The organism is Bacillus sp. MAG717A, from assembly GCF_036884855.1.
Taxonomy (GTDB): Bacteria; Bacillota; Bacilli; order Bacillales; family Bacillaceae; genus Bacillus; species Bacillus safensis.
This window is the reverse complement of sequence record NZ_CP145733.1, coordinates 3,099,237-3,155,442: the sequence shown is the minus strand read 5'-3', so window position 1 is coordinate 3,155,442 and position 56,206 is coordinate 3,099,237. Positions and strand designations below refer to the sequence as shown.

Annotated in this window: 65 protein-coding genes, 1 other RNA gene and 1 riboswitch (1 of these 67 running past the window's edge); of the genes, 17 read left to right on the top strand and 49 right to left on the bottom strand. The window is 40.8% G+C overall.

Annotated elements, in window-relative coordinates:
* Nucleotides 1-732: the 5' portion of a glycosyltransferase family 2 protein gene (locus V6Z54_RS16440; RefSeq protein ID WP_041085751.1), read on the bottom strand. 564 nt of this gene lie to the left of the window's left edge; only the first 732 of its 1,296 coding nucleotides appear in the window; its start codon is at nucleotides 730-732; its stop codon lies off the left edge, out of view.
* 17 nt (nucleotides 733-749) lie between these two features.
* Nucleotides 750-1,070, bottom strand: a complete 321-nt coding sequence (gene cgeC, locus V6Z54_RS16435) for a spore maturation protein CgeC (protein ID WP_041085753.1) — start codon at nucleotides 1,068-1,070, stop codon at nucleotides 750-752.
* Nucleotides 1,071-1,277: 207 nt separating this feature from the next.
* On the opposite strand from cgeC, the gene V6Z54_RS16430 reads away from it, so the two are divergent.
* Nucleotides 1,278-1,679 (top strand): hypothetical protein, encoded by a 402-nt coding sequence (locus tag V6Z54_RS16430; RefSeq protein ID WP_024422714.1) that lies wholly within the window; start codon nucleotides 1,278-1,280, stop codon nucleotides 1,677-1,679.
* Nucleotides 1,680-1,694: 15 nt separating this feature from the next.
* The gene (locus V6Z54_RS16425; protein ID WP_041085755.1) at nucleotides 1,695-2,657 is read left to right on the top strand and encodes a DUF3880 domain-containing protein; all 963 of its coding nucleotides are present in this window, start codon (nucleotides 1,695-1,697) and stop codon (nucleotides 2,655-2,657) included.
* 29 nt (nucleotides 2,658-2,686) lie between these two features.
* On the opposite strand, the gene V6Z54_RS16420 is transcribed toward V6Z54_RS16425, so the two are convergent.
* The gene (locus V6Z54_RS16420; protein WP_041086832.1) at nucleotides 2,687-3,409 is read right to left on the bottom strand and encodes an acylneuraminate cytidylyltransferase; all 723 of its coding nucleotides are present in this window, start codon (nucleotides 3,407-3,409) and stop codon (nucleotides 2,687-2,689) included.
* A 251-nt stretch (nucleotides 3,410-3,660) separates the two neighbouring features.
* Between V6Z54_RS16420 and V6Z54_RS16415 the strand changes: the two genes are divergently transcribed.
* The gene (locus V6Z54_RS16415; protein WP_073979704.1) at nucleotides 3,661-4,689 is read left to right on the top strand and encodes an SDR family NAD(P)-dependent oxidoreductase; all 1,029 of its coding nucleotides are present in this window, start codon (nucleotides 3,661-3,663) and stop codon (nucleotides 4,687-4,689) included.
* 51 nt (nucleotides 4,690-4,740) lie between these two features.
* Here V6Z54_RS16415 and msrB read toward each other — a convergent pair whose 3' ends face one another.
* The gene (gene msrB / locus V6Z54_RS16410) at nucleotides 4,741-5,172 is read right to left on the bottom strand and encodes a peptide-methionine (R)-S-oxide reductase MsrB (protein WP_073979703.1); all 432 of its coding nucleotides are present in this window, start codon (nucleotides 5,170-5,172) and stop codon (nucleotides 4,741-4,743) included.
* On the bottom strand, nucleotides 5,172-5,705 hold the full coding sequence (gene msrA / locus V6Z54_RS16405; protein WP_024422720.1) for a peptide-methionine (S)-S-oxide reductase MsrA: 534 nt from the start codon (nucleotides 5,703-5,705) through the stop codon (nucleotides 5,172-5,174). The genes msrB and msrA overlap by 1 nt, the downstream gene beginning before the upstream one ends.
* A gap of 138 nt (nucleotides 5,706-5,843) precedes the next feature.
* Here msrA and V6Z54_RS16400 point away from each other — a divergent pair, with 138 nt between their 5' ends.
* The 3 genes from V6Z54_RS16400 to V6Z54_RS16390 all read left to right on the top strand — a co-directional run bounded on the left by V6Z54_RS16400 (nucleotide 5,844) and on the right by V6Z54_RS16390 (nucleotide 7,376).
* Complete coding sequence (locus V6Z54_RS16400) at nucleotides 5,844-6,275, top strand: MarR family transcriptional regulator (RefSeq protein ID WP_007500780.1); 432 nt, start codon at nucleotides 5,844-5,846, stop codon at nucleotides 6,273-6,275.
* Between the two features lie 54 nt (nucleotides 6,276-6,329).
* Nucleotides 6,330-6,590, top strand: a complete 261-nt coding sequence (locus V6Z54_RS16395) for a hypothetical protein (protein ID WP_024422721.1) — start codon at nucleotides 6,330-6,332, stop codon at nucleotides 6,588-6,590.
* Between the two features lie 69 nt (nucleotides 6,591-6,659).
* On the top strand, nucleotides 6,660-7,376 hold the full coding sequence (locus V6Z54_RS16390) for a DUF4397 domain-containing protein (RefSeq protein WP_338527497.1): 717 nt from the start codon (nucleotides 6,660-6,662) through the stop codon (nucleotides 7,374-7,376).
* Between the two features lie 32 nt (nucleotides 7,377-7,408).
* On the opposite strand, the gene ypmT is transcribed toward V6Z54_RS16390, so the two are convergent.
* The 7 genes from ypmT to ilvA all read right to left on the bottom strand — a co-directional run bounded on the left by ypmT (nucleotide 7,409) and on the right by ilvA (nucleotide 12,240).
* Nucleotides 7,409-7,606 carry a protein YpmT gene (gene ypmT, locus V6Z54_RS16385; protein ID WP_024422723.1) on the bottom strand — a complete coding sequence of 66 codons (198 nt, stop codon included), beginning with the start codon at nucleotides 7,604-7,606 and terminating at the stop codon, nucleotides 7,409-7,411.
* Nucleotides 7,607-7,630: 24 nt separating this feature from the next.
* Entirely contained in the window at nucleotides 7,631-8,197 is a 567-nt protein-coding gene (locus tag V6Z54_RS16380; RefSeq protein ID WP_041085768.1) for a YpmS family protein, read from the bottom strand.
* 10 nt (nucleotides 8,198-8,207) lie between these two features.
* Nucleotides 8,208-8,969: an SGNH/GDSL hydrolase family protein gene (locus V6Z54_RS16375; protein ID WP_041086834.1), complete on the bottom strand. Its 762-nt coding sequence runs from the start codon at nucleotides 8,967-8,969 to the stop codon at nucleotides 8,208-8,210.
* A 69-nt stretch (nucleotides 8,970-9,038) separates the two neighbouring features.
* Nucleotides 9,039-9,593, bottom strand: a complete 555-nt coding sequence (locus V6Z54_RS16370; RefSeq protein WP_231120218.1) for an SCO family protein — start codon at nucleotides 9,591-9,593, stop codon at nucleotides 9,039-9,041.
* Between the two features lie 59 nt (nucleotides 9,594-9,652).
* Entirely contained in the window at nucleotides 9,653-10,495 is an 843-nt protein-coding gene (locus V6Z54_RS16365; protein WP_024422727.1) for a DegV family protein, read from the bottom strand.
* Between the two features lie 188 nt (nucleotides 10,496-10,683).
* Nucleotides 10,684-10,935, bottom strand: coding sequence for a YpmP family protein (locus tag V6Z54_RS16360; RefSeq protein WP_024422728.1), 252 nt, complete (start codon nucleotides 10,933-10,935; stop codon nucleotides 10,684-10,686).
* Nucleotides 10,936-10,971: 36 nt separating this feature from the next.
* Nucleotides 10,972-12,240: a threonine ammonia-lyase IlvA gene (gene ilvA / locus V6Z54_RS16355; protein WP_025093104.1), complete on the bottom strand. Its 1,269-nt coding sequence runs from the start codon at nucleotides 12,238-12,240 to the stop codon at nucleotides 10,972-10,974.
* Between the two features lie 181 nt (nucleotides 12,241-12,421).
* On the opposite strand from ilvA, the gene V6Z54_RS16350 reads away from it, so the two are divergent.
* Nucleotides 12,422-13,387, top strand: a complete 966-nt coding sequence (locus tag V6Z54_RS16350) for a sigma 54-interacting transcriptional regulator (RefSeq protein WP_041085773.1) — start codon at nucleotides 12,422-12,424, stop codon at nucleotides 13,385-13,387.
* A gap of 14 nt (nucleotides 13,388-13,401) precedes the next feature.
* Complete coding sequence (locus tag V6Z54_RS16345) at nucleotides 13,402-14,040, top strand: hemolysin III family protein (protein WP_338527496.1); 639 nt, start codon at nucleotides 13,402-13,404, stop codon at nucleotides 14,038-14,040.
* 37 nt (nucleotides 14,041-14,077) lie between these two features.
* On the opposite strand, the gene V6Z54_RS16340 is transcribed toward V6Z54_RS16345, so the two are convergent.
* The 12 genes from V6Z54_RS16340 to V6Z54_RS16285 all read right to left on the bottom strand — a co-directional run bounded on the left by V6Z54_RS16340 (nucleotide 14,078) and on the right by V6Z54_RS16285 (nucleotide 24,947).
* Complete coding sequence (locus V6Z54_RS16340; RefSeq protein WP_075611540.1) at nucleotides 14,078-14,701, bottom strand: 1-acyl-sn-glycerol-3-phosphate acyltransferase; 624 nt, start codon at nucleotides 14,699-14,701, stop codon at nucleotides 14,078-14,080.
* Nucleotides 14,702-14,720: 19 nt separating this feature from the next.
* Nucleotides 14,721-15,206: a dihydrofolate reductase gene (locus tag V6Z54_RS16335; protein ID WP_041085778.1), complete on the bottom strand. Its 486-nt coding sequence runs from the start codon at nucleotides 15,204-15,206 to the stop codon at nucleotides 14,721-14,723.
* Nucleotides 15,203-15,997 carry a thymidylate synthase gene (locus V6Z54_RS16330; protein WP_041085780.1) on the bottom strand — a complete coding sequence of 265 codons (795 nt, stop codon included), beginning with the start codon at nucleotides 15,995-15,997 and terminating at the stop codon, nucleotides 15,203-15,205. Before V6Z54_RS16330 ends, V6Z54_RS16335 begins: the two co-directional genes overlap by 4 nt.
* A 102-nt stretch (nucleotides 15,998-16,099) precedes the next feature.
* Complete coding sequence (locus tag V6Z54_RS16325; protein ID WP_024422735.1) at nucleotides 16,100-16,627, bottom strand: phosphatidylglycerophosphatase A; 528 nt, start codon at nucleotides 16,625-16,627, stop codon at nucleotides 16,100-16,102.
* A gap of 18 nt (nucleotides 16,628-16,645) precedes the next feature.
* Nucleotides 16,646-17,263, bottom strand: a complete 618-nt coding sequence (locus V6Z54_RS16320) for a YpjP family protein (RefSeq protein WP_338527495.1) — start codon at nucleotides 17,261-17,263, stop codon at nucleotides 16,646-16,648.
* Nucleotides 17,264-17,559: 296 nt separating this feature from the next.
* Nucleotides 17,560-18,348: a class I SAM-dependent methyltransferase gene (locus V6Z54_RS16315; protein ID WP_073979699.1), complete on the bottom strand. Its 789-nt coding sequence runs from the start codon at nucleotides 18,346-18,348 to the stop codon at nucleotides 17,560-17,562.
* Nucleotides 18,349-18,414: 66 nt separating this feature from the next.
* Entirely contained in the window at nucleotides 18,415-18,849 is a 435-nt protein-coding gene (locus tag V6Z54_RS16310; RefSeq protein WP_039179382.1) for a BrxA/BrxB family bacilliredoxin, read from the bottom strand.
* Nucleotides 18,850-18,930: 81 nt separating this feature from the next.
* Nucleotides 18,931-20,607 (bottom strand): dihydroxy-acid dehydratase, encoded by a 1,677-nt coding sequence (gene ilvD, locus V6Z54_RS16305; protein ID WP_024422739.1) that lies wholly within the window; start codon nucleotides 20,605-20,607, stop codon nucleotides 18,931-18,933.
* A 307-nt stretch (nucleotides 20,608-20,914) separates the two neighbouring features.
* A complete protein-coding gene (locus V6Z54_RS16300) occupies nucleotides 20,915-22,051 on the bottom strand; it encodes a conserved virulence factor C family protein (protein WP_073979698.1) in 1,137 nt (378 codons plus the stop codon).
* 31 nt (nucleotides 22,052-22,082) lie between these two features.
* Nucleotides 22,083-22,694 (bottom strand): HD domain-containing protein, encoded by a 612-nt coding sequence (locus V6Z54_RS16295; protein ID WP_338527494.1) that lies wholly within the window; start codon nucleotides 22,692-22,694, stop codon nucleotides 22,083-22,085.
* A 13-nt stretch (nucleotides 22,695-22,707) separates the two neighbouring features.
* Nucleotides 22,708-23,190, bottom strand: coding sequence for a glutathione peroxidase (locus V6Z54_RS16290; protein WP_041085791.1), 483 nt, complete (start codon nucleotides 23,188-23,190; stop codon nucleotides 22,708-22,710).
* 74 nt (nucleotides 23,191-23,264) lie between these two features.
* A complete protein-coding gene (locus V6Z54_RS16285; protein WP_305960252.1) occupies nucleotides 23,265-24,947 on the bottom strand; it encodes a formate--tetrahydrofolate ligase in 1,683 nt (560 codons plus the stop codon).
* Nucleotides 24,948-25,086: 139 nt separating this feature from the next.
* Here V6Z54_RS16285 and metA point away from each other — a divergent pair, with 139 nt between their 5' ends.
* Entirely contained in the window at nucleotides 25,087-25,995 is a 909-nt protein-coding gene (metA, locus tag V6Z54_RS16280; protein WP_024428133.1) for a homoserine O-succinyltransferase, read from the top strand.
* A 228-nt stretch (nucleotides 25,996-26,223) separates the two neighbouring features.
* Nucleotides 26,224-27,375, top strand: coding sequence for a diglucosyl diacylglycerol synthase (locus tag V6Z54_RS16275; protein ID WP_073979696.1), 1,152 nt, complete (start codon nucleotides 26,224-26,226; stop codon nucleotides 27,373-27,375).
* Between the two features lie 33 nt (nucleotides 27,376-27,408).
* On the opposite strand, the gene V6Z54_RS16270 is transcribed toward V6Z54_RS16275, so the two are convergent.
* Nucleotides 27,409-28,110, bottom strand: coding sequence for an AIM24 family protein (locus tag V6Z54_RS16270; protein WP_041085797.1), 702 nt, complete (start codon nucleotides 28,108-28,110; stop codon nucleotides 27,409-27,411).
* Between the two features lie 266 nt (nucleotides 28,111-28,376).
* Between V6Z54_RS16270 and cspD the strand changes: the two genes are divergently transcribed.
* The gene (gene cspD, locus V6Z54_RS16265) at nucleotides 28,377-28,577 is read left to right on the top strand and encodes a cold-shock protein CspD (protein ID WP_024422747.1); all 201 of its coding nucleotides are present in this window, start codon (nucleotides 28,377-28,379) and stop codon (nucleotides 28,575-28,577) included.
* Between the two features lie 51 nt (nucleotides 28,578-28,628).
* Here cspD and V6Z54_RS16260 read toward each other — a convergent pair whose 3' ends face one another.
* From V6Z54_RS16260 to V6Z54_RS16250, 3 genes are all read right to left on the bottom strand, one after another.
* On the bottom strand, nucleotides 28,629-28,811 hold the full coding sequence (locus V6Z54_RS16260; RefSeq protein WP_008346368.1) for a hypothetical protein: 183 nt from the start codon (nucleotides 28,809-28,811) through the stop codon (nucleotides 28,629-28,631).
* A 173-nt stretch (nucleotides 28,812-28,984) separates the two neighbouring features.
* The gene (locus V6Z54_RS16255; protein WP_024422748.1) at nucleotides 28,985-29,167 is read right to left on the bottom strand and encodes a zinc-finger domain-containing protein; all 183 of its coding nucleotides are present in this window, start codon (nucleotides 29,165-29,167) and stop codon (nucleotides 28,985-28,987) included.
* A gap of 1 nt (nucleotide 29,168) precedes the next feature.
* The gene (locus tag V6Z54_RS16250; RefSeq protein ID WP_269103373.1) at nucleotides 29,169-29,840 is read right to left on the bottom strand and encodes a ribonuclease H family protein; all 672 of its coding nucleotides are present in this window, start codon (nucleotides 29,838-29,840) and stop codon (nucleotides 29,169-29,171) included.
* A gap of 94 nt (nucleotides 29,841-29,934) precedes the next feature.
* Here V6Z54_RS16250 and V6Z54_RS16245 point away from each other — a divergent pair, with 94 nt between their 5' ends.
* Genes V6Z54_RS16245 through V6Z54_RS16235 form a run of 3 tightly spaced genes read left to right on the top strand, consistent with a single transcriptional unit; the run spans nucleotide 29,935 to nucleotide 31,189 of the window.
* On the top strand, nucleotides 29,935-30,624 hold the full coding sequence (locus V6Z54_RS16245; protein ID WP_041085802.1) for a queuosine precursor transporter: 690 nt from the start codon (nucleotides 29,935-29,937) through the stop codon (nucleotides 30,622-30,624).
* A 1-nt stretch (nucleotide 30,625) separates the two neighbouring features.
* Entirely contained in the window at nucleotides 30,626-31,021 is a 396-nt protein-coding gene (locus V6Z54_RS16240) for a reverse transcriptase-like protein (protein ID WP_041085804.1), read from the top strand.
* 42 nt (nucleotides 31,022-31,063) lie between these two features.
* The gene (locus V6Z54_RS16235) at nucleotides 31,064-31,189 is read left to right on the top strand and encodes a hypothetical protein (RefSeq protein ID WP_003215584.1); all 126 of its coding nucleotides are present in this window, start codon (nucleotides 31,064-31,066) and stop codon (nucleotides 31,187-31,189) included.
* Nucleotides 31,190-31,205: 16 nt separating this feature from the next.
* On the opposite strand, the gene V6Z54_RS16230 is transcribed toward V6Z54_RS16235, so the two are convergent.
* The 6 genes from V6Z54_RS16230 to V6Z54_RS16205 all read right to left on the bottom strand — a co-directional run bounded on the left by V6Z54_RS16230 (nucleotide 31,206) and on the right by V6Z54_RS16205 (nucleotide 38,183).
* Entirely contained in the window at nucleotides 31,206-32,093 is an 888-nt protein-coding gene (locus V6Z54_RS16230; protein WP_041085807.1) for a 5'-3' exonuclease, read from the bottom strand.
* Nucleotides 32,094-32,369: 276 nt separating this feature from the next.
* Nucleotides 32,370-32,633, bottom strand: coding sequence for a YpbS family protein (locus V6Z54_RS16225; protein ID WP_041085809.1), 264 nt, complete (start codon nucleotides 32,631-32,633; stop codon nucleotides 32,370-32,372).
* A 41-nt stretch (nucleotides 32,634-32,674) separates the two neighbouring features.
* The gene (locus V6Z54_RS16220; RefSeq protein ID WP_338527493.1) at nucleotides 32,675-36,271 is read right to left on the bottom strand and encodes a dynamin family protein; all 3,597 of its coding nucleotides are present in this window, start codon (nucleotides 36,269-36,271) and stop codon (nucleotides 32,675-32,677) included.
* Nucleotides 36,272-36,404: 133 nt separating this feature from the next.
* Nucleotides 36,405-36,491, bottom strand: a complete 87-nt coding sequence (locus V6Z54_RS16215) for a Fur-regulated basic protein FbpC (RefSeq protein ID WP_226340839.1) — start codon at nucleotides 36,489-36,491, stop codon at nucleotides 36,405-36,407.
* An 85-nt stretch (nucleotides 36,492-36,576) separates the two neighbouring features.
* Nucleotides 36,577-37,086 carry an isoprenylcysteine carboxylmethyltransferase family protein gene (locus V6Z54_RS16210; protein ID WP_034623498.1) on the bottom strand — a complete coding sequence of 170 codons (510 nt, stop codon included), beginning with the start codon at nucleotides 37,084-37,086 and terminating at the stop codon, nucleotides 36,577-36,579.
* Nucleotides 37,083-38,183 carry a 3-oxoacyl-[acyl-carrier-protein] synthase III C-terminal domain-containing protein gene (locus V6Z54_RS16205; protein WP_041085815.1) on the bottom strand — a complete coding sequence of 367 codons (1,101 nt, stop codon included), beginning with the start codon at nucleotides 38,181-38,183 and terminating at the stop codon, nucleotides 37,083-37,085. Before V6Z54_RS16205 ends, V6Z54_RS16210 begins: the two co-directional genes overlap by 4 nt.
* A 612-nt stretch (nucleotides 38,184-38,795) precedes the next feature.
* On the opposite strand from V6Z54_RS16205, the gene V6Z54_RS16200 reads away from it, so the two are divergent.
* Entirely contained in the window at nucleotides 38,796-39,614 is an 819-nt protein-coding gene (locus tag V6Z54_RS16200) for a polysaccharide deacetylase family protein (protein ID WP_338527492.1), read from the top strand.
* A gap of 180 nt (nucleotides 39,615-39,794) precedes the next feature.
* On the opposite strand, the gene pbuX is transcribed toward V6Z54_RS16200, so the two are convergent.
* The 12 genes from pbuX to V6Z54_RS16140 all read right to left on the bottom strand — a co-directional run bounded on the left by pbuX (nucleotide 39,795) and on the right by V6Z54_RS16140 (nucleotide 52,748).
* A complete protein-coding gene (pbuX, locus tag V6Z54_RS16195) occupies nucleotides 39,795-41,114 on the bottom strand; it encodes a xanthine permease PbuX (RefSeq protein ID WP_247544555.1) in 1,320 nt (439 codons plus the stop codon).
* On the bottom strand, nucleotides 41,111-41,695 hold the full coding sequence (gene xpt, locus V6Z54_RS16190; protein WP_251180415.1) for a xanthine phosphoribosyltransferase: 585 nt from the start codon (nucleotides 41,693-41,695) through the stop codon (nucleotides 41,111-41,113). Before xpt ends, pbuX begins: the two co-directional genes overlap by 4 nt.
* 117 nt (nucleotides 41,696-41,812) lie before the next feature.
* Nucleotides 41,813-41,912: riboswitch (purine riboswitch) on the bottom strand.
* A 136-nt stretch (nucleotides 41,913-42,048) separates the two neighbouring features.
* Nucleotides 42,049-43,554, bottom strand: coding sequence for a carboxypeptidase M32 (locus V6Z54_RS16185; protein ID WP_041085822.1), 1,506 nt, complete (start codon nucleotides 43,552-43,554; stop codon nucleotides 42,049-42,051).
* A 125-nt stretch (nucleotides 43,555-43,679) separates the two neighbouring features.
* Nucleotides 43,680-45,617, bottom strand: a complete 1,938-nt coding sequence (locus V6Z54_RS16180; protein WP_338527491.1) for an ATP-dependent DNA helicase — start codon at nucleotides 45,615-45,617, stop codon at nucleotides 43,680-43,682.
* Between the two features lie 75 nt (nucleotides 45,618-45,692).
* On the bottom strand, nucleotides 45,693-45,890 hold the full coding sequence (locus V6Z54_RS16175) for a hypothetical protein (RefSeq protein ID WP_024422762.1): 198 nt from the start codon (nucleotides 45,888-45,890) through the stop codon (nucleotides 45,693-45,695).
* A 105-nt stretch (nucleotides 45,891-45,995) separates the two neighbouring features.
* Complete coding sequence (locus V6Z54_RS16170) at nucleotides 45,996-47,150, bottom strand: class I SAM-dependent RNA methyltransferase (RefSeq protein WP_041085826.1); 1,155 nt, start codon at nucleotides 47,148-47,150, stop codon at nucleotides 45,996-45,998.
* A gap of 107 nt (nucleotides 47,151-47,257) precedes the next feature.
* An RNA gene (gene rnpB / locus V6Z54_RS16165) (RNase P RNA component class B) lies at nucleotides 47,258-47,644 on the bottom strand.
* A 60-nt stretch (nucleotides 47,645-47,704) separates the two neighbouring features.
* Nucleotides 47,705-48,010 (bottom strand): cell division regulator GpsB, encoded by a 306-nt coding sequence (gpsB, locus tag V6Z54_RS16160; protein ID WP_012010336.1) that lies wholly within the window; start codon nucleotides 48,008-48,010, stop codon nucleotides 47,705-47,707.
* A gap of 75 nt (nucleotides 48,011-48,085) precedes the next feature.
* The gene (locus V6Z54_RS16155; RefSeq protein WP_029706022.1) at nucleotides 48,086-48,628 is read right to left on the bottom strand and encodes a DUF1273 domain-containing protein; all 543 of its coding nucleotides are present in this window, start codon (nucleotides 48,626-48,628) and stop codon (nucleotides 48,086-48,088) included.
* A 48-nt stretch (nucleotides 48,629-48,676) separates the two neighbouring features.
* Entirely contained in the window at nucleotides 48,677-48,913 is a 237-nt protein-coding gene (cotD, locus tag V6Z54_RS16150; protein WP_073979689.1) for a spore coat protein CotD, read from the bottom strand.
* A gap of 316 nt (nucleotides 48,914-49,229) precedes the next feature.
* Nucleotides 49,230-50,477, bottom strand: coding sequence for a ribonuclease H-like domain-containing protein (locus tag V6Z54_RS16145; protein ID WP_041085830.1), 1,248 nt, complete (start codon nucleotides 50,475-50,477; stop codon nucleotides 49,230-49,232).
* Between the two features lie 24 nt (nucleotides 50,478-50,501).
* Entirely contained in the window at nucleotides 50,502-52,748 is a 2,247-nt protein-coding gene (locus V6Z54_RS16140; protein ID WP_041085832.1) for a DEAD/DEAH box helicase, read from the bottom strand.
* A 160-nt stretch (nucleotides 52,749-52,908) separates the two neighbouring features.
* Between V6Z54_RS16140 and V6Z54_RS16135 the strand changes: the two genes are divergently transcribed.
* Nucleotides 52,909-54,027, top strand: coding sequence for an NADH-dependent flavin oxidoreductase (locus V6Z54_RS16135; RefSeq protein ID WP_258954579.1), 1,119 nt, complete (start codon nucleotides 52,909-52,911; stop codon nucleotides 54,025-54,027).
* A 53-nt stretch (nucleotides 54,028-54,080) separates the two neighbouring features.
* Here V6Z54_RS16135 and V6Z54_RS16130 read toward each other — a convergent pair whose 3' ends face one another.
* The gene (locus V6Z54_RS16130; RefSeq protein WP_039183169.1) at nucleotides 54,081-54,587 is read right to left on the bottom strand and encodes a PTS glucose transporter subunit IIA; all 507 of its coding nucleotides are present in this window, start codon (nucleotides 54,585-54,587) and stop codon (nucleotides 54,081-54,083) included.
* A gap of 169 nt (nucleotides 54,588-54,756) precedes the next feature.
* Between V6Z54_RS16130 and V6Z54_RS16125 the strand changes: the two genes are divergently transcribed.
* Entirely contained in the window at nucleotides 54,757-55,176 is a 420-nt protein-coding gene (locus tag V6Z54_RS16125; RefSeq protein ID WP_126681654.1) for an Hsp20/alpha crystallin family protein, read from the top strand.
* Between the two features lie 20 nt (nucleotides 55,177-55,196).
* Here the strand turns inward: V6Z54_RS16125 and V6Z54_RS16120 are convergent, their stop codons facing one another.
* Nucleotides 55,197-55,649 carry a YppG family protein gene (locus V6Z54_RS16120; protein WP_039179462.1) on the bottom strand — a complete coding sequence of 151 codons (453 nt, stop codon included), beginning with the start codon at nucleotides 55,647-55,649 and terminating at the stop codon, nucleotides 55,197-55,199.
* Between the two features lie 108 nt (nucleotides 55,650-55,757).
* Complete coding sequence (locus V6Z54_RS16115) at nucleotides 55,758-56,138, bottom strand: YppE family protein (protein WP_228280239.1); 381 nt, start codon at nucleotides 56,136-56,138, stop codon at nucleotides 55,758-55,760.
* Nucleotides 56,139-56,206: the final 68 nt, after the last annotated feature.

The window sequence follows — 56,206 nt, the reverse complement described above, 5'->3', positions numbered from 1 at the left end:
ATAATCCCCTTCTTTTTCAATGACCGTTCCGTCAATTAAATCATAGGGCATACTCGAAAACTGATGGTGAAAGGAATGAGGCGTTTTATACGTTATATCCAGTACATCTTTTAATGGAAAAAACGCAGCGAAATGATTCAGCCTCATCCAAAAAACAGAATCTGCATGATGCCAGTGCTTTGGCTCATCATCCCAATATTGTCCGTATTTTTCATGAATCAGTGGAAGCAAGCGGCTTCTGTGCATGACCGAACAATGATCCACTTGAAAGGACGCATGCTCTAAGATTTGATCTGCTTCTCGAACAAAACTCATCGTTTCCACTAAATACTGATTAACATGCACGACCCGTTGCGAGGAATACACAATATCTACATGAGGCTTCGACCGAAAAACATCCACCATTTTAAGCAAACGATCTTTATGGTACACGGTATCATCGGTTAAATAACAAATGAGCTCACCTGTTATACGGGTTAATGCTTCATTAATAAGCGTCGCATATCGTGCGGTTAACAGCCGTTTTGCCGGATGAACCGTGTTCGAATACAGCTGAATGCGGTCATCACTTAAATAGGGCTGGATCTTTTGAATGGTGCCCTGTTCTGAGCCATCATCCATAATCAAAAGCTCCCAATGCGGGTACGTTTGTTCTACCATACTCTTTAGCACACGATCAATGAAATCTGGTTTATTGTAGCTTGTTAATATCACCGATACTTTCATGATCATTATCCTTTTTGATTAGATTAAAAAGCCCCCCAGCTGACAATGTTCACAAAAGGAACACTCACCCTTAGCTGATTTGTCGCGTTTTTAAAGACCGCAACCGTATCAAACAATTGCACAACAACCACGTTTTGAAGTACATCTCCATTGACTAAATGAACACGCGGCACTGGAATGCCGAGCTCAAGCCATGGACGAAGTAATTCTTTGATGTCTGACACATTCTCTTCCTCACTTTCTTCTAAAAGGCGAAGAAGAAGTAAAATCAAGATGACTTCAAGCACTCCTTCCGACTCTAGTAATTCTTCGTTCCAACCATCTAATAATTGTTCAAATTCCATTCATAATCCCTCTCTCTTCACATTTAATCTTTACTAGAGTATGAGCGTCACTTCATTTAGCCTCAGCATTTGAAAACATTTTTAAAAATGTGTGAAGTGATTAATTGAAAAAAAGAATCAGGAATCAGCGTTCTGCTTATGCCAAAAAAAATGAACGGCATATACATAGGGGTGAGTTTGAATTGATGAAGAAAGGATGGGGAAAAAATGAGCGAAAAGCGTGCTGAATTAAAAAAAGAATTATTGAAAGTGTTTTTCAAACCAATTACTCATGCATTAACAGCTAATCTCGAAGAAGGAGGAGTTCAAATGGAAGAAAAATTGAACGATTTATTAAGTGAAGTGGCAGCTGAGGCATCACCTTCAGATTCTGCTACAACACTCGATGTATCTCAGCCAGCAAGATGGATCTTTGCAAGACTTGCACCAGGAACAGTCATTAGCATTGTCACTGACTCAGGAGATTTAATTGGGCCAGTTCAATTTGTATCATTCGATGCTTCAACAGGTGTTGTATTTGTTACACAAGAAAGCTCTGTCACACCTACAGGCTCAGCAACGACTCTATTAGATGTAGATAAAGTTGAAAGTGTTACATTCACATCTTAATGTGAGAGGGTCATCATGAAGCTTCTTTATATCAGTTCTGGCTACGGCGGAATCTATCACATGTTTGATCAATGGGTAGAAGAAAGCTTCATTGATTCCCCCTTTTCATGTGTAAAGATTGATAGAGAATCTCTACCCACTAACATGCACAAAATCCGGACATTTTCTCCGGATTTTGTTTTGATGATGATCGGTGATCATGTTCCGAAAGATGTACTTCATCAATTCAAACAAGAAAAAATCCCGATCGTTCTGTGGATGACAGAAGATCCCTTTTATGCAGATGTATCAGCTGCTTGCGCACGTGATGCTCAGCTTATCTTAACGATTGATGAAGGGATTTTGCCTTTTTACAAACAATTAGGCGCTGAAAATACACACTACTTTCCCATTCCGACAAATACACGTGTTTTTCAGAAAAATGAATCGCCACAAGAGATGTGTACGTATGACATTGCGCTCGTTGGTTACCCTTATCCCAACCGCATCAAAGCCATCGATACACTCTTAAAGCAAAACAAATGGCGCATTCTCGTTGCAGGTAAGGAATGGCACCGTCATTTAAATAAATCACGGAGACAATATCGTGATTTCACACTTATAACGAATTGGCTGAGTCCTCAGCAAATGGCGGACATCTATCAGCAAACAGCGATTGTCCTGAATCCGCATAGGCCCGCTCATTTTGTGTATAACAAAAACAAAGCCATGATTCAAAATATGAGCCTCAATAACAGAGCATTTGACATTGCTGCAACTGGAAGTTTTCAATTGACGGATCTGCATCCTCCGCCTACTTTTTCAAGCTTTGCTTTTTACAAAGACGAGGATGATTTGATCAAACAGGTGGAATACTATGGATCAAATGCAGGTGAAAGAAAGGCGGCCGCACTGAACAACTACGAGCAAGCCGTTCGCTGGAATACATTTGATACGATGCCGCAAAGGCTTTATGAAATCGTAAAAAGCGCCCTATAACTGGGCGCTTTTTCTCGTTGAATGCTAGCTTATGCATGATCTTCCGCATCTCGGCGAGCCAATAAGACGTTCTCAGCTTCTTTCCGGTCTCTTTCCTGTTTCACCACAAGCGACCGCGTGTGATCCATCATATATGCTCCGACAGATCCTTCTAAAAAGGAATGAATGCATTCTTTTGCATAATGAGCATGAAAAGCATATACCGCACCATTTAGCCGGCCATACGTATATGGCTGCTCATGCTTTGGCATAAAAAAGTAATGATTGTCCTTATATAAAGTAGCTTCATTGTTTTCATGAAGTGTCCAAGTTTCATTTGGGTTTTCTAACGCCTCTGTAAAAGATGCGGTGCAGTCATATCCACCCTCCACTAAAAGCTGCAAGCACTTCTCGATATCTGCCGGCTGTCTTAGAGGAGACGATGGTTGCAGATACAGCACAATATCAAAGGTTTTCCCCTCCCGCTCTAAATAAGCAAGCGCATGCTTCACAGCTAACAGCGACGGCGTTTGTTCTGTTACATGTGTGCTTGGCAGTTCAATCACATTTGCTCCGTAGTGAGATGAAATGATTTGCGTATTGACATCCTCCGAAGAGACGATGACTTCATCTAACTCAATCATTTGCAAAAGCGGCTGAATGGTCCAAAAGATAAGCGGCCGCTCTGCCAATATGCGTATGTGTTCATCATGCTGGCCGTCGTGACTTCTAAATGCAGGTATCATGGCTAAAATACGATTTCCCCTATACATGTCTTCTCTTCTCCCCTCGCGCACAGCTCCCATACAATTTTCTTCACTGCCCGAGCTGACCGCAGTACTGAAGTATTCAGGTCTCTCGTTTTTCTAGTTGATCTCTTTTCTCTCCATATTCTATTAAGACGACAAGGAGATGGTTATAATTTGTTCACCTAATTTATACATGAAGTGGTTCTTTTCCTCAAACGAATGCCGCTCTTTCACATATGATGCAAAGTAGAGAAATGAGAGTTGGGGGATTAGATATGTCCAATCAGATAGAAACGACTTTGAAGACCTTTTTTCGCGACAAGACGATATTAGTTACAGGCGGTACAGGATCCATCGGCCGGCAAATCGTGAATAAATTAACAAGCTGCTCTCCAAAAAAGGTGATCGTCTTCAGTAAAGATGACAGCAAACAATACATGATGAAAAATGAGTACGCAGATCATCCAAATGTCGTATTCGCTTTAGGAGATGTCCGGGATGCAAGCCGCGTGAAACAGCTCGTCAAAGGTGTGGATATCATTTTCCATGCAGCAGCCTTAAAACAAGTACCCACTTGTGAAGATAATCCGTTCGAAGCCGTTCAAACGAATATCATCGGCGGGCAGCACGTCATTGAAGCAGCCCTCGAACATGAAGTGAGTCATGTTGTCAACATTTCAACTGACAAAGCAGTTTCTCCGACTAATGCCATGGGTGCAACAAAATTGATTTCAGAAAAACTATTTTCCCAAGCAAACGAAAGTATTCCGAATCAAAAAACCAGGTTTTGCTCTGTACGCTTTGGCAATGTGCTTGGATCTAGAGGTTCCGTCATTCCGATCATGCTCCAGCAGCTATTAAATGAAAAACCTTTGACCGTGACTGATCCTCATATGACACGTTTTTTTATGTCCATTGAAGAGGCTGTTTCCCTCACACTTCAAGCAGCAATCATGATGAAAGGCGGCGAAACCTTCATTCTCAAGATGGAGTCCTTACAGCTTGCCGATCTTTTAAAAGCGTTTCATGAATATGCCGCTCAAATCAATGCTAAATCTCCAGATGTTCTTGTAGTCGGAAAAAGACCTGGCGAAAAGCTTCACGAGGAGCTCACATTCCCGCACGAAGCAGATGCACTGTTTGAACATGAACAATTTTATGCCATTTTACCGAGACCACATTTGCACCCTGCCTTTCAAAAAGTCGACTTAACGAATTACACCTCAAAAGAAGCACCGCTCATTACAAAAGAAAAGCTGTTCCACATCATCGAACAATTACATCATACACATCATAAAAAATAAAAAATCGTCACACGGAAGCAGCTGCTTTCCATGTGACGATTTTTAAATGGATCAATCAAATAGATGTTTCAAATCCCCGTAGCCTTCTTTTTCAAGATCATCCTTTGGGATAAACTTTAAAGCGGCTGAGTTAATACAATACCTAAGACCGTTTGGCCCTGGTCCATCAGGAAAAACATGACCTAGATGAGAATCAGCTGTTTTACTGCGAACCTCTGTCCGCACCATTCCATGACTCGTATCAACCTTCTCTGCTACTTCTTCCTCTTCAAGCGGTTTTGTAAAACTTGGCCATCCGCAGTGGGCATCAAACTTATCTAAAGAAGAAAAAAGCGGCTTTCCTGAAATGATATCCACATAAATACCTTCTTCTTTATGATCCCAAAATTCATTTTGAAATGGCGGCTCTGTACCATTATTTTGCGTGACTTCGTACTGTATGCGGTTTAATTCTTTTATACGCTTTTCTTTTTCATTTGCCATTATTTATCACTCCAATGGGACTCAATAAAACCGGCTCTGCCCGAACCGACATGATATCGTTCGTAGTGCATTTTGTTTTTCTTATAATAATGCTGATGATATTCCTCTGCTGGATAAAAAGGACCTGCATCTAAAATTTCTGTCACGATTGGTTTTTTGAAAATCCCGCTTTGGCTCAGCTGCTCTTTCGATGCTTCAGCTAGCTTTCGCTGCTCGTCATGATGAACATAAATACCTGTACGGTAAGATTCCCCTCTATCGCCAAATTGCCCGCCATCGTCTGTTGGGTCTATTTGCTGCCAATACAGCTCTAGCAGCTTCTCATATGGAAACACGTCAGGATCAAACGTAATTTGAACCGCTTCTCTATGTCCCGTTGTATTTGTACATACTTCCTCATAGGTCGGATTCACTGTATGTCCGCCAGTATACCCTGATTCAACTTTGATAATGCCCGGCTGTTCATCAAAAGGTTTAACCATACACCAGAAGCAGCCTCCTGCAAATGTGGCTAATTCTTGTTTTTCAGACATATTAGTGCCCCCTTCATTTAAAAAATGGTATCATCATATTATAACATGATAAAAAATAATGAAAATGATACGACTTGTATACCTAAAATAAAAGAAAGCATTCTGTCGTATCTTTAAAATATAATGGGGGTTTAATGATTGGAACAAAGAAAACAAATGATGTACGAAATGGACACTTTACTGAGAACCGTATTTAAGCAGATCCGTTATGAAATTAACAGCCTGCTCGAAAACGAATTATCTCGGAATGAATTTCTTATTTTAAATCTGCTCCGTGAGCAAGGTGCAAAAAAAGTAACGGAATTCGCTTCCATTCTTGGAGTGTCAGCAAGTCATATAACCGCTGTGACTGACACACTCGTAGAAAAAGGCTGGATCACCCGTATCCGTTCAAAAGAGGACCGCCGCATTATCAAAATCCACTTAACCGATAAGGGTAAGGAAATTACTGAGCATTTTGAGAAAAAGAAAACAGAATACTTTATGGAGCGATTTGAGTCATTTGATGACGAAGAACTCAAAACGATGATCAAATTATTCAAAAAGCTGGATAAAAGTCAAAAGGATTAAGCATAGATTTTAGCGCTTAGGACATGCTACGGATAAAAAGAGGTGGAATGAACCATGACAAGCCCTTATCTTTGTCCAAACTGTAAAACAAACAGAACGCGCTTTAATCTCATTGAGCAGCTTTCAGAACCTGTCAAGCTAGATCCAGCGACAGGAGCAGTTGTTGAAAGATACGAAGGAGAGCAGCTGTCTCCTTTTCACTTGAGCTATCAAGGTCCTCAAATGAAGGTTCAGTGCGGCGTTTGCGGTTTAATTGAGGATGAAAAAACGTTCATTAAACTAGCTGAATATCATCAATATTCTTCTCCTTCTTAACATGCCGGCCTGACGGAATACGTCAGGCTTTTTTCTTTGCTTCTTTTGCCTATACAGATCGTCTTTTTCATGCATACGCTACAAAAAACACCATTGTATGAGAAAGAAGGGATTGATGACATGCAGCAGCTCTTTTATCATGACTTTCCATATCGGCCATTCACTGCCGCCTATGAGCATCTTCAAAGCAGCCCTTCATCAAAAGCCTTTATTCGATTATTTCACGCTGCACCAGATCTCAGTGAGCTCGCTGTTTATGTGAACCAGAAGCAGCTGATGAAAACAATGCCTTACAGCCATTTGACCGCTTATATGGAGTGGGATGAGGGAATGTATGAAATAGAAGTGTTCAAACTGGCTACAAATGAAAAAATTCTTCATTCTCGCATTCAATTTAAGAGCGGCGAGGTCTATACACTCTGTATCACAGGTGCTCGTGCAGGCTTTGCACTGCTGACTGAGCAGCAGACTACTTTGATCGAACAAGAAGACCTGTCAGCACTTACATTTGTACAGCTGTCTCCAGACCTTCCTTCCATAGATATATATGAACGAGACCAAGGGATCATATCGAAGGAGCTTGATTATTTAAACAGTACCCACATTCATCATTTCTCCCCGAATAAATATCATTTTGAATTGAAAGCCGCCGGCACTCAAAGTGTACTGCTTGATATCCCCAAAGTTCATTTGCAAACAAAGCGCGCATACCTGATCCTGCTTCATGGTTTTGCTAACGGAGAACCTGAACTTATGGCAAAGGTGGTCTTGTCTCGGCAACTATAAAAAAGAGCCTTTCCTACAATGGAAAAGGCTCCTTACGAGACATCTTCAGCTTTTTCTTGCTTTTGAAAATCAAAAGCAAGAATCATCGTGCCAAGAAATAATGCACAGTAGGCAATATTTAAGTAAAACTGATCGATATTTTCTGCTTTTAAAGCATTGGCAGCTGTTATACCAAAGTACGCAGCAAATAAAAACGACAGTAAACTAAAATATTGATAGACTCGCTTCATGATAACACTCCTGACTCACACGTTCTATTGCTTTGGATGATAATATGAAAATTCAATTTCATCGTTCTGTAGATCAATTTTGTTTGCTTTCACATACATATCATTCGTCAGCGGCATTTCTGAAAGACGCACTTCAACCGTTTTTTGATCCGGTTTTACATGAACGAACTCTGGCAGCTCATAGAACTGACCCATGTAGCTTAAAACAAAACTAATCGGAATGCTCAATTGTCCAATTGAAAAGTCATCCACTTTCAAAAGCACATCACCATTATCTTCAACAGTTGGCGTAAATGAGACGTTTGCATCAATCGTTGAAGAGAAAGCTTTAATTGCGCCTGTTACTTTCACATCTTGATCGATCGCTACATGAAAGTCTGGCATATCATTTGATCCTTGATTTTTTAAATAATCATTCACAAAGCTGGTGAGCGATTCTTTTGAGCTGGATATATTAAAAGCATATTCGCTTTTCACTTCTTTGGTTGAAGCGGATTGACCGCCTGGCAGCAGCATTAAAATACCGCAGGCAATCACAATCAATAGATTGATTGCAAGTAAAATAAAAAATAAGCTTTTCCATTTTTTCATCTATTTCACCCTATTCCTTCGGCAGTCCTTCTTTTTTCACTTCGGAGAATAAACGATTTGCCATAAGAGAGTACCCCTTTTGGTTTGGGTGGAAATCATCTTCTGCCAGTAATTTTTCATCAGAACCTTCTTCAAATAAATCTGCTACATTGACCATATCCGCATTGCCGTCTTTTTTGAGTTCCTTTTTGGCAGCGGCATTCCAGTCTTGAACGACTTCATCAATATCTCGCAGCTCAGACAAACTGAATTTAAAAGGATTGTACATGCTGACATACATGATTTTCGCATGATCATTCTGTTCTCTCAGTTGAGCAAGAATGGTTTTAAAGCGCTCTTCAAAAGGACCCTGCTCTTTTTGAAAAGGAGCAAACGTCAAATTAAGCACATTTTGACGGACAACATGCATGAGATCATTCCCGCCGATCGTAAAGAAAATATAGTCAGCGTCTTTCAGTCCGTCCTGCACCTTTTTTTCTTTTAATCTTTTTAATAAATCTACTGTTCTACTGCCTTTAATGGCATAGTTTTTTAATGTGACAGAACTCACGCCGTCCACTGCTTCTATCTTGTCACGGGTCATGCCTGCATAGCCTTTTTTATCTTGATCTCCGATTCCTTCTGTTAAGGAATCTCCAACCGCTGCGATGGTAATATGTTCTTTTATTTTTGGTGTGTCTTCTAGTTTATCCTTTATGCCAGCCTCTTGCGCGGAACATGCAGAAAGAACAAAAGCTAGAGACATCACAATCAAAATCAAACGAGCCTTCAAACGATGATGTCCCTCCTTTTTCTGATTAAAAAAGTGTATCATGTTTTCGCCCATTTGAACATCCTTATGCTAGCTTCGGTTCAGCGTTTTGATGTCCTTGATGATGTCATCATATGGTGTGTTTTGCACCCCATCATAGTTTTTCATCACTTTCCCATCTTGATTGACAAGAAAAAACAGGGACTGATGAATCACTTGGTCTTCATCTTCAGGTTTTTTGACAATGGTTTTAAAGCTTTTCATTGCGAATTTTTCAATTTCTGACTGTGAATACCCAGTGAGAAAATCCCAATTTTTAAAGGACAATGGATAGGCTTTTGCAAACTTCTTTAGCTTTTTCGGTGAATCGACCTCTGGGTCCACGCTAAAGGAAATGATATGCGCATCCAACTTGTCTTCTTTTAACCGTTTTTGCAGCTCTGTCATATGAGCGGTCATCGGCGGACAGATCGTTTCACAGCTTGTGAAAATAAAATCTGCTACCCATACTTTCCCCTTCAAATCATCCAATGACACCTTTTGGCCATCTTGGTTTTCAAACTCAAACGGCTCTATTTGATAATTTAACGCATCTTTGATTTGTCCATTTGAACATGAGACTAAAAGAAGCACGCTTATCATCATAAGCGCACCAAGTAAGGCTCCCCTTTTTCTATACATGATATGTCCATCCCCTTTTTCTATCAATCGGTATAAAAAGTAAAGCCTATTGCGCCCTTTCCAGTATGACACGAAATAATCGGTGTTGTGTAGGCGATGTCAATCAGTGCTTCAGGTGTGTGATCAAGCAGCGCTTTTTTTAGCTTTTCAGCGAGTTCTAATGCATCTGCGTGGGCTATCCCAATGGCTTGAACTGTTTTTCCCTTCACCGCCTGTACATACTGTTTTGTCAGATGGCGGACAAGCGCAGAGTAGCTTCTCACATTCGCTTCTGGCGTATATACCCCGTCTGTTAAGCTCGCAATTGGTTTGATGTGAAGAAGTGAGCCGATGAGCGCCTTTCCTCTTCCAATTCTGCCGCCTTTGACAAGATTTTCTAATGTATCGATCGTGACATATAGCTTTGTTTGATGACGGATTTTATCTAATTCTGTGATAATATCTTCACGGCTTGCACCCTTTTTGGCTAGTTCTGCTGCTTTGATGACTTGAAATCCTAATCCATAGGAAATAAAATTCGAATCAATCACCGTGATATTTCCATCTACCATTTTCGAAGCGCTTTCAGCAGTTTGAACAGTACCACTCATTCCACCAGTTAAATGGATACTGATCACTTCGCTTCCATCTGCCGTCAGCTTTTCATATAATTCGACGAATTGACCGATCGCAGGTTGAGACGTTTTCGGCAGTTCCTCAGCGGCCTCCATTTTTTCAATAAATTCATCTGGCTGTATATTCACTCGGTCAATATAATCAACTCCAGAAATGGAGATATTGAGCGGAATCACGTGAATGGAAAGATCATTGATTTTTTCTTGCGGAAGGTCCACAGTTGAATCTGTTACAATTTTAATTTGTTTCACTATCGTCTCATCCTTGCTGTCTTAGTCTTTACTTATGATATTACCTTATTTCCTGCACACTTGAAAACAACTGACCTAACGTTTTTGAAATTGTCACATTTTCTTCTTGTCACGAAAAAAAATCCTTGCCAAACTGAGCAGCAGCCGTTTCAAAATGGCTACTTACCCCCTTTGACAAAGATTCCTGCTTACGCATTGTGTTTCAGTGTAGGCTCCTGATAGATCTGTTCATATGTGCTCCACTTGACGTTACGTTTCACATCCTCTCTGAAAGAGTACACAGCTCTCTTTCCTTTAGATACATAGACTTTTTTCAAGAAAGCTTCAAGTCTAAAGGTGAGCATGAAACGATACGTCTCATCTCCCTTTAGAACAGGGACTTCTGTTACCTTGATCTGAGCTCCATCCATCCGTCTAAAACATATTGTTTTGAGCAGCACAAACGATCAATCCTCTTTTCCAATTATCTGTTAAGCCTAAATAAATAGGTGGAATAAATCTTGATCTTTATTCACTTCAACATAGTGGAAGCCTTTTTTATCCATCCGCTCAATCAGCGCGGCATAGTCATCTCTTTCTTTCAATTCGATGCCAACTAGCGCAGGACCTTTGCTTCGATTATTCTTTTTCGTATATTCAAAGCGTGAGATATCGTCATTTGGTCCTAACACTTCATCTAAAAATTCTCGAAGTGCTCCTGCTCTTTGCGGAAAATTGACAATAAAGTAATGTTGAAGCCCTTCATAGATCATCGAGCGTTCTTTGATTTCCTGCATTCTGCCGATGTCATTATTTCCTCCACTGACAATGCAGACAACATTTTTGCCTTTAATCTCCTCGCGATGGGCATCTAATGCTGCGATCGGCAATGCGCCTGCCGGTTCTGCTACAATCGCACATTGATTATACAGCTCCAAAATTGTTGTACATACTTTCCCTTCTGGTACTAGACTGATTTTATCGACAACAGACTGAAGCGATGTAAACGTCTTTTCGCCAATCCGCTGAACCGCTGCTCCGTCCACAAACTTATCAATCGAATCAAGTGTCACAACCTCGCCCTTCTCATGTGACGCATGCAGTGAAGCTGCGCCAAGCGGTTCGACTGCAATGATTTCGGTTTCTGGTGAGATATTTTTGATATATGTACCAACACCAGATAACAGACCTCCACCTCCGACACTTGCAAATAAAAAGTGAGGCTCCACTTCGATATCATTTAATATTTCGACAGCAGTCGTTCCTTGTCCTGCCATCACATCCAAATCATCAAACGGATGGATAAATTCGCGCTTTTCTTCATCTCCGCATTTTACGGCTTCATGATACGAATCATCAAACGTATCTCCGGTTAAGATAATTTCAACATATTCTTTTCCGAACAGCTCCACTTGTGATACTTTTTGCCTTGGCGTCGTAGCAGGCATAAAAATTTTCCCGTGGATGCCTAAATATTTACAAGAATAGGCAACACCCTGCGCGTGATTTCCAGCACTTGCACAGACAATGCCATTTTCTAGTTTATCTTTTGGAAGCTGGCTCATTTTATTAAAAGCGCCTCTTAATTTAAAGGAACGAACTACTTGAAGATCCTCTCTTTTTAAGTAGACATTACATTCATATCGTTCAGAAAGTCGCTCATTTTTTTGAAGTGGTGTATGAATGACTACATCCTTCAAATTTTGATGGGCTTTTAAGATGTCTTTCACTTGAATTAGCGTATTTTCTTTGAGCAACGGTTTCATGTACAAGATCCTTTCTCTTTAACCTTATTTAATTTGTCATTATAACATGAATATTCAAAAAATAAACCAATAGATCATGTATCCATCATAAATTTTAAAAACTTTTTCGTTTTCCTGTACATTTGTTTTAATTGGGTGTTACAATTGAACCAATTAGAACCACAAAGAAAGGAATCACCCTATGGCTACACATTCGTTCACGTCTATATATGGAGATCATCAAGACATCAAGCATGCAATTCATCTGGCAAAACAATTCTCGAAAAACGAGCAGCCGGTCTTGATAACAGGAGACACCGGCACAGGCAAAACACTATTTGCCCAAGAAATGGCGAACGCATCTATTCCACACGCAGCAATGACACACATGTATTGCCCCATCTTGAATGAAGAAATCTTACAGAAAGCCTTCACAGAAAAAAACAATCAAATTCTTTATTTAGATGAGGTCGCCGTATTAAGTATTCCTATGCAGCACAAGGTCATTCACTTTCTAGAAACGTCTGCAACAAAAGTTATCGCTTCTTCGTCTTTATCAATAGAGGCACTCAGGGTTTCTTCTACCTTTTTACCCGAGCTGTTTTATCGTCTGAATGTTCTTCATTTGGCTCTTCCGGCTTTAGCTGAACGAAAAACAGACATTCCTGTGTTAACAAATGCTTTCTTTCAAGAGCTGAACATGGCTCCTGACATTGATCCAAGCGTTTGGGAAGCCTTGCAGCAGTATCCATTTGAAGGAAATGTGCAAGAGCTCAAAAATATCGTTCATTACGCTGCGTCCATACTCGAGGGCCACACGGTATTTTTACATCATTTACCTCCCTTTGTATTAGCACCTCTTCCCTCAGCCGTGAAAGGTAAAAAGGAAGAACACCAGCTTACACTAATGGAAAAACAAGAGTTTGTTTTCTTGCTGGAAGCCATTAAATCTCTTAATGAAAAAGGAGAAGCGGCCAGCAGACGCATCTTATCTGAATTAAGCAAACAAGGAGACATTCCGCTCACCCCTCAGCAGGTGAGAAACCGCTTAGATGATCTTGAGAAAAAAGCATACGTGACGAAAGGAAAAGGCAGGGCCGGAACGAAAATTACACTTGAAGGTCTTTCATTCCTGAAGTCGCTTGATGGTTATATACCTGTTCAATAAAAGGAGGACATCCATTGTTTACTGTAAAAGAAGAAATTGCAAACGCCATTACACATGGCATTGGTGTTATTTTATCCATACCAGCTATTGTGTTTCTCGTCTTATTCGCTGTTCAATACGGCACCGTCACAGACATTATCAGCTTTTCGATATTTGGTGCATCCATGCTGCTGCTCTATTTAAGTTCAACCTTGCTTCATAGCATTCGGCACAAAAAAACAAAAGATATTTTTGAAATCCTCGACCACTCGGCTATTTATGTATTGATTGCTGGTACATATACACCCTTTTTACTTGGACCACTAAAAGGTGCACTCGGCTATACGCTTCTTGCGATTGTATGGGCGCTTGCTGCTGGTGGGATTGTCTTTAAAATCTTTTTCGTTAAACGTTTTATTATCGTATCTACTCTCGTCTATTTATTAATGGGCTGGATGATTATCATTGCCATCAAACCGCTTTATATCCAATTAACAGGTGCAGGATTTGGACTCTTACTGTTAGGCGGCATATTATATTCAGTCGGAACCATCTTTTATATTTGGCGGAAAATCCCCTATCACCATGCGATTTGGCACAGCTTTGTTCTCGGCGGCAGTGCATCGATGTTCTTCTGTATTTTATTCTATTGCGTAAACATTCCTGCTACATGAAAAAAACCAGCATCCACTATCCGGGTGCTGGTTTTTTCTATGCACGTTTTTGTGCGTAATCACTGATCATGACAGGTGCTTTAATATGAATATCGACATTGACAGGACGCAGTCTTTTCACGATCTTCCCAGTTAAAAGACGATCCGTTCCGCTCGTTTGAATCGGTACAAGCGGACAATCGAATTCTGCAGCAAGTGCCTCTGCAATATGACGATACTCTTCTGAAAGCAGTAGACTCTGCCCAGACATGATTCTTTCCTTTGCTTCTTCTAATAAGACCTCATCCGTTTGATTCTGATGAATGACCGCCATTTTTTTAAGCCATTGTTTTAAAATCGGATACCGAAAGAGCTTCGGCTTTGCCATGAAAGCAAATGGCTGCTCAAGGTGGCCAGTCAATAATGTCGTCGTGACTGGATTCAGCTCTTTTGTGACATAGATAACCGGACCATCTGGTAGCTTCTTTTGCTGATGAATGGTCATGACTGATCCTGATTGATCAATACATCCCCGGGCAAACCTTTTTGCATGCTCATGAATGAGATGCATTCGTTTCGTATAAGAAATGCGTGGATCTGTTAATTCATGATCGTACAAATGCCTCATACTTTTTAAAAAGGATACAACAACATAAATCGTTAAAAACCAATAACGAAACAACCGGACTCCTCCTACTCACTTATCCTTTTTTGTCATAGACGATAAATTCATAATTGTAGGGGTTCTTTTCGTCACGATGGCCTTTTTCGCGTGATACAATCGTCCATTCATCTTCATTGTAATACGGGAAATAGCGGTCTCCTTCAAACGCATGATGAATGTGAGTGATATAGAGACGATCCGCATATGGCATCATTTCTTCATACAGCTTAGACCCGCCAATGATAAATAACTCTGTCTCCCTTTCCCCAATTGCCAAAATATCAGCAATTGAATGAACAACCTCGCATCCTTCTGCTTTAAAAGAAGAACTTGTGGTCAGCACAATGTTTCGGCGATTAGGCAGCGCTCGTCCAATGGATTCAAAGGTTTTTCTGCCCATGACAATCGTATGACCGCCTGTGACTTTTTTAAAATACGCTAAATCTGCTGGTAGATGCCAAGGCATTTGATTATCTTGACCTATGACTCTGTCTTCTCCTGTCGCCACAATCATGGAAATCATACACTGACTTCTCCTTTAATATGCGGATGCGGATCATAGTTCTCAAGCACAAAATCATCAAACGTAAAATCAAAAATGCTCTTTACATCCCTTGTGATGCGAAGCTTAGGAAGGGTGCGTTCCTCGCGCTCTAGCTGCATTTTCACCTGTGGAAGATGATTTTGGTAAATATGAGCATCTCCAAGTGTATGAATAAACTCGCCTGGCTCAAGATTTGTGACTTTAGCAATCATCATCGTTAGAAGAGCATATGAAGCGATATTAAATGGCACGCCTAAAAAGATATCTGCCGATCTTTGATATAGCTGGCAGGAAAGCTTCCCGTTTGATACGTAAAATTGAAACAGACAATGACAAGGAGGCAGCGCCATTTGATCAATTTCCCCCGGATTCCAAGCACTGACGATCAGTCGTCTTGAATTCGGGTTGTGCTCAATATCATGAATCAGCTTTGTGATCTGATCCACGGTCTCGCCGTCTCCACTCGCCCATGATCTCCACTGTGCACCGTACACACGGCCCAGCTCTCCATTTTCATCTGCCCATTCGTTCCAAATCCGGACACCATTTTCTTGAAGATATTTGACATTTGTATCACCTTTTAAAAACCAAAGCAACTCATGAATGATTGATTTCAGGTGTAATTTCTTTGTTGTTAAAAGAGGAAATCCTTCCTGTAAATCAAATCTCATCTGGTAACCGAACGTGCTGATTGTACCTGTACCCGTTCTGTCACCTTTTTCATCCCCGTGCTGTAATACATGACGGCATAACTCTTTGTATTGTTTCATTTTTTTCATCCTTTATTTATGTTCTTGTTGTAGTTTACCTTATTTCTGCTTTTCTTGAAACCAAAAAAACATGCCTGCATGATGAGCAGACATGTTTTTCTTTTACACTTGATTCACTCGTTCCTGCTCTTCATCCTTAATATCTTGGTGTGAGTGAGCAATGCGGCTTGCAGCTGCTGCGGCAAGTGCAGCGACTAGGTCATCAAGGAAAGTATGCACTTCACCTGGACGGCCTTCATCTAATTCACGAATAATACCAAATTTCTCTTTATCTAAATAACCGAAGTTGGTCAAACCGATTGATCCATATACATTGACAATGGAAAGCGGAATAATCTCATCAATTCCATATAGCGGCTCATCTGTTTCTACCAAGTGCTGTAAAGGTTCTGGCAAAAGCTTTTTTTCTGCCAGCTGATCAAGGGCAAGTCCTGTTAAAACTGCATGCACAATTTCCCTTTTATTCAGCACTTTTTCTACATTTTCAATACAGACACTAAGTGGAAGGTTTGGATGATATTTTTCTTGGAGTTTCAGCACAATGTGTGCGATATCTTCAATTTTCACTCCGCGATCGTTTAACATTTGTTTTGTAATCTGCACCATTTCGTTCATTGTATATTTTTTCAATTGGCATGACATCTCCTTCTAGTGGCTCATCCAGCTCGGTGGGGTGTTTTTATCCCAGTAAATATTACCGAGTTCATGATGCGTCTGGAATCCATCTTCTGCTGTATGGTAATGAAAGTTAAACCAATATCCGCTGTGAGGCGGCTGATCTCTTCTGACATGGAAACGGAGCAAATCTTCTCCGGTCTTGCGGTTGTAAATGTGGAAGATTTTTTCGCCATTTCCGCTTGAAGGCTGATCAGTTAAAACAACATCTTGAAATTTTTCTTCATCTTTGAAATTTGTTAAATAGTCGGTTAACACTTGTTCAATCTTCGGCTGAATCTCTTCTCTGTACTCGTCCTCAATGACAGGTGTGATTTTACGGCCAAATTTGAGAAAGGATTGATTTTCTGCATTTGAAAGCACCTCTTGCTTATATTGCTCAAAGGGATCTGTCTGCTCTTTGCTTTCCTCTTGCGTTAGTTCCCAGCTGCGCATTTCATCTGATTTATCATAAACAGCTGTATAAGGCGTTTTATCAGATGAAGAAAGTTCAGAGGGCTTGTCTGTCATCAAAGCCGACGGAGGAGAGACTAAACCAAAAGTTGCAATCGTAAAGAGCGCAACAAGCGTTTTTCTCATCCACATCTTCATGATATCTAATTCCTTCCATAAGTTATCATACTGCTATTCTAGCATATAATGAATTTTCAGTCATTCAATTTGGCCACCAATTTGAGACTTTCTTTTTCATAATAAAACGTTTACAATGGTAGCAAAGGCGACTAAAATTTGGGAGGAATGGGTATGCTTGAAGGGTTTTTCATTACGGCTTCCTTGCTGACGTTATTTTATTTTGTCTATATGGAGATTACAGATTAAAAGCCCTGAATAAGGGCTTTTTTAGATGGCTGCTAAGGAATTCAAGGGTTTGTTTAAAGGACTGAACCTTAGCGAGAGCTTTTTTCTTTCTCAATATATCCATAATGAAATTGGGCTGTTTTTCGTTTTAAAACGTGAAATTGATAGGAGTCTGCTAGAAATCGGGTGCTTTTCCAATGATCTTTTAAAACTACCCTTTTTCTCGCCACTCTCAGTGCTTCTTGGACGGCTATTTCGTGGTCAAAGTGGTGCTCTGCTGCATGACGAAGCGGGGCGATACTTGCAGATTCTTGAATTGTCTCCTCAAACATCGGATCAAAATAGACGACATCAAATGAACCATCAGAGAGCTTCTTTAGCTGCTCGATACTGTCTCCACTTACAACAGATATACGTTTCATCGCTTCATCTGCCTCTCTTATCCCTGTCTCCCATGTGTTTAGTCCTTCTCGCACCAGCAATGCTGTCATGGGATTCTTCTCGATACCAACGATCCTTCCATTCGTACCTACTCGCATGCTTGCTGTAATGGCATCTGATCCTAGGCCAAGCGTACAATCTAAAAAGGAATCGCCAGGCTGAAGCTGCGTGGCTTCGATTAAAGGATCCTTTTCCCCGCGCATGAGCCGCTTCACCCTGAACATTGCTGAGCTTGGATGGAAGAAAAACTTTTCACCATTTGGCTGATACCATTCGAATCTTTCTTTCCCCACAACAAGGACGTCTCCTTGTTTCATCGCAAGCTGCTTGACGGATTGTTTGCGCCTTTCTACATACTCGCCATGTAAATCCTCTGCAAGTGCCTTTGCTGTTTCAATTGTTTGTTCATTTGCTCTAAAGCTTGTTGTGATAAGCATGCGGTTCCTCCATTATGATCAAGAAAAAATGCCCTGATTTGATCACAGGACATTTCAACAGGTGTATTAGCAATGTTTTTCAAATGCAGACAAGACATTGTTCATGATGTCTTCCATTTCATGACCTTCAATTTCGTCACGCGGAATAAAATGAACGAGTTCATTTCCTTTTAAAAGTGCCATAGATGGAGACGATGGCTCTTCGCCTGTGAAGTATTCTCTCATTTTTGCTGTTGCTTCCCTGTCCTGGCCAGCAAAAACTGTTACAATTCGATCTGGTGTTTTTTCAGCCTTCATCACAGCTTGAGTAGCAGCTGGACGTGCTAAGCCGGCAGCGCACCCGCATACAGAATTGACAACCACAAATGTCGTTCCTTCTCTTTCTTGCATCGTTTGTTCTACTTCTTCTTCCGTTGTTAGTTCTTGAAATCCTGCACTTGTCAGCTCTTGACGCATCGGTACAACGAGCTGGCGCATGTATTCTTCATATGCCATTGACATAAAAAAGCCCCCTCTATAATCCTTATGTTGTGAATAAAGGATACTATAGAGAGAGCCAATTTTCAAATGTTCGATATCAGATTAAATTTTCATGATTCCGCCTGTATTGGCTGATGTCACAAGTTTGGAATATCTAGCAAGATAACCCGTTTTTACTTTTGGCTCAAAGCCTTTCCAGTTTGCTTTTCTTCTTTCCCATTCTTCCTCTGGAACATCTACGCTTAAAATGCGCTGCTCGATATCGACAACGACATGGTCACCATTTTCAACAAAGGCAAGCGGGCCGCCCTCAGCTGCCTCTGGAGAGACGTGTCCAATAGACAATCCGCGAGAAGCGCCGGAAAAACGTCCGTCTGTAATTAAAGCAACCTTTGGTCCAAGTCCCATGCCGACGATTTGTGAAGTAGGTGCAAGCATTTCAGGCATGCCAGGTCCGCCTTTAGGTCCTTCGTAGCGAATGATGACAACATGTCCTGCTTCTACTTTTCTATTAATGATGCCTTCAAGGGCTTCTTCTTGGGATTCAAATACGATCGCAGGTCCCTCATGGCGTGTGATCCCGTCTTGTACCCCGCCCGTTTTAATGATGGCTCCATCTGGCGCAAGGTTTCCAAATAAAACGGCTAAGCCGCCTTTTTCAGTAAACGGCTTGTCAATTGGATAAATGACGTTATAATCTTTTACCTCATGCCCTGCAATGTTCTCACCAAGCGTTTTCGCAGTGACGGTCATTGTATCTAAATGAAGAGCTCCCTCTTTTTTAGACAATTCATTTAATGCCGCTGTAACGCCGCCTGCTTCATGTAAATCCTCAATATAAACATCTGAAGCTGGAGCAAGTTTCGATAAATGAGGCACACGTTCTGCTACTTCATTGATGCGTTCAAGTGAATATTCAACACCTGCTTCATTCGCAATCGCCAATGTGTGAAGAACGGTATTGGTTGAACCACCAAGTGCCATATCTAATGCAAATGCATTATCAATTGCTTTTTCAGTGACAATATCCCTTGGTTTAATATCTTTTTTGATGAGCTCCATGAGTTGTTTTGCAGACTTCTTCGCAAATTCTCTTCGCTCTGGTGATGTCGCCAAAATTGTTCCATTTCCAGGAAGAGCAATCCCGAGTGCTTCGGCTAAACAGTTCATTGAGTTAGCTGTAAACATACCTGAACAAGATCCGCAGGTTGGACAGCCAAACTGCTCTAATTCATTTAATTCCTCTTCATTGATTTTACCTGACTGGTATGCACCAACACCTTCAAATACAGAAGAAAGAGAAATTTTTCTGCCATCACTTGTTCTACCCGCTTCCATCGGTCCCCCGCTCACAAAGACAGTCGGGATATTCACGCGCATCGCTGCCATCATCATTCCTGGTGTGATTTTATCGCAGTTAGGAATACAAACCATTCCATCAAACCAATGAGCAGATACAACGGTTTCTACAGAGTCAGCAATGATTTCACGGCTTGGCAATGAATATCTCATCCCGATATGACCCATGGCAATTCCATCATCGACGCCAATCGTATTGAATTCAAATGGAACGCCGCCAGCTTCACGAATAGCTTCTTTCACAATCTTCCCGAATTCCTGAAGATGGACATGTCCCGGGACAATATCAATATAGGAATTACATACGGCAATAAATGGCTTGCCGAAATCCTCATCCTTTACCCCCGCTGCTCTTAGTAAGCTTCGGTGAGGTGCTCTGTCGATTCCTTGTTTAATCATATTACTGCGTAGTTCTGCCATCTGTTTAAAAAGCCTCCTATACTACAAGTCTTGTTGACTGCATGATTTTGAGTTGATTTTATTTTACAAATTTTCTGTTTATTTAGCCACCTATGAATGACTGATGACTAACATGGCTGCTGAAGCAAGCGCTCAGCAAGGTTCGTGTCATAAAATCTGACCTCCAATATTCTATATTGGTACTACTATATAGAGTTTTTTCACATATTTCAACAATATTCAAAATAATTTTTCTAAAAAAATTTTTCTGTCTATCTTTTTTAGAAAAACAAGCTGCTTTTCATTGGCAGCTTGTTCATTTTTCTCATCATTCTGATGCATTTTTTCTACTTTCTGTCATTTGCTTCCACACAGAGCCTTTCGCTTCTTCTCCATGCTCAATGCGTTCAATCGCCATTTTGACTTGAAGACTGACTTCAAACTCAGGGTCTTGTTCTGCTTCTTTTAATGCTTCAAGTGCCGTTTCGTCCCCTTCTTCATAAAGGAACATAGCTGCACGCCAGCGGACGAGCTTACTCGGGTCCTTTAATGCTGCGATCATAGCCTCTATAGCACTTGGGTCACCAAGGTCAGAAATACAGTCGCCAGCTGTTCTGCGGACCGTCACTGTTTTGTCTTCGAGCCCCTTATATAAAATAGGCAGAATGGCAGGATCTTCAATCATGCCAGCATTCACAACGGCTTGCCTGCGAATAGACGTTTTTGGATCCCCCATTGCTTTCATTAAAACAGGTATATCCTTTTGCTCTGGCTGCATTTGCTCTAAATGGGCAAAACGTTTTTTCCAATCTTCCTCTTGCAGCATTTCTTCTGTTACATCATATGCTTTTCGGTTCACCTGTCTATCTACAGCTTCCTGCCCTTCTTTAACTGCCTCTGTTAATCGGGCTAAACGCTCATCATCATATGCTGCTTGTAGCTCCTCTGTGACTTCCTGACCGATATCAGCAAATTCCCCAAAACGAACGCCGTGTTCTTTCCACACACGTTCAAACACGACATTGTCTGAGCTGCTTCTAAGCTTTAAAATGGCTGCTTGAAAACGTTCAGGCATGCCAAACCTCTCTTCTCTTTCACCGTCTGACAGTTTGACCTGCATCGGAATCCCATTAAACATTTGGACAAATACTTTCACTTCACCAAATGTGTCATCGCCTGACTGCGATCCTTCTTGAAGGCCTTCTGTTTCTTGTCCAAAGGCTTCTCTGACCTGCTGTAAAATACCCTGCCAGTCAAACTTTGCATTTCGCTCGACTGCTAAGAAATCTGCGACATGATAAACCCCTTTTACACCTTCAATGCTTAAAATACGCTTGATCATTTCTGGGGCTTCGTCTTTTTGATCCTTTTTGTAGTTGTTGCTTTTACCGCCGGCAAGTGCTTCTGTCAAAATAACCTTCATGGTATTCGGACTTGGCGTCGGTTCTATGGCTGTTATTTTCATTGACTATCTCCTCCTTACACACATAAAGACCCTACTCATCTGTAAGGCCGCATTCTTCTTTCCATTTCTTGATAAATAAACTCATCAATTCATGCCGCTCATCAGCAAGCTGCTTCCCTACACGAGTGTTCATCAAGTCTTTTAATTTGAGCAGTTTTTCTTCCATATGCTTTAGCACAGAGCCCTGCTGCGTGTCCTTTGTATAATGGGGCTCACCTGTTGCGCCAGCATACGTAAACACTCTAGCGATACCGCTTGCTCCTATCGCATCCAGCCTATCCGCATCTTGAACAATGGCCCCTTCTAACGTCATCGGCCTAAACTGCTTATGCCGGTGACGAAAAGACATCGTTGTAATGATGTCCATGATATAGCGGATATCCCGCGTGTCCAATTCCCACAAAAGGAGCTGGTACTCAAGCTGCTCCTTAGTGACCTTCCATTCACTTGACAGCTTTTCATCAATGACATCATGTACAATTGCCGCCATTTCGATGATAAATAAAGAGCCGCCTTCCTGACGTGCAATACGGACGGCAAGCTGGCGCACACGAGCAACATGAGCCGCATCGTGTCCAGTTGGTTCATCCTTCAGCCTATCTGAAACAAAGGAGGCAGCTGCCTCCAATTGTTTTCGCTGCATGACTGTCAGCATCTTATTTGTCCAACAGAGCGATGATTGAGCTTTCTAATTCTTTTGGTGGCGTTTTTGGAGAGAACCGTTCAGTGACTTCTCCGTTTTGGTCCACGATAAATTTTGTGAAATTCCATTTCACTGTTTTTGTCCCAAGCACACCTTTCGCTTCACTTGTTAAATGCTTGAACAGCGGGTGCGCCTCTTCGCCATTGACATCTACTTTCGCAAACATAGGGAAGGTCACTCCATAATTCAAAGAACAAAATTCTTGAATGGCTTCTTCTCCTTCTGGCTCTTGGTTCATAAATTGGTTACACGGAAATCCTAAAATTTCAAGGCCCTTTTCATGATATTGATCATATAGCTCTTGTAATTGTTTAAATTGAGGAGTCAGTCCGCATTTGCTTGCTGTGTTTACAATAATGAGCACTTTTCCTTTGTAATCTGCCATCGATTTTTCCTGACCGTTAATGGTCTTGACCTGAATATCATAAATTGACATCTCATAGCCTCCTAGGATTCACTTTTTCCTATCGTAACATGCTTCTTTTAGAAAATCGCTTTTTATGCTCCCGTTTAAAAGAGTCCTGTCACACTGCCGTCTTCTAATAAATCCATTTCGAGAGCCGCAGGTTTTTTAGGTAATCCAGGCATTGTCAAAATGCTTCCAGTTAAGGCCACAATAAATCCTGCTCCTACAGATGGCTTTAACTCTCGAATCGTAATGGTAAAGCCTTTAGGTCTGCCGATTAAAGCTGGATCATCTGAAAGAGAATATTGTGTTTTTGCCATACATACCGGCAAATGAGCCCAGCCGTTTTCCTCAATGGCAGCCAGCTGCTTTCTTGCTTTAGTTGTGAGCGTGACCCCATCTGCCCCGTAAACCACTTTGGCCACTTTAGATAACTTTTCTTCGATGGAATCGTTCTCTTCATACAAATAGGTAAAGTTGTTCTTTTTCTTTTCAATGAGTGCCGCTAGTTCCTCGGCAAGAGCTGTACCGCCTTCTCCTCCTTCTTCCCATACATTCACGGCTTTAACTGGATGGCCATGTTTGCCGCACCAATCTTCTATCGCTTGAATCTCTTCTTTTGTATCCGTAATAAAACGGTTTACCGCGACAATATATGGAAGACCAAAAGCTTGAACGGTTTCAATATGCTTTTCTAAATTATGTATACCTTCTAATACGGCGTGTGCATTCTCTTCTTTGAGTTCGGTTTTCTTCATTCCACCATGCATCTTTAATGCTCTCACTGTCGCCACAATAACAACTGCACCAGGTTTGAAATCACCAGCTCTTGTTTTAATGTGAAGGAACTTTTCTGCTCCAAGATCTGCTCCAAATCCAGCTTCTGTTACGACATAATCAGCTAATTTTGCTGCCATTTTGGTTGCAATTAAACTATTGCATCCATGTGCAATATTGGCAAAAGGACCGCCATGGACAAGGGCTGGGGTTCCTTCAATCGTTTGAACAAGGTTCGGCTTGAGTGCGTCTTTTAAAAGTAACGTCAAGACACCTTCATATCCAAGTGCTCCCACTGTGACTGGCTCGCCTTCTTGATTATAGGCAACAACAATAGAAGAAAGACGTTTTTTTAAGTCAGATAAGTCTTCTGCTAAACAGAGGACCGCCATCATTTCGGAAGCAACTGTAATGTCAAATCCGTCTTCTCTAGGATACCCATTTAACTGACCGCCAAGTCCGACAACGACTTGTCTTAATGCACGATCGTTTAAATCAAGCACCCGCTTCCATACAATGCGGCGCGTGTCGATGCCGAGTTCATTTCCGTGATGGATATGGTTATCAATAAAAGCAGATAAGGCGTTATGTGCAGATGTAATGGCATGAAAATCTCCTGTGAAATGAAGATTGATTTCTTCCATTGGCAGCACCTGTGAATATCCTCCGCCCGCTGCCCCGCCTTTAATCCCCATTGTAGGACCTAATGATGGTTCACGCATCGCAATGATCGCTTTTTTGCCAATTTTTTCGAAGGCTTGACCAAGGCCGACTGTTACCGTGGATTTCCCCTCACCTGCTGGCGTTGGGTTGATGGAAGTGACAAGAATCACGTGTCCTTCTTTTTGTTCCTTTAAACGGTCAAAAATAGTCAAAGATATTTTCGCTTTTGTGAAACCATAGCATTCTAATTCTTCGTCATGTAGTTGCAGCTTTGCTGCGATGTCTTGAATTGGTCTCAGCTTAGCCTTTTGGGCAATGTCAATATCTGATAAATGCTTTGTGATCATAACAAAACGGCCTCCTTTTTTTACAGAAACAGCATTCTTTTTTGCTCTATTTTTCATTGTAACATAATTGAAACATTGAAATGTCGCCAGAAAGTTCCTATAATGAAGTGAAATTAGCTTTGGTTCAGGGGGTGGCGAGTTGCCTATTAACATACCAGTTCATCTGCCGGCAAAACAAATACTAGAGAGCGAAAATATTTTCGTCATGGATGAGACAAGGGCATTCAAGCAAGATATCCGTCCTTTGAATATCGTGATCTTAAATTTAATGCCAAAAAAAATACAAACTGAAACGCAGCTGCTGAGAATGCTCGGAAATTCTCCTTTGCAAGTGTACTTTACGTTTTTGATTCCAAGTACACATACACCGAAGAATACGTCGAGAGAGCATCTAGATGAATTTTATACGACCTTTGAATCGATTCGCCATAAAAAATTTGATGGAATGATCATTACTGGCGCACCAATTGAGCACTTACCTTTCGAAGAAGTTTCTTATTGGAAAGAGCTGCAGGACATTTTGGACTGGAGTAAAACCAATGTGACGTCTACCCTTCATATTTGCTGGGGTGCACAGGCAGGTTTATATCACCATTACGGGATTGAAAAAATCAAGCTTCCCGAGAAAAAATTTGGCGTATTTGAGCATATTGTGAAAGAGAAAAAAGAAAGATTAGTCAGAGGTTTTGATGAAGTATACTATGTCCCACATTCTAGGCATACAGATATTAATACAGAACAATTAAAAAACACGCCGAATTTGAAAGTCTTGAGTATGTCTGAAGAAGCGGGTGTTTGTTTAATTGTTTCAGATGATGATAAACAAGTATTTTTAACTGGACATCCTGAATATGATACAGATACATTGATGCAGGAATATGAAAGAGATTTGTTGAAACATGATACAGTCCAAAAACCTGTCCACTATTTTATAGAAGATGGTGACACATTAATCCCAGTAAATCGCTGGAAAGCCCATGCAACCTTATTGTTTATGAATTGGCTGAATTATTATGTTTATCAAGAAACACCATACGTTTGGGAATAAAATAGACTGTGGTCTGATGATAAATCGTCAAAATGTGTTAAAATACAAATGGCTCTGTCTTCCATTATCAATTGAATCTGTTTGTTTTTTAAAATTAGTTTAATTCTTTCGTAACGAATGATATGCTCTAACTGTTTATATGTTATCTTTATGTATATGTAGACCTATGAGATTAATAGTTTTCGTACGAAGTTTTGTTGTTGTTGATTACATTTGAGGTGAATATTCTTGAATACCAATAAAAAAATATTAATCTTGACCGCAAATTATGGAAATGGACATATGCAGGTAGCAAAAACACTGTATGATGAATGCAAATCCCAAGGGTTTGAACATGTTGTAGTTTCTAATTTGTATCAAGAATCGAATCCCATTGTGTCAGAAGTGACTCAATATTTATACTTGAAGAGCTTTTCCATTGGGAAACAATTTTATCGCTTGTTTTATTACGGTGTAGATAAAATTTACAATAAACGCAAATTTAACATTTATTTAAAGATGGGAAATAAGCGTCTCGATGAATTAATTCAGTTACACAATCCGGACATCATCATTATTACATTCCCGATGATTGTTGTACCAGAATACCGAAACAAAACAGGTAAAGTGATTCCGACTTTTAATGTCATGACCGATTTTTGTCTCCATAAGATTTGGGTACACGAAAACATCGACCGATACTATGTTGCAACCGATTATGTGAAACAAAAATTAGTGGAAATCGGCACACATCCAAGCGATGTCAAGGTGACAGGTATTCCTATTAGACCACAGTTTGAAGCAGACGTGCCAAAATCGATGATCTATAAGAAATATGGATTATCATCAGACAAAAAAGTTCTTCTTATCATGGCCGGTGCTCATGGTGTACTAAAAAATGTGAAGGAATTATGTGAGGCGCTGCTTCTCGACAGTGAAGTACAAATTGTTGTTGTATGCGGAAAGAACGCCGCACTGAAACAATCGCTTAGCGTTCTTGAGCAGGCACACCCAGATCAATTGAAGGCGCTTGGATATGTGGAACAAATTGATGAGTTGTTCAGAGTAACAGATTGTATGATTACAAAACCAGGCGGCATTACTTTAACAGAAGCAACTGCAATCGGTGTCCCGGTCATTCTTTACAAGCCTGTCCCTGGTCAAGAAAAAGAAAATGCTCTTTTCTTTGAGGATTATGGCGCTGCCATTGTCATTAACAGACATGAAGACATTTTAGAATCTGTGACCAACTTGATGCAAGACGAAGAAAAATTAGAAACAATGAAACAAAACATGAAAAAACTGCACTTAAAACAATCTTCTCAAACCATTTTGGAAGATATCGTCGAGCAGTCAGATCTCATCATGAATAACAAAACATATGCTCGCGCATTATCATAAAAAGGTGTCCGTCATTGACGGACACCTTTTTCTTTATCCTTGATTTCCATTTGTTGTGTATACTTCTTCAAACGGCTGAACGACAACAAAGCCACTTCCGCTAAACTTCATTTGAATGGACTCTCCGCTTCCCCTGCCAATAAAGGTTTTAAAGGAAACATCTGTCACAAATTCAGTTTTTAAATCACCTGACCACGCAACAGTTGCATTCGGATCTGTATAAACAGAGTCACCCGGCTGAACAATGAGCGTCAGCGGCTCATAATGACTTGTGATTGCAACTAAGCCCGGCCCTTCTAATTTGACATTAAATAATCCACCTGCAAGCATGCCAGACACTTTTTTCATCAATTTGATATCCCAACGGACAGACGGTTCAAATGCGAGCAGGTCGTTTCCATTAACAAAAATAGATTCCCCTTGAGCCAAACGAAGAATTGAGATTTTTTTGCCTTGATCTGCCACATATAACTTTCCATCACCTGTTGCCTTCATTAGTGAGGTGCCTTCTCCTGAGAGCATTTTTTTGAACATCTTTGAGACGCCGTGCTCAAAAACACCCTCACGTTCAAATTTGATTTTCCCTCGATAGGAAACCATGGAACCAGTTTTTGCCCAAATGGTGTCAGTCAAATTAATTTCTAGAAGTCTTGATGTTTCAAGTTCAAAGACCCCTTCTCCCTTATCTTCTTGCTGCGTATTCTGAACAAATTCTTCAAGTGTATAACGATTCATGATTGCACCTCTTTCTGTATTTTTTTTATATACGGACAGGTTGCACGTTAGGTTCCGAAAAATGAGATCGTTTTATATTTCATCGTCATTCACCAAAAAAACAAAAAAATCAAACATTCTGCTCAAAATTTGGCTCGCCTGCTTGACGCCTTACTTTTGATGGTGTATAGTGGAACCATCATTTAACAACTGTAAAGTCGTTAGGTGATGAAAATTTTTTTTAGTATGCCAAAAGGTGTGCTACAGTACTAGGAGGAAAAAGCAATATGCAAAACGGTAAAGTAAAATGGTTCAATAATGAAAAAGGTTTCGGCTTCATTGAAGTTGAAGGCGGAGACGATGTATTCGTTCACTTCACAGCTATCGAAGGTGACGGCTACAAGTCTTTAGAAGAAGGACAAGAAGTTTCTTTTGAAATCGTTGAAGGTAATCGTGGACCTCAAGCTGCAAACGTAACAAAACTTTAATCAACTAAATCAATGATGAAACGACAAAATAAAGAGAGGCTTATGCCTCTCTTATTTGATTTTCAGCTGAATTTCAATTGCTAAAATATTTTGCTTCAGTCGTTGTTCAATTTCAGAAATATCTTTTTCGAGAAAAGGTCTTCCCTTCTTTGCTACATCTACTAGCTGCTCTAGATCGCTGTATACCTCTTGAAATGTTCGATGTAATACCGTTTCGAAATCCTTATTATCCATGCCGGCCTTCCCCTTTTCCTCTATTATCCGTCACTTAGTCAAAAAGTAACTCAACCAAAACTTTCTATAGTTATATCGGCTCATTTTTCAGAATATGTTCTTTTTTTACACATTCTATCCGTTTTTTTTCACGAGCGGATGTTTGAGTAAGGAAAACCGGGGCAGCCGGCCGCTCACTTTTTAAGTAGCGTCTGTCCGTATTCTTTTATTTTCTCTCCTACTGTGCATTGCTGAATACAAAAGGAGTGGGCATATTTTTTGCCATATTCTTTTCGAAAGTGCTTCTTAATCAAGCAATCTGAACAATACGTGTCTTGGAGATCCGTCAATTCTTGTACTGCTGTTTTTTTATCCACATTATTCAGCTCCGTCTGCTTCTAATTTCAATTTACTTTCAATTGGGACATCTGCAAGTATCTGCCTTGCAAGCTGATCCGCTTCTGCATTTTGTTTACGATCGATGACTTCATATGTTGGCGTAAGCCTCAGCTCCTTTAAAGCCGCTTCAATCCGGTCGAGCCATTTGTTATGTATATCATCATAACAAGGCCATTCTCCTTTTAATTGATTCATGACAACTAATGAATCGCCTCTAATCGTGACAGAATTTCTGCTTGCCCCAAGGTCTTTCAAAGCTTTTACTGCCTCAAATAAAGCTGCATACTCCGCTTCATTATTGGTGATTCCTTGGAAGGGCTGATTTTTTCTCAAACGATAAGCATCTTCTCCGAGCTTATAGTAGACGACAACCCCAAGGCCAGAGTCGCCTGTTTCTTTGTGAAAACTTGCATCAAAATAGACCTGAAGCTGATCAGGTTCAAGCCTTAGTTCTTCATTTAGCTTTTCAAGTTCTTTAATAGACCACATCGCCCCTTTTTCATCTTCAAATGATAGGAGTGACTGTGGTTCTTTTTTATCGATATGTTTTGCTAAAATCAAGGCCTCTTTTAGCTCCATCCAATCTTCTTGGAAAAAAGCAATGGACCCAATCGATTTCACTTTCATTGTATAGTGCGCTCTTAATTTCATTGATCACATCGCCTTCCCGTGCTTTTAAGGTAAACGTTCGTTATGCTATAATCAAAAAGTTACATTTTACAATGAGAAAGGAAGTTCATGTCACTTGTTTAATGAAGGTATTTGGATCTTATTTGCGATCATTAATTTTATCATTGTTCTTCTATTTTATAAAGGATTTGGCAAGATGGGCCTTTTCGTCTGGATTGGCTTTGCGACGGTTGCTGCAAATTTACAAGTGGTCAAAACCGTTGAATTGTTTGGCTTAACGGCAACACTTGGAAACATTTTATATGGCAGTGTGTTCTTTGCAACGGACGTATTGAATGAAAAATATGGACAAAATGAAGCGAGGAAAGCTGTCTGGATTGGCTTTGCCACCCTTTTAACGCTAACCGTTGTCATGCAGGAGGCTTTGCTTTTCCATCCCGCTCCATCTGACATTTCTCAAACATCGCTCGAAACGATATTTGGCTTTATGCCAAGGGTCGCACTTGGCAGTCTTGCTGCTTATATCATCAGTCAAATGTTAGATGTTTATGTATATTCGTTTATTCGCCGGATATTTCCTTCCGATGGTGCGCTCTGGGTGCGCAACGCTGGAAGTACGATGATCAGCCAGCTGCTTGATACACTGATCTTCACAACCATTGCCTTTCTTGGCACCTATCCATTTCACGTCTGGATCGAAATCTTCATCACGACTTATGTGATTAAATTTATCGTCGCCGCGATTGGGACACCATATGCGTATGCAGCGAAAAGAATGGTTCCGCTTGATGAAAGGGTGAAATAAATTGCCAGCTGAAATATACATTGATGGTGCTAGCGCAGGAAATCCAGGTCCTTCTGGTATCGGCATTTTCATTAAATATGATGGAAAGGCAGAATCTTTCTCGATTCCTCTCGGATCAATGAGCAATCACGAAGCAGAATTTTCCGCTCTCATTGAAGGAATGAAAATCTGCGTAGAAAAAGGACTGCGTTCCGTTTCGTTTCGAACAGATTCACAGGTAGTTGACCGTGCGGCCAATGCAGCATTTGCTAAAAATCCAGCCTTTCAGCCTTTTATAAAAGAGATGATCGAGCTTCAACGGCAGTTTGATTTATTTTTCATTAAGTGGATTCCAAGCAAAGAAAATCAAGTAGCTGATCAGCTCGCTAGAAAAGCGATTCACCTTTCTAAAGGATGAATCGCTTTTTTTCGGTTATGCTAATGTATGAGGTGATACTGATTGGATAAAGAGAATAAAGGTCGTGTCACAAATGGGACAACCCCTCAAGGTGATGCGCAAACAAAAGATAAACAGCCACTATCTCAGCTCGAAAATAGAGCGAAGAAAAGCAATACAAAAAGATGAACCTTAGAGATCGGCTTTAGCTGATCTCTATTTTACTTAATCGGTTCACCATCGGTTCAATTCCTTTGATTTGATGGTATCGCAGCATGGCAGCAGCCCGTTCTTGATTGATATTCACCTTCGTCTCATCAATTGGACAGCTCAGCGGGACATCACATTTGATCTCTGCCAATAGACGGGAGAGCTTCAAATCTTCTAATCCTGCTTGCATTTTCTTTTGCTGTGCGGCCGTTAGTTCATGAACATTTTCTAATAATCCATCAATGGTTTGATATGTTTGAATAAATTTTAATGCTGTTTTTTCTCCGATTCCTTTCACGCCTGGGTAATTGTCACTTGAATCCCCCATAAGTGCTTTCATATCGATCAGCGCCTTTGGAGAGATGCCCATTTCCTCTTCAAATAAGGCTTTTGTATAATGTTTATAGTTCCCGATCCCTTTTTGCATCAAAGCAACAGTCACTTGTTCATTCAATATCTGCAGCAAATCTCTGTCGCCGGTTAGAACCGTCACACGTGCTTCATTCTGATAGACTGCCGCCAGCGTGCCGATACAATCATCTGCCTCAAAGCCCTTTAAACCAACGTTTACAATTCCTAGCTCTTCTGTCGCTTCTTTTGCTAAATCGAATTGCGGAATGAGCTCGACAGGTGCCTCTCCTCGATTTGCTTTATAATCTTGAAACAATTCATTTCGGTATGTTTGGCTTCCCATATCCCAGCAGCAAACAATATGAGTTGGCTCAAATGTCTGAACAGCGGTTAATAAATGCTTCAAATAACCATTTACTCCATTCGTCGGGACGCCGTGATCATTTATCATAAAATTCCGATGGACAGCCGTTGCATAGAACGATCTGAACAGAAGCGCCATGCCATCAACAAGCAGTACGTGTTTATTCATTCTTATAAACTCCCTTTTTCAAAACAATACTCCTATTCTATCACAGAACATAGAATTCGACATAAAAAAGGCGCCCTCTTCTTTTGGAAAAGAAGTGGCACCTTTGGATTATTTTTGACCGTATTGCATTTTTTTCGATTCTGCTTCTGCGTAGGACGGCATCTCTTTTTGTTTTGGGTGACGCTCATCCTGCTTTTTTTCATGCTGCTTTTTTTCCATCATCATTCCCCTTTCTCGGTTCACTTGTTAAGATGACCAAAAAAGAGAAAGTTACTCTTACTTCTGTTTTCGTTCGACATACTCTCTGACCATATCAATCGTGACATGCTTACGCAGCGGAACAATTCCGCCTCGTGCAAGCTCATTCATCTTCGAAGTAATCGCATTGATATCGTCAGTTGTAAATGGTTCGTTTTGCTCACACTTGAAAACAGCAGTCTCTATTGCCTGCTCTCTTTTCTGCTCAAGCGCAAGAAACGACTTGATATGAGCATTCTGTTTTTGTGAATGTGCGGAAATCTCTTCGTGTACGCTCGTCATTTTTTATCAACTGCTTTCTTTTTTATATAGTCTATCATGAATCAAATGGTTTTCAACTGGTTCTTCCATTCATTTGTCTGCTTGTATACTTGTTCTATCATCGCCTGCTCTTTCGCATCTGTCGTCAAGCTCATGATAAATGTTTGTTTTTGTTCATTCAGCTGCTTGAGCGCTTCTGTCTCATATCTTTCAGTAAAGGTCTTCACCATCATATCGTATCTGCTCTGTAATTCTTCTTTTTCTTTATCTGCCCATTTCGTCGTTAACTGGAAAAGAACATCTCGAATCGCTTCAATAAACGCTGCCTTCCCGTTCTGTTCAAAGAAAGCTTTCGCTGATTTTTGCTTCTTTAAGAGCGGCTCAAACGGCGTCAGGTCCGCTTCCACTTCAATTTGTTTCAGCTCTGCATTTTTCTCATCTGGCGGCGACAGCCGGAGAGAAAAGTAAGGATCTTCTGCACACGCAGCCTGTAATCCTTTCTCCCACTCCTCTTTGAAATATTGAGTGATAAACGATTCCATTCGAATATCAAGCGCCTTTATCTCCTGTACAAATTCAAATTCATAATCCTTTAGCGCCTGTTCAAGCGCTTTTTTCAGCTCCTGCCTGAAGTCCCCTTGAGATATTCCAGGATAAAAGGCTGTCTTTAACAGATCATTTGCATAAAGTGACAAGCGCTGAACAATGTGGTAAAGCTGTTCGTGCAAGTCCTTTTTCACACTTTCTACCACTAGCTTAGATCGTTTAATATGGCTCATTTGATCAACGATCGCTTCATAGGATGTGTCTATCTTTTTCTTTTCCGCTTGCTTTTCATCTTCTGACTGATGCAGCGTCTCATGCAGCTTGTCGACTGTTCTACATAATGTACTCGCTTCAAAATACAGCAGCTCAATCGCATCTTTCGTTAATTCTTCCTCAATAAAATAGTCGAGCTGTGTTCTAAGCTGTGAATACTGATTATAAGGCGACTGACCCTTTCCTTCGATCTCTTCCTTACTGGATACGTGATGAAGGTTTGGCTGCCGGATGCCTTCTTTTGTGAGCTCATTTTTCACATAGTCAAAGACAGTTTCAAGCTCTGTTTGATCCTTTGCGAGGTCAGCTGCATTGATAATAAAAAACATTTTATCCATGCTAAATGAATCTTTTACAAGCCCGAGTTTACGTAAAAATGACCGGTCTGCTTTTGAGAAAGAATGCTGGTAGTAAGTTAAATAAAGAAGGGCATCAGCATCCTTCATATATTGAAAGGCAATCTCTGTATGACGTTTATTCATACTGCTGGCGCCTGGTGTATCAACAATCGTCAGTCCTTTATCTGTTAAAGGTGTACTTAAATACACCGTCACTTCCTTCACCACACAAGAAACAGCCTCTTCTGCCACATATGGCTTTAATTCTTGAAGGGTGACATTGTGCGGCGTTTGTTTTTGAATGGAATCACGGAACTTTTCATGAGCGTTTAAAAAATGTTCAACAATGATGCGGTGATCCTGTTCAAGCGCTCTTTTTTTCAGCGTTCGTTCGAGTTTCGCTTGAAACGTATCTCCCTTTTCTTCCGTTATAGAAAAACCAAGAATTTGATCGAGCTCTTCTAATATTTCCTGCTCGGTTTTGAACACCACTTTCACACTTTCATGCGGATGGTCTTCTGTCGGCCGCGTCAGCTTATTGATTGTGGCCGTCGTTGGTGTAGGAGATGATGGCAGCACCTTTCTCCCAACTAGGGCATTGGCAAACGAAGATTTCCCCGAACTAAAAGCACCGAATAAGGCGAGTGTAAATTCCTTCGCTTGCAGCCGTTTTGTTCGTTGTTCAAAGGACTTTCTTTGAGACTGAAGCGCGTTTAATGGCATTAAAATTTGAGAAAGCTGCTCAAACTGGTCAATTGACTGAGCTGTCGTAATATGCTGTGATTGACGCATTTGATCAAGCTCTGTCTGCTGCTGATTTTCTTTCTCGCTTTCTTCCGCATGAGTGGACGTATGATTCTGATTTAGCTCGTCATGCTGCATCCGATGTTTTTTCACATAAAACCAATCATCTGTGATCTGCTCATTTGTTCCGTTTTGCCATATACCCCATATATGCTCAATATCTCTTCTGATTTGATCATTTTTTTCCATGCTTTGCTCGAGCGCTAGGAGCTCCTGTGCTGCCTGGTCCCATTTATCTTGCTGCTTTCCCTTTTCATTCATGAGCTGGGTTTTCAGCGTCTCAGTCATTTGTTCAATCAATGGTATTGCTTTCTGTTTGGTCTGTCTTTTCAGTGCTTCACCAGCATCTTTTGCATATTGCAAAACGTATTCATTTGAAAATGTCGCACCATGATGGATGACGTTTTCAAGCAGTGATTCTTCCACAGGTGTTTCAAATGCCATCACTTGATTTAATAGCTCTTCACCAAGCTGATGTTTCTTGACTTCTCTTTTGAGCAGCTCAGCAATATGCCAGTCCACTTCAGCTTTCATTCTTGCTTTGACATCTGCTAAGAAATCGTTCGCCCGCTTTTCTTTTTCCTGCTCGGTTTTATTTTTAGCGAACAGTAGTCCTACCTTAAAGCCAGGAGCTTTCGATTCAATATAGTCACTTGCGAGCTCTCTCATTTTAAATGGGGTTAGGTTTGCATTTTTTAAAATGTTCTCGACTTCAGAAGACACTTCATCTTCTAACTGTTTTGCTCCATTTTCAATAAAGCTGCTTTTCGCTTCAAGCTCCTTGACTTCTTTTCTTTTTTCTTGAACCAGTGAATCAAGATCCTCTTCTTGCAGCTCTTCTTTTAATGAGTCAATATGTTCTTTTAAAACATTCTCTATTTTCTGCTCGGTATAGGCGCGAAGTGATGCTTTCGGCAATGTTTGTAATTCTTGCAGTTTCTCGATTAAACGAATCATTTCGTTTCTTGGATGCGACTCATCGGTTACAGATGTAAAGTATAGATGTTCTTCTTCAATGCCCTCTTTAAGAAGCATATCAACCACTTGATTTTTGTAGTCTTCAAACGCTGTCTCATGCTCATCATGTCGATCGACTTGATTTACGATGAAATAAAGATTTGGCACTTTCTCTTTAATGGAGCGAATGAAACGAATGTTTTCTTCCGAATGAACATGGTTGTAGTGCACGACATAAAAAAGAGCATCTGCTTGATGTAGAATAGACGCGGCAGATAAAAAATGGGTATGATCCGTTGAATCAATTCCAGGCGTATCAATCAGTGCCACCTTTTCTTCCAATCCTCTATAGTGCCCGCTAATTTCCACCATTTCAATCTGTTCTCCGTCCTTACAATAACGCTGAACTGCTTCTTTATCATAAGAACCGCTCATTTTTGCAAAACGGCCATCTGAGGTGTGAAGCTTTACTTCACTCTCCCCTTTCCTCACGACGACCAAGTTTGCACTTGTTGGAATTGGACTCGTTGGCAGGATGTGATCATGAAGCAGATGATTCACAAGTGATGACTTTCCAGCTGAATAGTGGCCGGTAAATGCGATATACACTTCTTCTTCTGCTTCCTTTTTGATAATCGATGCAAGTTTGGCTGCGCGTTCATGATCATCCCTTTTGAGAAGGCTTTGATATAAAGCACCTGTAGTTTGAACGAGCGATTCTCGAATAGACAAGTCTTCCATGACGATAAACCCCTTTGTTTTTAGAAAAGTCAGTTATGTATGTGATACCATTTTACACAAAATGAAGAGATTTTTCTTCTGATCTGAAGAAATTAAAAAAATCTGCTGCCCGATCAGTCGCAATTGACTGCGATCAGGAAGCAGATTTTTTAGAAACACCTTTTAATACGAAGCCAATTAATAAGCTGTATACACAGACCGTACCGAGTAAGAAAACCATTGTCATGTGATCACCGTCCATCCTTCGTGATTGAGAATGCTTATCATTAATGAAAGTGTATCACAATTGATAATGATTTTCAATATTAATTTAACAAATACTGATTGAGCGCTTTCTCTTCTGTTTGAATTCTCACAGCCATCATCCATGCATTTAAACATGTGAACAAAATGGCGGTAAAATAGGCATTAAATAAAAGCGGGATCAGCATAAGCTCAATCGCCACCACGACATAGTTAGGATGCTTTAACCAGCGATAAGGTCCTTTTTTCACCATCATCGCATTTGGTACAACTAAAATCTTTGTATTCCAATACGTTCCAAGAGAGCATAATGCCCAATATCGAATCACCTGTGTAGCCAGCAGGAAAACGAGCAGCACAAGAAAATAGCGTGACGGCGGCCTGTTTAATCCCCATACCTCAACCATGAGTGAGAGAAAAAAACCCGCATGCATAGCGACCATATAAGGATAATGACTTGCACCAAATTCAATGGCACCGATCGCTTTCACTTTCTTTTCATTTCTTTTAGCCACAAGCATTTCAATAAGCCGCTGACACACGAAGAAACCAATGACGAGCCAAATGATCATGATATGACCTCCTCCCATTTCATGAGCAGCAGCTCTGAGGAAAATCCTGGTCCAAGCGCTCCGCAAAGACCCATATCTCCCGCTTCAGCGGATTGATGTTCAAGATAATGCTTGATCACATACAAAACTGTGGCAGAGGACATATTTCCGTGTTGTCTGAGTACTTCTTTTGATGAAAAAAGCTGATCTTCTTGTAAGGATAGACTTTTAATATAGGCATCAATCACTTTTTTTCCTCCAGGATGGGCAAGAAAAACCGATAGGTCTTCTGCCGAATACCCTTGCTGCTCTAAAAATTGATCGACTTGCTCTTTTAACCAGCCGGAAATAATGGAAGGAATGTCACGGGAGAAAATAACTCGAAAGCCGTCACTTGTAAATTCCCAGCCCATCACATCCTCAGACTCTTTCATTGTGACGGATTGTGTACCAATCACTTTAGGAACTGTTTTTAGATAGGTATATTCAGATACGCCTTTTTCTCCAGTTAATAAAAGAGCTGCTGTCCCGTCTCCAAACAAAGATGTACCGATTAAATTGCTTTTTGATTGATCTTGCGGCTGAAAGGTTAAACTGCACAGTTCACAGGCGACAACCAGCACCTTTGCTTCTGGAAATGCTCTTATGTATTCGTAAGCCCGGGACAACCCCGCCGCTCCGCCCCCGCATCCTAAGCCCCAGATCGGCACTCGTTTCGTATAAGGCGAAAAAGGGAGAACGTTCATCAGTTTTGCATCAAGGCTTGGTGTCGAAAGTCCGGTGCTTGAAATAAAAAACAATGCATCGATCTCTTCAAACGGAATCGGCTTTTTCAGGAACGCCTTCTCATGAAGACAGTGTATGACCGCTTCTTTTGCATGAGCCAATGCTTTTTCCAAATAGAGATTGTTTTTCTCCTCAAAAGAGTGGTGCGTCTGATACCATTCAATTGGCTGCACAAACTGTCTGCTCTCGATTTCTCCGTTTTGAAAAGCTCTGAGCAGCCGGTCGATATCTTTAAACGATCGTTTAAATTGGGATCTAGCAAAATCAGCCGCCTTTTTCTGATCCACATGATGTTGTGGCAGACTCGTTCCAACAGAAAGAATGTACGCCATCGGCTTCACCTCTTTTTTCGATTAATATCCCCTATCGAAAAAAGGATATACATGCCAAAATGTCACAATTCAGTCAAAATATTTTCCTCCGTCTAACTTTTTGTCTTGACGTCAATTGATAAATATTGGATAATATAGGTGAAAACATGATGTAGTTTTCCTCCTTCACAGGTTCGTTCTAAGCCAAGCGAACCTGCTTTTTTTATGCAAAAAAACACCTCTCAAAAAGAAGTGTTCAGACCGTAGCCCCCCTTTACTTTAAATAAAAGCATGAGCACCCTTTTTTCAATGAAATCGTCATTATACAACACTTTCATAAGGAATCTCCCTTTCGCTTCGAATTAATGGTCAAATCTGCTGCTATCTTAGCGTATAAATATTAACGGTTCAATCATTATTCAGAATGATTTTATTTAAACATGAACGGATCACCTTTTTTTGCTGATCAACACAAAGTAACAACCATAAATTTCTAATTCATTTGAATTTTCTATATAAAAAGGATTTTTTCCACTATATACATAATCAATATGTGTACCAAGAAAAACAGTGAAAAAAGAAAGAATCTACAACATGGTTCGGCTCAAAATTTAATTGACTGGAGTGATTGTATTGAAAAAGGTTTCCAAAAAAAAGACACCCTACAACACGATACTTCTCTCAAAGGTAATTGGTTTAGTGCTTCTTACACTGTTTCTCTTTTTTATCTGGGATATGTCTAAACCCCATTTGCAGGCGACAAATGGGCAAGCAAAAAATGTTGCCAGCAGTGACTTCCGTGACACAAGCATCAGTCTGAAAGCAAAAGATCAGCCAAACCAACAGGCAACAAATAAAACGGTCTTTTTAACATTTGATGATGGTCCTTCTGCTACATCAAATCAGCTGTTAAATGTATTAAAAGCACATCACGTGAAGGCGACGTTCTTCATGCTTGGACCGCAAATCCAAGCACACCAATCAGCTGTGAAAAGACTTTATCAAGAAGGACATCAATTAGGTCTTCATGGCATGACGCATGATATAAACCTCTTTTATCAGAACAGCGAGTCTCCCGTAAATGAAATGAGAGAAGCTCAGCGTATTCTTGCCTCTGTTACAGGTGTCTACAGCCGTCTTGTAAGAACCCCCTATGGCAGTGTTCCAAATTTAACATATCATCAAAAAGTACGTTTAAACCAAAATGGCTTTATTTACTGGGACTGGACGATTGATAGCCTTGACTGGAGATATAAAAACTCACAATATGTTCCAGAGGTATTGAATCAATTGCAAATGTTTGAGAATAATAAACCATGGGAACCAAAAGTTATATTAATGCATGATCAACCCTCTACCACAAACTATTTAGACAGCCTGATTATACAGCTAAAAGCAAGGGGCTATACATTTGCAGTCATTAACGAAACAATGCCGCCGGTACAGCATTAATAGTGATAATCACAAAAAGCCCGTATCCAAAAGATGCGGGCTTTCAGCTTGTAGACAAACCCTTACACGCTCCTTCCTAGGATCAAAGGTTTTTTATCAAGCTAAAAAGAAGACAAAGAGCTAAAAAAAGGTCATTTTAGCTCTTTGTCCATAATCTGAATCCCTCTCCAAGAGAGGTGTTTACATAACAGATTGCTTAGGTTCTTCTACCAGGTCATGCTCGGCTTCTTTTTTAAAAGGAATCATGTGATAAATAATATGAAGCAAAATTGCGGTAAAGCTTCCGGCCACAATGCCGTTACTTGTTAATAATTTCATCGAATCTGGCAGATGCTCAAACATTTGCGGTACGACGGTAACACCTAAGCCGATTCCCACGGAGCAAGCAACGATCAGCAAGTTCTCCTGCTTTGCAAAATCCACGCGTGAGAGCATTTTAATACCGTATGCAATGACCATACCAAACATGGCAACCATTGCACCGCCAAGAACCGATTTTGGAATAATCGTCGTAAAGGCAGCGATTTTAGGAAAAAGACCAAATAACATGAGCAATGCCCCTGTTACGACAATAACTTGGTTTTTCTTGACGCCAGTTAGCTGGATCAATCCAACGTTTTGTGAGTAGGCTGTGTACGGAAAAGCATTGAAGATTCCACCTAATAACACAGCAATCCCCTCTGCCCGATAGCCTTTAGCCAAATCTTTTTCTTTTAATGAACGGTTTGTTAAATCACCTAGTGCGAAATAAACGCCTGTTGATTCAACTAATGACACAATCGCAACTAACGTCATGGTCATGATCGGTGCAAATTCAAAGGTCGGCATGCCAAAATAAAATGGCTCAATCATGCGGAAAACCTGGGCGTTTGCCACCTCAGCTGTTTCCACTTTCCCCATAAACGCAGCAACTGCTGTCCCAAGGAGGATACCGATTAAAATGGCGATCGCCTTCATGAACCCTTTCGTGAATCGATAGAGCAGTACAATGATAAATAGTACAAGGAAAGCGAGCCCTAGATTTTCAAAAGAACCATAGTCCGCACTTCCTTCTCCTCCTGCCATATTGTTCATCGCTACAGGAATGAGGGTGATACCAATAATCGTGACGACAGAGCCTGTGACAACAGGCGGGAAAAATTTCACAAGCTTCCCAAAGAAAAAAGAAAGAAGAATGACAATACACCCAGAAGCGATAATACTGCCATAGATAGACGAAATTCCATACTTAGAGCCAATCGCAATCATTGGAGAAACCGCCGTAAATGTACAGCCTAATACAACAGGTAAACCGATCCCAAAGAAGCGGTTTTTCCATACTTGAAGCAATGTAGCAGCCCCGCACATGAAAATATCCGCAGAGATGAGGTAAGTCAGCTGTGCAGGCGTGAGCCCAAGCGCATCTCCAACAATGAGCGGTACAAGAACAGCACCTGCATACATTGCCAGTACATGCTGAATGCCCAGCGAGAGCGTTTTGACTTTTTTAGCGGCACTCATGATTGTACCTCCCGTACAAACGTGACTTTCCCTTCCTCAAGTGATTCAATACGTGCGAGGGACTCGACGCGGTAGCCCATTTGCACAAGTGCATTTCTTCCAGGCTGGAATGATTTTTCAATGACAATGCCAAAACCGGCTACTTTCGCCTTTGCCTGCTTTGCAATCTCTGCAAGTCCTTTCGCAGCTTCACCATTTGCTAAAAAGTCATCGATGATTAACACACAATCGTTTTCACTCAGATGCGTATTTGAGACAGCAATCGTGCTTTCTACTTTTTTTGTAAAAGAGTACACACTGGCTGTTAACAGGTTATCCGTTAATGTGAGTGATTGACGTTTTCTTGCAAACACAACAGGGACTTGAAGAGCAAGCCCAGCCATCACAGCAGGTGCGATGCCTGAAGATTCGATTGTGATGATTTTTGTAATGCCATCATGCTTAAATAATCTAGCAAACTCTTGCCCAATCTCATGCATTAACACAGGATCAATTTGATGATTTAAAAAAGCATCTACCTTTAACACTTGATTTGACAGAACGATTCCTTCGTTCTCAATTTTTTGACGTAACAATTCCATCATTTTTCCCCCTAGCATATTGGCAAACATTCGATTTTTTGCATAAAAAAAGCATTGCTGCCCATGAGGAGCAAGCAATGCGAAAACGATCCACGGATCTTCAGCTCAAACAAGAGCTGTTTCATTTTGCTCACTCATAGTCGGACCGTATCGGTGTCCGGTAGAAACTTGCGTGCCATCATCACGCGATTATATGAGTGTTATAGTGTTCAAATTATAACAAGATTTCAGACGCTTGGAAAGCACTTTTATAGAAAAATACCGAACTTAAATAATAGATCAGAACAAAATGTTCGTTTTTAGAATATTCAAGCATCAAAAAAGCACCCTTCTTATGAAAGGGTGCCCTTCTTTTATGATAAATACAGTTTCGTGTATTTATCCGTTAAGTAGTCGATTAAATATTGAACATTTAATTCTTCACCTGTTGCATCTTGAATGATTTCAGACGGCTTTTTCCGTTTTCCGTGCTGATGAACATGTTCCGTCAGCCATTCTTTTATCGGTGCAAAAGACCCATTTTGAATCAGCTCATCAAAATTTGGTAAATCTTTGATCATTTGTTGTTTTAATTGCGCTGCATACATGTAACCAAGAGCATATGAAGGGAAATAGCCAAAGCTTCCATCAGACCAGTGAACATCCTGCAAGATACCGAGTGCATCATTAGGAGGCGTAATGCCAAGATACGCTTGATATTTTTCATTCCAAAGTGCAGGCAGATCTTCAACCGCTACTTCTTCATTGAAAATCGCTTTCTCAATTTCATAGCGGATGATAATGTGAAGCGGATACGTCAGTTCATCAGCTTCAATTCGAATGTAAGTCGGCTTAGATTCATTCACTGCATGCACAAAGTCTTCTAAAGAAACATCTTTAAATTGCTCAGGAGATGCTTCTTGCAGCTTTTGATAATACGTTTTCCAAAAATCTTCGTGTCTGCCGATAAAGTTCTCAAAGAAAAGAGACTGTGATTCATGGATACCCATCGAAGTACCATCACATAAAAGCGTTCCGCTCAGTGCTTCATCAATGTTTTGCTCATAAATCGCATGACCACATTCATGAATCGTGCCAAAGATCGCCATTCGAAAATCATGCTCATCGTAACGAGTCGTCACACGCACGTCACCTCTGCTTAATGTCACTGCAAATGGATGGACTGTTGTATCAAGGCGGCCTGCGTCAAAGTCATATCCTAATTCTTTTAAGAAAAAGAGGCTCAATTCCTTTTGTTTATCGATTGGAAAGCTTTTCGATAAAAATGAAGTATCCGGCTTATTTGGTGAAGCTTCGATTTTTTTCACAAGAGGAACAATAGCGTCACGAAGTGCACCAAATTTTTGATCAAGCTGTTCAACCGTCATATCTGGCTCATAGTTATTGAGCAGCACATCATAAGGCGTTTTTTTCACGCCCCAATATTGGATGAAACGCTTGTTAAAGTCAATAAGCTGTTTTAAGTATGGTGCAAAGAGTGAAAAGTCTGATTTCTCCCTTGCTTCTACCCAAACATGCTCTGCTTTTGATTGCAAAATCGAGTATTCTTTAAATTCTTCTTTCGGAATTTTACTGTTTTCATCATACTCTTTTTGTGATAATTCGAGCGCCTTCTGTGTATCTTTTGACAGCTCATCTCGATGTTTGTTTAATTCGTGAAGAAGATCTCTCATTTCGTCAGAAGTCTTCATATTAAAAATATCACTTGATAATTGACCGATCGTTTCAGCTCTAAAATCCGCACTTTTTTTAGGCGCTTGTGTTCTAGAGTCCCAATAAAGTAAATGGAGCGCCTCTGTATAATGGGCGATTTTCCCTAGTAATTGATAAAACGCTTTCTCAGTTGCTTCAAGACTCATGCGTTTGTTCCCCCAATCAATAAAATATGTATGTACGTTTCAAGGCTACTTCAATGAATGTTCTTTTGTCAATGAAAAAGGAGGAGACACCATGGTATCCTCCTCCTTTGCAAGTATTCAGCTATTTAAGATGTGATGATGGGCTTCACTGGCAGGACGTTTTCAATTTTATTTTGAAGCGCTGTATCTTCCTTACGATCAAAATAAATATGAATGCTTCCTGCGTCTTGGCTTGTCCGGATTAGTCTTCCGATCCCTTGGCGTAAGCGAAGCAGCATATACGGAAGGTCAACTTCAGCATGTGCATCCTTTGCTTCATTTCGTTTCGCTTCAAATACCGGATCATGCGGCGGATAAGGAAGTCCCCAGATGATCACATTCGTTAATGATTCACCTGGAATATCAAGCCCTTCCCACAGATGAACAGAGCATAACACAGACGTCTCATCAGCTTGGAACTTTTGAACAATTGTGCTGATTTCCTCGTCTCCCTCAAAATATACGTCAAACGGCAGTGATTCATTTGCTGCTTCAAGCTGTTTTCTAAAGAAATGGAGTTCATCAAATGAAGGGAATAGAATCAGAGATTGTCCTCCATTTTCTTTCAGCTGAGTGATCACTTGCTGTGCTTTTGCCTCTTGCTCAGCGATCTGCTGAATTCCATGGAAATAAATCTTCATTTGTTCATCGTAATCATACGGCGAAGCGACACTCATTGATAAGTAATCTTTAATCCCAAGACTTTCAGCTAAATAATCAAAGGATTGATTCTCAGACAATGTAGCGGAAGAGAAAATATATGGTCTTTTTTGCGAGAAGACTTTTTCGCCAAGTACCTCCGCAACCGTCTTCGGCATCACAACAAATGTTGTATCTAATTCTTGTTTTTCCAGCCAGCTAATGGCATTTTTTTGATAAAGCGATAGAGAATACGCCATTTGTTCAATGTATTCTTCCACAACAGATAATTCGTATTGATCGATCGTATACATTTCAGATTCAAACACGAGCGCTTCTCCGATTTTTTCAAGCAAGTCACACAATTCGCTTGCAGAACGCTTTACCTCATCGACACGCCCAATTTCAAGCCGGTGCGAGCCTTTGACTTCTTTGGCATGTGTTTTTAAGAGATAAAAGAACTCATCGTTTGTTGCAAGTGCATCTTCAACAAGCTCTGCAAATTCTTCGCGTATGTCGTTTTGCAAAAGACGCTCCAAAAATGTTTCGAGCGTTGATTGCTTCACTCGGTACGTTAACGCTTTTTGTGCGGCAAACTCGAGAAGATGTCCTTCATCAAATACGACGGAGCTATGCTCAGGAAGCAGCGGAAGCTGTCCCTCACGTTTTCGGGATTCCTTCGTCCACACATGCTCCATGTAAAAATCATGTGAACAGATGATGAGATCTGTCGCTTTCCGGTAATGATCTCTTGATAAATTCAGACCGCAGCGATGGCGCATATCGCACGTCAGGCAGTCCTGAAATGAGTCATAGCCAATTCGTGACCATTCATCATTTGATAACTCTGGATACTCTTTTCGATCGCCATACGGATAAAAGGTTTGCATACCATGTGATTCATGAACAAATGAAGGCAGTGATTCATAAATATCGAGCCACTTTTCATCATCTTCACGCTGCATCGTTTTCTCTAGCTTCTTTAAGCATAAATATTGATCATGCGATTTACTTAATCTCGCATCTATTTGAATATCAAGGTGATTGGCAATTTTATAGATATCACCTTCTTGTTTAACGAGCTGTTCAATTAACGTTTCGTCTGCACATGCAATAATCGCAGGCTTCCCTGTATACCTTGCATATGTGACGGCAAATAATAGATAGACGATGGTTTTGCCTGTGCCTACCCCAGCTTCGGCAAACATCACACTTTTTTCTTTAAAGGCTCTTTCTAGCTGAAAAGCCATGAATATTTGTTCATCTCGAAGATCAAAGCCCTTTTCTGGCAAAATGTCATAAAACACATCACCAATCCAGTTGCCCAGTTCTTCGTAAAAATTGTGTTCTTTTGATAATGAAAAAGGCAAACGAGATGCTGTCACCTGCTTCAACCCCCAACTTTTGAATCATTCAGACATTCAATAGTACCATTTACGCTGGGGAAAAACAATCTTTTTTTATGAGCGCAGGCGATGTTGATAGCTTTCCTTCATTAAAAATGCATGCTCAGAACGTTCTATGTATGCCTGAGCCAGTGCCAAATCTTCGATGGCTGCCGTAAGCTGAGCAGATTGTCCACCTTCATGCCCTTCTATTTCTTGAGCAGTCGAAGCGAGTGCTTTTTGGATTAACTGAATTTGATCATAATGAATCATGAAGACACCTCTTTTTTTAAAATCAAGTTCAGTTTATTCCGTCTAGCTGAGAGTTATACCTTTTCAGCACAAAAAAGCCGCACCTTCTTTCGGTGCGGCCATTTATTACGATTCGGTTGTTTGTTTTCTAGGCGGGCGTTTTCCCCAATATTGATAATAGTCTGTTTTGATAAAACCGTTAAACAGCTTTCTCTTTTTCGTCGCTTTTCTTCCGAAGCATTCTTCGAATTTTTCGTGTGACGTCAAGATGTAAATGGACCAGGTATCTAGGTTCTTAAATGCTTCACCCATTCCTTGATACATTTTTTCAACTGCTGGTTTATCACTCAGTCGTTCACCGTAAGGAGGATTTCCGACAATCACACCGTACTCTTCTTTTGTTTGAAAGTCTTTTACTTGCATTTGTTTAAACTCAATCAGTTCACTTAGCCCTGCTTCTTCTGCATTGATTTTTGCAATGTCTACCATACGATGGTCGATATCACTTGCAATAATGCGGAGCGGCTGATCATAGTTTGCTTTTTCTTCTACTTCTACTCGCGCTTTGTTCCATACGTCTTCACCGATCCATTCCCATGATTCAGACGCAAAATCCCGGTTGAATCCCGGGGCAATGTTTTGTCCTATCATCGCTGCTTCAATGGCAATTGTTCCTGATCCGCAGAAAGGATCAACAAACGGACGGTCAGGTGTCCAGTTCGTTAATAGGACAAGCGCAGCTGCAAGCGTTTCTTTAATAGGTGCTCCGCCTTGATCCATGCGGTATCCACGTTTATGAAGACCTACACCAGATGTATCAAGCGTAAGCACAGCTTTATCTTTTAAAAGAGCGATTTCGATTTTATATTCAGGTCCCGTCTCTTCAAGCCATTCAGACTGAATGTTGTAGGAGGATTTAAGCTTTTGCGCGATGGCTTTTTTGACGATGCGCTGGCAGTCCGGCACACTGGCAAGCTGAGATTTTACAGATTTCCCGATGACAGGAAACGTACTGTTTTTTGGTAAAAAAGCGGCCCAGTCAATCGCTTTCGTCCGTTCAAAAAGCTCATCAAATGTTTTTGCCGAAAATTCAGCAACTTGTACCTTGATCCGGTCTGCTGTACGCAGCCAAAGGTTTGCACGACAAATCGCAAGCGCATCCCCCTTGAAAATCACTTTTCCATTGTCGACTGTGCACTCATAGCCAAGGTCTCTTACTTCTTTTGCAACAATTGCTTCAATTCCCATTGGAGCTGTTGCGATGAGTGTATAGGTTTTCATTGATTTATCACCTGTTTTCTCGTCCTTTTATGTATTCAAGATAAAAGCTCTCCATATGTTGAAATAGGAGAGCTTTGTACATCATGTTTATTATAACGGATTTAACGTTCTGTAAGCCATGTTTTGTTCCATCGTACTGCAAACGGCAAATGCCTCGTACTCAGGTGGTAATCATCTATCTACAGAATTCTCTGTCCTTCTCTCCGTTTGGTTCCTTTGAGAAAGTTCCCCTACCAAGTTTGGGTTTCTCGCTCGAGGGGTTTACCGCGTTCCACTCTCACCATTTCTAGTGAGACTTCGTCACTGTGGCACTTTCAAGGATACTTTGCCATATCCTAAAAAGGACGTAGGCATTTTTCCTGCCGTCAGCCTTTCCCAGGCTGCCCTGGCTTATTTTTTCGCCAGGCACGAACACTACGGGCATCTCAGCACCGTGCGAGCATGGACTTTCCTCTGCAATGCCTTAAATAGCATTACAGCGATTACCCGAACGTTAATCAATAACCGTTATTATAAACGACAATGACATCTGACACAAGCTTTTTCAGCAAGACTCAATCATAAAGTTTGCTGCCGAAAACGTGTTTCTCAAGGTTCGATAGTCTTTTTAAAATATCAAAGTTTGTTGTATTAGACTGTGCAGGCTGTCTTTTCCCTTGTTCAACAGCTTCTTCAAGCTGTTTTGACAAGTGGAGGTTTTCTTGTTGAAGTTTTTCGATTTCTTGGTTGAAGGTCTCATAGTCTTTAATGACCATATCTAAAAATTTATCGACTTCTTCTTGTTTGTACCCTCTGACACCTGTTTTAAATTCTTTTTCTAAAATTTCTTTCGCAGAAAGCTTTACTTTATCAGCAAGCATCTTTTTCACCTCATATCGTGAATTCATAGTATATTTTTTCAGAAATACGTGACGTTGTCAAATTTTCTCTTGCTTTTAATCAAAAAACGGATCTTCCGCCTCAACCTGCGCTCTTAGATCATCCATTGTGATGTACATAATGGGGTAATCGGTATAGGCTTCTGCTTCTCTGATCATATACTTCGGCGATCCCTCATGCTCGGGATCATATAAGACGAGAAGACCATCTGTTTTTTCAATAAAAAAGCGGTTCTTTTGTTTAAATTGTGCCGGACTTTCATACGGTCTATGCGTGACACTTTCTACAAAATCGGCCTGTGCAAGAATTCCTTCATACAATTCTTTGTTTTGCTCATTCCAGCGCTCTTCCTGTTCATAAAATGGCGTAATGACTGCAAGTTTTAACGCTGGATATTCCTCCTGAAGCTCAAACACCACTTCGGCTGTCCAAATTTCTGCCCCAAGCTGGCCTGATATGAGCACCCATTCCAGACCTTCTTCGATAAGGGCTGTCAGCCTTTTTTGAAGCTCCGCTTTTATGTATTGAAGTGCAGGCTCGTCTTGCTTGAATATCCCAAGCTCAAACGGCTTGTACCCTGTGACAGCAATAATTTTCATTTTTTCACCTGCTTTTAAAAAATGGGACTTATAAAAGTCCCATTCACTTTATCTGTTACAGCAAGGTCCACCGCAGTTAAAGTGTTGATGTGTTGCCGGGTCCACCTGAGAAAACGTATGCGGGAAGTAGTGAACATGTTTGAAATTCTGGTGGTGAACATTTGTCACATGCTGCGGGTGGATATGCGGCACAATTGTTGTTGACTCGCTGTGTGTACAGCAATGATTCGTCGGATGAACAATTGGCTGTGTAACATTAGGATGGCAATGATGATGATGGTACATGTAGCATTCCCCTCTCCTTTATTTTCTTACATTAACAATGTATGAATCAAGAGGTGTACATGTACTAATGCATTAACCTATTTTAAAAGTTGGCAAGAAAAATATCTTTATAGTTTGAAAACACAAAGGCGACCAAAATGACCACAAGAAAAAACAAGTAGAAAAGACCTTTATACATGCTATACGCTCCTCATTCAATATCTAACGTTATTTTACAGGATTCGCGGCCTTTCTACAATAAAAGTGCTAAACATTTTTTATTTTCGGCCGAGAGCCGAACGTTGTCATTTTTTGCGCTTTCCCGGGTAATAATATTTCATTGCCCAGCTTTTCTCAATAGCCGTTTTTTTCGTTTCTCAAGCTCTTCCGTGTCTCGCTCGCTTAACGATGAGAAAGATAATAAAGATTTGGTGATGGAAAGAGCTGACCTTGCATCTTTTTGACGATGCTCTTTACACTTCGCAAGCTCTATACCTGCTTTTAATGCTAAATGGACATCACTTGATTCAAATAATGTTTCCCAAATTCGAACTGCTTCATCCCACTCGTTTAGCCGTTTATATTGTAAGGAGAGATCATAAGCCGCCTGATTGGCATGTTCAAAATCAGCACCTGTTAATTCCCGCAAATGCTTCGTAGCTTCCTGTACATCTCGATGCGCAAGATGCCACCTAGCCAGCGCGTATTTCTCATCGTGCTCCTTTACTGCATCCATAGATAGAATTTTTTTGGATAGATGGATGTAGAGGCTGATTAACGAAAGGACGTCTAATTCATTATGAGTCAAAATCCCTTCGATGAGCTTCGGATTTTGTTCCTTTAAAAAATGAAAATAGATCATCGGTGCCAAAAAACCTGGTGTGTCGCCTTCCCGGTGAACGTGCAGCTCTTCTTTTTCAACCACAGACAGCGCCATTCGTTCATATTTATGCTTCCACAATCGTCTTGACCCATGCAGAAGATCAAAGTGGCCAAACTCTGGAAGCGCAGGGATTTGATCTCGCAACAAAGTATGTCTCGTTTTCACTTGCGGCCAATCGAATGATTTTCCATTATATGTAACGAGCGATTCTACGTTCACTTCATCGAGAAAGCTTTTATAAAGAGCCGCTTCATTTCCCGGATTTGTGAGCAGGTGCTGTTTCACCACTACTTTGTCAGCAAAAACCCGCGCATGCCCAAGCAAGAAGATCATATTTCCCGTCCCGCCAGATAATCCAGTTGTTTCTGTATCAAAGAAAAACAGTTCATGCGGCTTGTAACCTTTAGCCGATAGTGAATGCTGGATGCCGCTTTTGTTCCAAGCCTCGATGATCTTTGGCAGTTCCGCAAACGAATAGAGTCCATGCTTGTCATCTAATGAATAGGTGACTTCTCGAATGAGACAAAAGGAATCCTCAAAGTGATATGGAGCTGCACCCAGTTGCTCCCATTCCTTTAAAAATGGGATGTTATCAGCTGTGACAGACTGAGGTTGTCCTTCCACTGCTTTTTGCCGTTTTTCGTTTGGCTGGTTGTGCGATAGGTGCTTCTTCATTCTATTTAATTTCCCTTTTAATGACATGAGTAGCTCTCTTCCTCCTTCCCCTTAAAATACAGACATCAATTCAACAATGCTGCTTTTTCCGCTCACCTCTTTCATTTCCATGCCAATGCAGGATGGACAGCCGTTCTCACAGCGGCACCGCTCTATCAGTTGAATGGCTGCACCGGCTATTTCATCGAAACGAGCTTGGACCTCTTTGCTTAAGCCGATTCCGCCAGGGTAGTGGTCATATAAAAAGACTGTCGGTTTACCTGTATGTGCCGCTTTAATTTGTGAAACAACATGAATATCTGAGCGGTCACACATCACAAAGGCTGGTACAATGTGCTGAAGAACATTTGCGACGCCGAGCAGCAGCTGTTCAAGTGTTTTCTCTTCAAATCTTCGCTCTGCTTCATGTAATTCAAACCAGGCCGCACTCGTATGAATTTCTTCTTCAGGTAAGTGAATCGGGCCAGAGCCGATATTTTCACCAGTGCTGAGCCGAATTTTTTTAAAAATTGTTGGCATTGCGTTGACAGTGACATCACCGTAGTGAACAGATACCGCTTCTTTCTCGGTTGTCTGATCGATTTCAAGCACCTTGAGCTGAACAGCTAAATTAGCATCTGTATAGTATTCTACATCCACTTGTTTCACATAAGCCTTCAGATGCTCGTAATCTAGCTTTTCTACTTGATACTGAACCCCTTCATGTAAATAAATCGCTTCATCATGCAACAGTGTCATCGCACTGAATCGATCCATCTCTCCAATAATTCGGACATTCGCTACATCTGTTTGATCCACAATCACTACATTTTCCTGGCTTGCAGACCGCAGGCTGATGCCATGCGCTGGGAACGATTGATCTGACCAATAATACCGGTTACCGCTAAAATGAAGAACTCCTTCTTCGTGTAAGTATTGCAAAATATCTTCTACTTCCATGTCGCCAAACTGTTCATCCATCCGAAATGGCAGCTCGTAGGAAGCACATTTTAGATGATCCACTAAAATAATGAGATTTTCAGGATTAATTCTGGCTGCTTCAGGCGGTCTATTAAAGAAATATTCAGGGTGTCTGACAATATATTGATCAAGGGGTGAGGAGCTTGCCACCATGATAATAAGTGCCTCCTCATGACGCCTTCCAGCACGTCCTGCCTGCTGCCATGTACTCGCTACACTGCCAGGATACCCCGTCATAATGCATACCTTTAGCTGACCTATATCTACCCCTAATTCTAGGGCGTTCGTGCTGACGACACCTAGAATTTCTCCTTCTCTTAACCCTTTTTCAATCACGCGCCGCTCTTTTGGCAAATAGCCTCCACGATACCCGCGAATCGATTTTGGACCGATTTCCTTTTTCACAAGCTCTTGAATGTGACTTAAAATCACTTCTACTCGTACTCTGCTTCTAGCAAAAACGATCGTTTGAATTTTTTCTTTTAAAAATGTTTTAGCCAATTGGTTGACGACAGTGGCAGCGCTTTGTCTAATATTTAATGGTTTATTCACCACTGGCGGGTTATAAAACACAAAATTCTTTTTACCGCTAGGCGCTCCGTTTCGTTCAATAAGATGCACCTTGCTCCCTGTGAGCTGCTGCGCCAGCTCTTTTGGATTCGCAATCGTTGCTGAAGTGCAAATAAACACCGGATCACTTCCGTAAAATGCACAGATTCGCTTTAGCCTGCGAATCACATTGGCCACATGACTGCCAAACACACCTCGATATGTATGAAGCTCATCAATGACAATATACTTCAAATTCTCAAACAAGCTGACCCATTTCGTATGATGAGGCAAAATGGCTGAATGCAGCATATCTGGGTTTGTGATGACAATATGTCCTGCTTGTCTCACTCGCTGCCGAATGGCTGGTGAGGTGTCCCCGTCATATGTTTCACTATGAATCGGAACATCCATCTCGTGGATGATCTCGTTAAGTTCACTCTTTTGATCCTGAGCGAGCGCTTTTGTTGGGAATAAATAAAGAGAGCGGTTTGTCTGGTCTTCTGCAATCGACTGAAGAACAGGCAGATTGTAGCAAAGCGTTTTACCTGAAGCTGTTGGTGTAACCGTTACTACATGTTCACCAGCCATTACTCGTTCAAAGGCTTCTTTTTGATGAATGTACAGTTCTTTCACGCCTCGTTTTTCAAGCGCCTTTTTTAGCCTGTCGTCCACTCTTTCAGGAACGGGAGAGGTCTGTGCAGGCTTTGCTTCAATTTCATGCCAATGCTCTACCTGTTCGTCTTTCTTTAATTCTTCTATCAGTTCGTTCATTGTTTTCTTTTTCATATTGCGTCCACCTCTCATTCTAGTGTACCGAATATTTGTTTGCATGACTAGGCGGCAATTTTTTGATGCTGGGCTTATGAGCAAATACTTTGAACTGTTGTAACAGTATCTATTACACTTCTATAGTGAAATGATTTTATCAAGGAAGAAGATGATCAGAGTGAAAAACGAATTTAAGCCTTTATTTGAACCATTTACGTTTCCTGGTGGCGCCTCTATTGATGGTAGGTTAGTGGTTGCTCCAATGACACACTTTGGTTCTCATGACGATGGCACCATTTCAAAAGACGAAATTGATTTCATTACAGCTAGATCAAGTGAAATGGGTATGGTGATTACAGCATGTGCGAACGTGACTCCAGATGGGAAGGCATTTGAAGGACAGCCTTCTATCGCAAGAGATGAAGATATCCCAGGTCTGAAGAAATTAGCTTCAGCAATCCAAGCAAAAGGAACAAAAGCCATTATCCAAATTCATCACGGCGGCTCTCAGGCTCTCCCTCATTTAGTTCCAAACGGTGATGTGGTTGCGCCTAGTGATGTGTTCAAAGATGGAAAACAAATTGCACGCGCTTTAAAAGAAGAGGAAATTACTCATATTATCGACTCCTTTAAAGAAGCGGCAAGACGAGCGGTTCAAGCAGGGTTTGATGGCGTGGAAATCCACGGAGCAAACGGTTATTTATTACAGCAATTTTACTCACCGCATAGCAATCAGCGTACAGATCAATGGGGAGGAAATGAAGAAAAACGTCTAGCTTTCCCTATTGCTGTTGTAGATGCAGTCAAAGAGGCCATCAAAGAACATGCGGCTAAACCGTTTATCTTTGGATACCGGTTATCTCCTGAAGAACCTGAAACACCTGGTTTAACAATGACAGAGACGTTTACATTAGTGGATGTTCTCAAAACAAAAAAACTCGATTATTTGCATATCTCTTTAATGGAGATTGGCTCTAAAGCAAGACGAGGCGCAGATTCTAATAAAACACGTATGGAACTGCTAAAAGAACGATGCGGCGATACTCTTCCACTTATTGGAGTAGGCAGCGTCATTACAGCTGAAGATGCTCTCCATGCTTACAATCAAGGGATTCCTCTGATTGCTGTCGCACGAGAGCTGATCGTCGACCCAGATTGGGCTAAAAAGATTAAAGAAGGCAGAGAACAAGAGATTGAAACCGTCATTAAACGCAGCCAAAAAGACAAGTATCTCATTCCAGAAGGATTGTGGTCTGTCATGGAAGCGAGTCAAGGCTGGGTTCCAATGGAGGATTAATATCCTCAATAAAAAAACTACCCTATTAACGGGTAGTTTTTTCTATTCATGAATTATTTCATTTTCACTGTAAAGAGCTTGGACATCTGCTTTTCTACAGAGCCTTTTGGTTCTTTATCAAGTCGTTCGACTAGGTCACCATTCATAATCACAATCGGTGTCACTGTACTTGATGCTTTCTCTTCAATCAGTTCTAAATCACACGTAATGAGAGGGTCACCGATTTTCACTTTATCCCCTTCTTTAATGTGCGCTTCAAATCCTTCACCATTTAACCCAACTGTTTCAAGTCCGATATGAATCAGAAGCTCAAGCCCCGAGAGTGTTCGAATGCCAATTGCATGTTTTGTATGGAAGAGCTGAATGATTTCACCCTCTACTGGTGACACAATCGTCCCACTTTTTGGTTTTACTGCTACGCCGTCTCCCATCATCTTTTGAGAAAAGACGGGATCTGGTACATCAGTCATATCCATTAACTCTCCATCAACTGGAGAATAAATGACTTCTTCCTTTACATCATCTTGGTTTTTTCCGAAACCGAATAATTTTTTCAGCAATGTCAATTTGCTCCCTTCAAGCTTTGCTTCCTAAATCTATTTAGTGTAAGAAACTTTACGCCTATACACCTTGCTTCATTCAACACTATTTAATCATAATTTTTTCCTCTCATCAATTGATAACCGCCTGAGCCCTTTCTGCATAGGCTGTAGATGAGAGGTGATTCAAATGAAACAAGATGGCGAAAACAAACATGAATTGCTGGCAAATGAAGATATTCTATATGAAGCGATTGAACAATTTTTTGCATCCTCCCCGTTTCACGAGATATTAAATAGTGCGGAGGCACTCATGACCACATCGCAATCACTTGCATCAATTACGACTGATGTGACAGAGGATGAACAGAATGTCTATATCGAGATTCAATTTCCAGACCATTTTGTCGAAGGAGACATTGCGCTAGAAGTAAAAGCCCAATATTTACACTTATCAGTGCAGGAAAAAATCAAAACGGATACGACTTCCTCGTATTCAAGCTTTACCAAAACCATTTTAATGCCGGCAAAAATAGATGAAACGAAAATGAAAAGTGTGTGGAAAGATCAATCGCTTCGTGTATCTGCGCCAAAGCAAACAACCCAATAGATCAATCTATTGGGTTTTAACTATGCTTTAAAAATGCTTGTAAATCCTTTCGCCAATGAGCCTACTTGATTCATTGTACTCATCATTTGGCCAGCTGTATCAAACATTTTGTTAAAATCGTATTGCCCATTCGTCTTTTTGAATTGCGATAGCACACTTTTAAACTGAGAAGGCTGCTGTTTTTGCGGTCTTGGCAAAGGATATGGGTTCATAGGCTGCTGCATGGGCATCATGCCTGGCGGCTGCATTTGGGGTGGATTCATCGCTTCAGGCGGCTGCATAGGCGGCACATTTTCTTGGTATCCATAAGGCGGCTGATAAACAGTAGATGGTGCCTGGTTCATTCCACCTTGATATGGCGGCATGAAATAGTCTGGAGGCTGCGGAGGCTGCTGCTGCATCTCTGAATACGGAAAAGGCCTTTGCTTGAATTGATTGAATTCATAAGGCTGCTGGTTTGAATAAGGGAACATCTATCTCGCTCCTCTCGCTCTCAACACATATTGATGTCACTCATATATTATGATCAAAAGCAGAAGATGTGCCTAAAGAAGTCATAAGAAAAACGCAGCATTATGTCTTTAGCTGCGCTGTTTGATTTCTTCTATTAAAAGGTTCAGCGTGTAAACCACTGACTCAACTAAATTTTTTACACGGGGTGCGTGCTGTTTGCCAAAATAAGATTGCAGGACAACCTCTTTACCATTTTCTTTTACGGCTTCAAGCTGTTCTTGGTGTAAATATCTAGGTTTGACCTGTTGAACAAAGGAGATAGCTGCGGTGAGCCACTCTTCCATTTTCTGATCAAATGTATCGACGGCTGGCTGAATATCCGTATAAAAATCATACGATGGGTACTCCTCTTCAGCCTTTCCCTTTTGGTACTGCTCATACGCTTTTTCGATCCATATTCTCAAGTTTTGTGTATGTTCAAGTAATGTTTGATTATCCAAAGTGTTCACCTCTATGAACCATCCTATCAAACGTTTACCTATTGCTCAAATAGAAAAGCTATCCGGCGTGATATGCC

Excerpts from the sequence above, each read along its gene's own strand:
- V6Z54_RS16215 (WP_226340839.1), bottom strand. The coding sequence starts at position 36,491 with ATGGTTTTCTTACTCGGTACGGTCTGTGTATACAGCTTATTAATTGGC.
- V6Z54_RS16335 (WP_041085778.1), bottom strand. The coding sequence starts at position 15,206 with ATGATTTCCATGATTGTGGCGACAGGAGAAGACAGAGTCATAGGTCAA.
- xpt (WP_251180415.1), bottom strand. The coding sequence starts at position 41,695 with ATGGAATTGTTACGTCAAAAAATTGAGAACGAAGGAATCGTTCTGTCA.
- V6Z54_RS16285 (WP_305960252.1), bottom strand. The coding sequence starts at position 24,947 with ATGATCACAAAGCATTTATCAGATATTGACATTGCCCAAAAGGCTAAG.
- V6Z54_RS16230 (WP_041085807.1), bottom strand. The coding sequence starts at position 32,093 with ATGAATAAACACGTACTGCTTGTTGATGGCATGGCGCTTCTGTTCAGA.
- cgeC (WP_041085753.1), bottom strand. The coding sequence starts at position 1,070 with ATGGAATTTGAACAATTATTAGATGGTTGGAACGAAGAATTACTAGAG.
- V6Z54_RS16395 (WP_024422721.1), top strand. The coding sequence starts at position 6,330 with ATGACAAGCCCTTATCTTTGTCCAAACTGTAAAACAAACAGAACGCGC.
- V6Z54_RS16380 (WP_041085768.1), bottom strand. The coding sequence starts at position 8,197 with ATGAAAAAATGGAAAAGCTTATTTTTTATTTTACTTGCAATCAATCTA.
- V6Z54_RS16225 (WP_041085809.1), bottom strand. The coding sequence starts at position 32,633 with ATGACGAGCGTACACGAAGAGATTTCCGCACATTCACAAAAACAGAAT.
- V6Z54_RS16205 (WP_041085815.1), bottom strand. The coding sequence starts at position 38,183 with ATGGCGTACATTCTTTCTGTTGGAACGAGTCTGCCACAACATCATGTG.
- V6Z54_RS16170 (WP_041085826.1), bottom strand. The coding sequence starts at position 47,150 with ATGAAAACCTATACACTCATCGCAACAGCTCCAATGGGAATTGAAGCA.
- cspD (WP_024422747.1), top strand. The coding sequence starts at position 28,377 with ATGCAAAACGGTAAAGTAAAATGGTTCAATAATGAAAAAGGTTTCGGC.
- gpsB (WP_012010336.1), bottom strand. The coding sequence starts at position 48,010 with ATGCTTGCTGATAAAGTAAAGCTTTCTGCGAAAGAAATTTTAGAAAAA.
- msrB (WP_073979703.1), bottom strand. The coding sequence starts at position 5,172 with ATGGCAAATGAAAAAGAAAAGCGTATAAAAGAATTAAACCGCATACAG.
- V6Z54_RS16350 (WP_041085773.1), top strand. The coding sequence starts at position 12,422 with ATGGCTACACATTCGTTCACGTCTATATATGGAGATCATCAAGACATC.
- V6Z54_RS16250 (WP_269103373.1), bottom strand. The coding sequence starts at position 29,840 with ATGAAATTAAGAGCGCACTATACAATGAAAGTGAAATCGATTGGGTCC.
- V6Z54_RS16175 (WP_024422762.1), bottom strand. The coding sequence starts at position 45,890 with ATGATTCATTATGATCAAATTCAGTTAATCCAAAAAGCACTCGCTTCG.
- V6Z54_RS16125 (WP_126681654.1), top strand. The coding sequence starts at position 54,757 with ATGAAACAAGATGGCGAAAACAAACATGAATTGCTGGCAAATGAAGAT.
- V6Z54_RS16330 (WP_041085780.1), bottom strand. The coding sequence starts at position 15,997 with ATGAAACAATACAAAGAGTTATGCCGTCATGTATTACAGCACGGGGAT.
- V6Z54_RS16220 (WP_338527493.1), bottom strand. The coding sequence starts at position 36,271 with ATGGAAGACTTGTCTATTCGAGAATCGCTCGTTCAAACTACAGGTGCT.
- ilvA (WP_025093104.1), bottom strand. The coding sequence starts at position 12,240 with ATGAAACCGTTGCTCAAAGAAAATACGCTAATTCAAGTGAAAGACATC.
- ilvD (WP_024422739.1), bottom strand. The coding sequence starts at position 20,607 with ATGGCAGAACTACGCAGTAATATGATTAAACAAGGAATCGACAGAGCA.
- V6Z54_RS16430 (WP_024422714.1), top strand. The coding sequence starts at position 1,278 with ATGAGCGAAAAGCGTGCTGAATTAAAAAAAGAATTATTGAAAGTGTTT.
- V6Z54_RS16210 (WP_034623498.1), bottom strand. The coding sequence starts at position 37,086 with ATGATCATTTGGCTCGTCATTGGTTTCTTCGTGTGTCAGCGGCTTATT.
- V6Z54_RS16415 (WP_073979704.1), top strand. The coding sequence starts at position 3,661 with ATGTCCAATCAGATAGAAACGACTTTGAAGACCTTTTTTCGCGACAAG.
- V6Z54_RS16320 (WP_338527495.1), bottom strand. The coding sequence starts at position 17,263 with ATGAAGATGTGGATGAGAAAAACGCTTGTTGCGCTCTTTACGATTGCA.
- V6Z54_RS16300 (WP_073979698.1), bottom strand. The coding sequence starts at position 22,051 with ATGAAAATAACAGCCATAGAACCGACGCCAAGTCCGAATACCATGAAG.
- V6Z54_RS16425 (WP_041085755.1), top strand. The coding sequence starts at position 1,695 with ATGAAGCTTCTTTATATCAGTTCTGGCTACGGCGGAATCTATCACATG.
- V6Z54_RS16315 (WP_073979699.1), bottom strand. The coding sequence starts at position 18,348 with ATGCTTATCACAACAAGCTTTAGAGCAAATGAACAAACAATTGAAACA.
- V6Z54_RS16270 (WP_041085797.1), bottom strand. The coding sequence starts at position 28,110 with ATGAATCGTTATACACTTGAAGAATTTGTTCAGAATACGCAGCAAGAA.
- V6Z54_RS16390 (WP_338527497.1), top strand. The coding sequence starts at position 6,660 with ATGCATACGCTACAAAAAACACCATTGTATGAGAAAGAAGGGATTGAT.
- pbuX (WP_247544555.1), bottom strand. The coding sequence starts at position 41,114 with ATGAGTGCCGCTAAAAAAGTCAAAACGCTCTCGCTGGGCATTCAGCAT.
- cotD (WP_073979689.1), bottom strand. The coding sequence starts at position 48,913 with ATGTACCATCATCATCATTGCCATCCTAATGTTACACAGCCAATTGTT.
- V6Z54_RS16155 (WP_029706022.1), bottom strand. The coding sequence starts at position 48,628 with ATGAAAATTATTGCTGTCACAGGGTACAAGCCGTTTGAGCTTGGGATA.
- V6Z54_RS16120 (WP_039179462.1), bottom strand. The coding sequence starts at position 55,649 with ATGTTCCCTTATTCAAACCAGCAGCCTTATGAATTCAATCAATTCAAG.
- V6Z54_RS16260 (WP_008346368.1), bottom strand. The coding sequence starts at position 28,811 with ATGGATAATAAGGATTTCGAAACGGTATTACATCGAACATTTCAAGAG.
- V6Z54_RS16370 (WP_231120218.1), bottom strand. The coding sequence starts at position 9,593 with ATGATGATAAGCGTGCTTCTTTTAGTCTCATGTTCAAATGGACAAATC.
- ypmT (WP_024422723.1), bottom strand. The coding sequence starts at position 7,606 with ATGAAGCGAGTCTATCAATATTTTAGTTTACTGTCGTTTTTATTTGCT.
- V6Z54_RS16295 (WP_338527494.1), bottom strand. The coding sequence starts at position 22,694 with ATGCAGCGAAAACAATTGGAGGCAGCTGCCTCCTTTGTTTCAGATAGG.
- V6Z54_RS16310 (WP_039179382.1), bottom strand. The coding sequence starts at position 18,849 with ATGTCAATGGCATATGAAGAATACATGCGCCAGCTCGTTGTACCGATG.
- V6Z54_RS16145 (WP_041085830.1), bottom strand. The coding sequence starts at position 50,477 with ATGTCATTAAAAGGGAAATTAAATAGAATGAAGAAGCACCTATCGCAC.
- V6Z54_RS16290 (WP_041085791.1), bottom strand. The coding sequence starts at position 23,190 with ATGTCAATTTATGATATTCAGGTCAAGACCATTAACGGTCAGGAAAAA.
- msrA (WP_024422720.1), bottom strand. The coding sequence starts at position 5,705 with ATGTCTGAAAAACAAGAATTAGCCACATTTGCAGGAGGCTGCTTCTGG.
- V6Z54_RS16420 (WP_041086832.1), bottom strand. The coding sequence starts at position 3,409 with ATGTATAGGGGAAATCGTATTTTAGCCATGATACCTGCATTTAGAAGT.
- V6Z54_RS16185 (WP_041085822.1), bottom strand. The coding sequence starts at position 43,554 with ATGAGTCTTGAAGCAACTGAGAAAGCGTTTTATCAATTACTAGGGAAA.
- V6Z54_RS16140 (WP_041085832.1), bottom strand. The coding sequence starts at position 52,748 with ATGAAAAAGAAAACAATGAACGAACTGATAGAAGAATTAAAGAAAGAC.